Annotated in this window: 53 protein-coding genes and 2 rRNA genes (1 of these 55 running past the window's edge); 17 read left to right on the top strand and 38 right to left on the bottom strand. The window is 66.7% G+C overall.

Going from position 1 to position 57,671, the window contains the following annotated elements; translation table 11 throughout:
- Positions 1-283: the end of a calcium/sodium antiporter gene (locus NQ038_RS06655; protein ID WP_257046589.1), read on the top strand. The gene continues 785 nt to the left of window position 1, outside the view; 283 of the gene's 1,068 nt are visible here — the last part of the coding sequence; its start codon lies off the left edge, out of view; the stop codon is at positions 281-283.
- A 44-nt stretch (positions 284-327) separates the two neighbouring features.
- On the opposite strand, the gene NQ038_RS06650 is transcribed toward NQ038_RS06655, so the two are convergent.
- Positions 328-1,140, bottom strand: a complete 813-nt coding sequence (locus NQ038_RS06650) for an HAD family hydrolase (RefSeq protein ID WP_257062158.1) — start codon at positions 1,138-1,140, stop codon at positions 328-330.
- Positions 1,141-1,196: 56 nt separating this feature from the next.
- On the opposite strand from NQ038_RS06650, the gene rraA reads away from it, so the two are divergent.
- On the top strand, positions 1,197-1,664 hold the full coding sequence (rraA, locus tag NQ038_RS06645; RefSeq protein WP_257046591.1) for a ribonuclease E activity regulator RraA: 468 nt from the start codon (positions 1,197-1,199) through the stop codon (positions 1,662-1,664).
- Between the two features lie 18 nt (positions 1,665-1,682).
- Here the strand turns inward: rraA and NQ038_RS06640 are convergent, their stop codons facing one another.
- Positions 1,683-2,558 (bottom strand): tyrosine-protein phosphatase, encoded by an 876-nt coding sequence (locus NQ038_RS06640; RefSeq protein WP_257062156.1) that lies wholly within the window; start codon positions 2,556-2,558, stop codon positions 1,683-1,685.
- A gap of 86 nt (positions 2,559-2,644) precedes the next feature.
- Between NQ038_RS06640 and NQ038_RS06635 the strand changes: the two genes are divergently transcribed.
- Positions 2,645-3,919: an MFS transporter gene (locus tag NQ038_RS06635; protein ID WP_257062217.1), complete on the top strand. Its 1,275-nt coding sequence runs from the start codon at positions 2,645-2,647 to the stop codon at positions 3,917-3,919.
- Here NQ038_RS06635 and NQ038_RS06630 read toward each other — a convergent pair.
- Both NQ038_RS06630 and NQ038_RS06625 read right to left on the bottom strand, forming a co-directional pair.
- Complete coding sequence (locus tag NQ038_RS06630) at positions 3,916-5,496, bottom strand: carboxylesterase/lipase family protein (protein WP_257062155.1); 1,581 nt, start codon at positions 5,494-5,496, stop codon at positions 3,916-3,918. The two genes, NQ038_RS06635 and NQ038_RS06630, sit on opposite strands and share 4 nt — an antisense overlap.
- A gap of 45 nt (positions 5,497-5,541) precedes the next feature.
- Positions 5,542-6,075 carry an adenine phosphoribosyltransferase gene (locus NQ038_RS06625; RefSeq protein WP_257062154.1) on the bottom strand — a complete coding sequence of 178 codons (534 nt, stop codon included), beginning with the start codon at positions 6,073-6,075 and terminating at the stop codon, positions 5,542-5,544.
- Positions 6,076-6,161: 86 nt separating this feature from the next.
- Between NQ038_RS06625 and opgC the strand changes: the two genes are divergently transcribed.
- The gene (gene opgC, locus NQ038_RS06620) at positions 6,162-7,310 is read left to right on the top strand and encodes an OpgC domain-containing protein (protein ID WP_257046595.1); all 1,149 of its coding nucleotides are present in this window, start codon (positions 6,162-6,164) and stop codon (positions 7,308-7,310) included.
- 5 nt (positions 7,311-7,315) lie between these two features.
- On the opposite strand, the gene NQ038_RS06615 is transcribed toward opgC, so the two are convergent.
- The gene (locus NQ038_RS06615) at positions 7,316-7,816 is read right to left on the bottom strand and encodes a GNAT family N-acetyltransferase (protein ID WP_257046596.1); all 501 of its coding nucleotides are present in this window, start codon (positions 7,814-7,816) and stop codon (positions 7,316-7,318) included.
- A 208-nt stretch (positions 7,817-8,024) separates the two neighbouring features.
- Here NQ038_RS06615 and NQ038_RS06610 point away from each other — a divergent pair, with 208 nt between their 5' ends.
- From NQ038_RS06610 to NQ038_RS06600, 3 genes are read left to right on the top strand one after another with little or no spacing between them, the layout of a single operon-like run.
- The gene (locus tag NQ038_RS06610; RefSeq protein ID WP_257062153.1) at positions 8,025-8,534 is read left to right on the top strand and encodes a TRAP transporter small permease; all 510 of its coding nucleotides are present in this window, start codon (positions 8,025-8,027) and stop codon (positions 8,532-8,534) included.
- Between the two features lie 28 nt (positions 8,535-8,562).
- Positions 8,563-10,116, top strand: coding sequence for a TRAP transporter large permease (locus tag NQ038_RS06605; RefSeq protein ID WP_257046598.1), 1,554 nt, complete (start codon positions 8,563-8,565; stop codon positions 10,114-10,116).
- Positions 10,117-10,148: 32 nt separating this feature from the next.
- The gene (locus NQ038_RS06600) at positions 10,149-11,435 is read left to right on the top strand and encodes a C4-dicarboxylate ABC transporter substrate-binding protein (RefSeq protein ID WP_257062151.1); all 1,287 of its coding nucleotides are present in this window, start codon (positions 10,149-10,151) and stop codon (positions 11,433-11,435) included.
- Between the two features lie 28 nt (positions 11,436-11,463).
- Here the strand turns inward: NQ038_RS06600 and NQ038_RS06595 are convergent, their stop codons facing one another.
- From NQ038_RS06595 to NQ038_RS06555, 9 genes are all read right to left on the bottom strand, one after another.
- Positions 11,464-12,774, bottom strand: coding sequence for an MATE family efflux transporter (locus NQ038_RS06595; protein WP_257046600.1), 1,311 nt, complete (start codon positions 12,772-12,774; stop codon positions 11,464-11,466).
- A gap of 24 nt (positions 12,775-12,798) precedes the next feature.
- Entirely contained in the window at positions 12,799-16,017 is a 3,219-nt protein-coding gene (locus NQ038_RS06590; RefSeq protein ID WP_257046601.1) for a carboxyl transferase domain-containing protein, read from the bottom strand.
- Between the two features lie 5 nt (positions 16,018-16,022).
- Positions 16,023-17,735 (bottom strand): AMP-binding protein, encoded by a 1,713-nt coding sequence (locus tag NQ038_RS06585; RefSeq protein ID WP_257046657.1) that lies wholly within the window; start codon positions 17,733-17,735, stop codon positions 16,023-16,025.
- Positions 17,736-17,763: 28 nt separating this feature from the next.
- On the bottom strand, positions 17,764-19,455 hold the full coding sequence (locus NQ038_RS06580) for a class I adenylate-forming enzyme family protein (RefSeq protein WP_257046602.1): 1,692 nt from the start codon (positions 19,453-19,455) through the stop codon (positions 17,764-17,766).
- A gap of 102 nt (positions 19,456-19,557) precedes the next feature.
- Positions 19,558-21,228 (bottom strand): class I adenylate-forming enzyme family protein, encoded by a 1,671-nt coding sequence (locus tag NQ038_RS06575; RefSeq protein ID WP_257046603.1) that lies wholly within the window; start codon positions 21,226-21,228, stop codon positions 19,558-19,560.
- Between the two features lie 89 nt (positions 21,229-21,317).
- Positions 21,318-22,517, bottom strand: coding sequence for an acetyl-CoA C-acyltransferase (locus tag NQ038_RS06570; RefSeq protein ID WP_257046604.1), 1,200 nt, complete (start codon positions 22,515-22,517; stop codon positions 21,318-21,320).
- A 40-nt stretch (positions 22,518-22,557) separates the two neighbouring features.
- Positions 22,558-23,310 carry an SDR family NAD(P)-dependent oxidoreductase gene (locus NQ038_RS06565; RefSeq protein WP_257046605.1) on the bottom strand — a complete coding sequence of 251 codons (753 nt, stop codon included), beginning with the start codon at positions 23,308-23,310 and terminating at the stop codon, positions 22,558-22,560.
- 30 nt (positions 23,311-23,340) lie between these two features.
- Positions 23,341-24,555, bottom strand: coding sequence for an acyl-CoA dehydrogenase family protein (locus NQ038_RS06560; protein ID WP_257046606.1), 1,215 nt, complete (start codon positions 24,553-24,555; stop codon positions 23,341-23,343).
- Positions 24,556-24,599: 44 nt separating this feature from the next.
- Positions 24,600-25,400 carry an SDR family oxidoreductase gene (locus tag NQ038_RS06555; protein WP_257046607.1) on the bottom strand — a complete coding sequence of 267 codons (801 nt, stop codon included), beginning with the start codon at positions 25,398-25,400 and terminating at the stop codon, positions 24,600-24,602.
- 310 nt (positions 25,401-25,710) lie between these two features.
- On the opposite strand from NQ038_RS06555, the gene NQ038_RS06550 reads away from it, so the two are divergent.
- Genes NQ038_RS06550 through NQ038_RS06515 form a run of 8 tightly spaced genes read left to right on the top strand, consistent with a single transcriptional unit; the run spans position 25,711 to position 33,565 of the window.
- Positions 25,711-26,925 carry an ABC transporter substrate-binding protein gene (locus NQ038_RS06550; protein ID WP_257046608.1) on the top strand — a complete coding sequence of 405 codons (1,215 nt, stop codon included), beginning with the start codon at positions 25,711-25,713 and terminating at the stop codon, positions 26,923-26,925.
- Between the two features lie 45 nt (positions 26,926-26,970).
- The gene (locus NQ038_RS06545) at positions 26,971-28,185 is read left to right on the top strand and encodes an ABC transporter substrate-binding protein (protein ID WP_257046609.1); all 1,215 of its coding nucleotides are present in this window, start codon (positions 26,971-26,973) and stop codon (positions 28,183-28,185) included.
- A gap of 42 nt (positions 28,186-28,227) precedes the next feature.
- Positions 28,228-29,439, top strand: a complete 1,212-nt coding sequence (locus NQ038_RS06540) for an ABC transporter substrate-binding protein (protein WP_257046610.1) — start codon at positions 28,228-28,230, stop codon at positions 29,437-29,439.
- Positions 29,440-29,446: 7 nt separating this feature from the next.
- Entirely contained in the window at positions 29,447-30,313 is an 867-nt protein-coding gene (locus tag NQ038_RS06535) for a branched-chain amino acid ABC transporter permease (RefSeq protein WP_257046611.1), read from the top strand.
- Positions 30,310-31,365: a branched-chain amino acid ABC transporter permease gene (locus NQ038_RS06530; RefSeq protein WP_257046612.1), complete on the top strand. Its 1,056-nt coding sequence runs from the start codon at positions 30,310-30,312 to the stop codon at positions 31,363-31,365. Before NQ038_RS06535 ends, NQ038_RS06530 begins: the two co-directional genes overlap by 4 nt.
- Positions 31,365-32,171, top strand: coding sequence for an ABC transporter ATP-binding protein (locus NQ038_RS06525; RefSeq protein ID WP_257046613.1), 807 nt, complete (start codon positions 31,365-31,367; stop codon positions 32,169-32,171). Before NQ038_RS06530 ends, NQ038_RS06525 begins: the two co-directional genes overlap by 1 nt.
- A 1-nt stretch (position 32,172) precedes the next feature.
- Positions 32,173-32,877 carry an ABC transporter ATP-binding protein gene (locus tag NQ038_RS06520; protein WP_257046614.1) on the top strand — a complete coding sequence of 235 codons (705 nt, stop codon included), beginning with the start codon at positions 32,173-32,175 and terminating at the stop codon, positions 32,875-32,877.
- Positions 32,878-32,908: 31 nt separating this feature from the next.
- On the top strand, positions 32,909-33,565 hold the full coding sequence (locus tag NQ038_RS06515) for a TetR/AcrR family transcriptional regulator (RefSeq protein WP_257062150.1): 657 nt from the start codon (positions 32,909-32,911) through the stop codon (positions 33,563-33,565).
- Between the two features lie 67 nt (positions 33,566-33,632).
- Here NQ038_RS06515 and NQ038_RS06510 read toward each other — a convergent pair whose 3' ends face one another.
- From NQ038_RS06510 to NQ038_RS06410, 21 genes are all read right to left on the bottom strand, one after another.
- Positions 33,633-34,253, bottom strand: coding sequence for an L-threonylcarbamoyladenylate synthase (locus tag NQ038_RS06510; protein ID WP_257046616.1), 621 nt, complete (start codon positions 34,251-34,253; stop codon positions 33,633-33,635).
- Between the two features lie 4 nt (positions 34,254-34,257).
- A complete protein-coding gene (locus NQ038_RS06505; protein WP_257046617.1) occupies positions 34,258-35,451 on the bottom strand; it encodes an AI-2E family transporter in 1,194 nt (397 codons plus the stop codon).
- Positions 35,448-36,971: a ribosome biogenesis GTPase Der gene (gene der / locus NQ038_RS06500; RefSeq protein ID WP_257046658.1), complete on the bottom strand. Its 1,524-nt coding sequence runs from the start codon at positions 36,969-36,971 to the stop codon at positions 35,448-35,450. Before der ends, NQ038_RS06505 begins: the two co-directional genes overlap by 4 nt.
- A 32-nt stretch (positions 36,972-37,003) precedes the next feature.
- Positions 37,004-37,669 (bottom strand): (d)CMP kinase, encoded by a 666-nt coding sequence (cmk, locus tag NQ038_RS06495; RefSeq protein ID WP_257046618.1) that lies wholly within the window; start codon positions 37,667-37,669, stop codon positions 37,004-37,006.
- The gene (locus tag NQ038_RS06490; protein ID WP_257046619.1) at positions 37,666-38,811 is read right to left on the bottom strand and encodes a prephenate dehydrogenase; all 1,146 of its coding nucleotides are present in this window, start codon (positions 38,809-38,811) and stop codon (positions 37,666-37,668) included. Before NQ038_RS06490 ends, cmk begins: the two co-directional genes overlap by 4 nt.
- The gene (locus NQ038_RS06485) at positions 38,808-39,635 is read right to left on the bottom strand and encodes a pseudouridine synthase (RefSeq protein ID WP_257046620.1); all 828 of its coding nucleotides are present in this window, start codon (positions 39,633-39,635) and stop codon (positions 38,808-38,810) included. Before NQ038_RS06485 ends, NQ038_RS06490 begins: the two co-directional genes overlap by 4 nt.
- 4 nt (positions 39,636-39,639) lie before the next feature.
- Positions 39,640-40,224 carry an SMC-Scp complex subunit ScpB gene (locus NQ038_RS06480; RefSeq protein ID WP_257046621.1) on the bottom strand — a complete coding sequence of 195 codons (585 nt, stop codon included), beginning with the start codon at positions 40,222-40,224 and terminating at the stop codon, positions 39,640-39,642.
- A complete protein-coding gene (locus tag NQ038_RS06475; RefSeq protein ID WP_257046622.1) occupies positions 40,217-40,999 on the bottom strand; it encodes a ScpA family protein in 783 nt (260 codons plus the stop codon). Before NQ038_RS06475 ends, NQ038_RS06480 begins: the two co-directional genes overlap by 8 nt.
- Before the next feature lie 83 nt (positions 41,000-41,082).
- Positions 41,083-41,961 (bottom strand): AAA family ATPase, encoded by an 879-nt coding sequence (locus NQ038_RS06470; RefSeq protein ID WP_257046623.1) that lies wholly within the window; start codon positions 41,959-41,961, stop codon positions 41,083-41,085.
- Between the two features lie 90 nt (positions 41,962-42,051).
- Positions 42,052-43,020, bottom strand: a complete 969-nt coding sequence (gene xerD, locus NQ038_RS06465; protein WP_257046624.1) for a site-specific tyrosine recombinase XerD — start codon at positions 43,018-43,020, stop codon at positions 42,052-42,054.
- Positions 43,021-43,031: 11 nt separating this feature from the next.
- Positions 43,032-43,694: an NUDIX hydrolase gene (locus tag NQ038_RS06460; protein WP_257046625.1), complete on the bottom strand. Its 663-nt coding sequence runs from the start codon at positions 43,692-43,694 to the stop codon at positions 43,032-43,034.
- Between the two features lie 6 nt (positions 43,695-43,700).
- Positions 43,701-45,368 (bottom strand): CTP synthase, encoded by a 1,668-nt coding sequence (locus NQ038_RS06455; protein WP_257046626.1) that lies wholly within the window; start codon positions 45,366-45,368, stop codon positions 43,701-43,703.
- 17 nt (positions 45,369-45,385) lie between these two features.
- On the bottom strand, positions 45,386-46,516 hold the full coding sequence (locus NQ038_RS06450) for a group 1 glycosyl transferase (protein ID WP_257046627.1): 1,131 nt from the start codon (positions 46,514-46,516) through the stop codon (positions 45,386-45,388).
- A gap of 116 nt (positions 46,517-46,632) precedes the next feature.
- Complete coding sequence (locus NQ038_RS06445) at positions 46,633-47,550, bottom strand: copper transporter (RefSeq protein WP_257046628.1); 918 nt, start codon at positions 47,548-47,550, stop codon at positions 46,633-46,635.
- 13 nt (positions 47,551-47,563) lie between these two features.
- Complete coding sequence (gene steA / locus NQ038_RS06440; RefSeq protein WP_257046629.1) at positions 47,564-48,403, bottom strand: putative cytokinetic ring protein SteA; 840 nt, start codon at positions 48,401-48,403, stop codon at positions 47,564-47,566.
- 22 nt (positions 48,404-48,425) lie between these two features.
- Positions 48,426-50,120 carry a DNA repair protein RecN gene (gene recN, locus NQ038_RS06435; protein WP_257046630.1) on the bottom strand — a complete coding sequence of 565 codons (1,695 nt, stop codon included), beginning with the start codon at positions 50,118-50,120 and terminating at the stop codon, positions 48,426-48,428.
- Positions 50,117-51,040, bottom strand: a complete 924-nt coding sequence (locus NQ038_RS06430) for an NAD kinase (protein ID WP_257046631.1) — start codon at positions 51,038-51,040, stop codon at positions 50,117-50,119. The genes recN and NQ038_RS06430 overlap by 4 nt, the downstream gene beginning before the upstream one ends.
- Positions 51,040-51,843 carry a TlyA family RNA methyltransferase gene (locus NQ038_RS06425; RefSeq protein ID WP_257046632.1) on the bottom strand — a complete coding sequence of 268 codons (804 nt, stop codon included), beginning with the start codon at positions 51,841-51,843 and terminating at the stop codon, positions 51,040-51,042. Before NQ038_RS06425 ends, NQ038_RS06430 begins: the two co-directional genes overlap by 1 nt.
- Entirely contained in the window at positions 51,840-52,013 is a 174-nt protein-coding gene (locus NQ038_RS06420) for a hypothetical protein (protein WP_257046633.1), read from the bottom strand. Before NQ038_RS06420 ends, NQ038_RS06425 begins: the two co-directional genes overlap by 4 nt.
- The gene (locus NQ038_RS06415) at positions 52,003-53,025 is read right to left on the bottom strand and encodes an HAD-IIA family hydrolase (protein ID WP_257046634.1); all 1,023 of its coding nucleotides are present in this window, start codon (positions 53,023-53,025) and stop codon (positions 52,003-52,005) included. The genes NQ038_RS06420 and NQ038_RS06415 overlap by 11 nt, the downstream gene beginning before the upstream one ends.
- Positions 53,026-53,069: 44 nt before the next feature.
- Positions 53,070-53,867, bottom strand: coding sequence for a hypothetical protein (locus NQ038_RS06410; RefSeq protein WP_257046635.1), 798 nt, complete (start codon positions 53,865-53,867; stop codon positions 53,070-53,072).
- On the opposite strand from NQ038_RS06410, the gene NQ038_RS06405 reads away from it, so the two are divergent.
- A complete protein-coding gene (locus NQ038_RS06405; protein WP_257046636.1) occupies positions 53,790-55,121 on the top strand; it encodes a hypothetical protein in 1,332 nt (443 codons plus the stop codon). The two genes, NQ038_RS06410 and NQ038_RS06405, sit on opposite strands and share 78 nt — an antisense overlap.
- A 234-nt stretch (positions 55,122-55,355) precedes the next feature.
- On the opposite strand, the gene NQ038_RS06400 is transcribed toward NQ038_RS06405, so the two are convergent.
- Positions 55,356-56,183 carry a Sir2 family NAD-dependent protein deacetylase gene (locus NQ038_RS06400; RefSeq protein ID WP_257062149.1) on the bottom strand — a complete coding sequence of 276 codons (828 nt, stop codon included), beginning with the start codon at positions 56,181-56,183 and terminating at the stop codon, positions 55,356-55,358.
- Here NQ038_RS06400 and NQ038_RS06395 point away from each other — a divergent pair.
- A complete protein-coding gene (locus tag NQ038_RS06395) occupies positions 56,172-56,993 on the top strand; it encodes an aldo/keto reductase (protein WP_257046638.1) in 822 nt (273 codons plus the stop codon). The two genes, NQ038_RS06400 and NQ038_RS06395, sit on opposite strands and share 12 nt — an antisense overlap.
- Before the next feature lie 195 nt (positions 56,994-57,188).
- On the opposite strand, the gene rrf is transcribed toward NQ038_RS06395, so the two are convergent.
- Both rrf and NQ038_RS06385 read right to left on the bottom strand, forming a co-directional pair.
- Positions 57,189-57,305: ribosomal RNA gene (rrf, locus tag NQ038_RS06390) — 5S ribosomal RNA — on the bottom strand.
- A 179-nt stretch (positions 57,306-57,484) separates the two neighbouring features.
- Positions 57,485-57,671: ribosomal RNA gene (locus tag NQ038_RS06385) — 23S ribosomal RNA — on the bottom strand; the annotation flags it as partial.

Raw genomic sequence — 57,671 nt, 5'->3', positions numbered from 1 at the left:
GCTCTCGACGATCCGCGGCGAGCGCGATATCGCCATCGGCAACCTGATCGGTTCCTCGACGTTCAACCTGACCCTGGTCCTGGGTGTCTCTTTGCTCGTGACCCCGGGGACCGTGCACATCGACCCCACTCTGGTGAGCCTCGACATCCCGATCATGGTTGCCGTCGCCGTACTGTGCATTCCGGTCTTCCTCACCGGCCGACGGATCTCACGGACGGAGGGGTTCCTCTTCATCGCCGCCTATGCGGTCTATCTGGGGTTCCTCATCGCCACCCGGGCCTGAGCCCCGGCTCCGCAGCGACGACGCGGAGTCGGGAGCCTGCAGGATCAGGCCAGCAGGTCCTCCACGATCGCGGCGAATCCGTCCTCGGCGTTCGACGGCGCCACGAGGTCTGCCGCTGCCCGCACGGCCTCGCCCGCGTTGGCGACCGCGTAGCCTGTGCCGGCCCAGGCCAGCATGTCGACATCGTTGAGACCGTCACCGAAGGCCACGACCTCGCTGCGGTTGATTCCCAGGTGGGCGCACAGCCGGTCGAGGCCGCTGGCCTTGGTCACTCCGGCGGCCATGAGCTCGACGAAGGGCGCGCCCGACAGGGTCATCTCGAAACCGCTCAGTCCCAGCCCCCTGGCAGCTGCGAACAGCTCGGCGGTGGAGACCGTGGCGTGGCGGAAGACCAGTTTGAGGCTGGCGGCACCCACCACCTCGGCCCGGGTGGAACCGTGCATCGTGTGCGGATCGCGTTTGTGATCGTCGAAACTCGACAGTGCGGCATAACCGGGCTCGGCTACGAATCCTTCGCCGGCGTCCCTGATCGCGCCGAAGACCACGCCGGGGACCCGGCTGGACAGGGCGGTGGCGAACGGGGTGAGGATTTCGGGGGCGGCCTCGACCGTGTACAGGACACGGCCGGTGGCCAGGTCGAGGCCGTAGGCCCCATTGCCGCACAGGGCCCAGGAATCGAAGCCGGTTTCCGCGCCGATCGCCCGTAGTCCATTGGGGTTGCGGGCGGTCACGGGCACCACGGGGACACCGGCCGCCCGCGCGGCGTCCAGGGCCGCCCTGGTCCGCGGACTGACATGTCCGCTGGGATCGAGCAGGGTTCCGTCGAGGTCTGTGGCGATGAGGCGTGGAGATGGCACCGGACCATCCTACCGCCGGCCGGACCGTGCCAGGGCGGGCCTGTAACCTGTCACACATGAGCATGACGACTGCCGACCTATACGATCTGCGCGGCGAAGAACTCGATTCCCTGTCCCTGCAACTGGCATCGATCGGAGGACGTTCCAGTTTCGACGGTCCGGTGCGCACGGTGCGCTGCCACCGTGACAACGCGCTGGTCAAGCAGGTCCTCAACACCCCCGGCGATGGCGCCGTGCTGGTGGTCGACGGCGGGGGCGCATTGGAATCGGCCCTGGTCGGCGATCTCATCGCAGCCGCAGCAGCGGCCAACGGCTGGGCAGGGGTGATCGTCAACGGGGCAATCCGCGACCGCGCCCAGATCGGCGCGCTCGACTTGGGACTCAAGGCGCTCGGATCGAATCCCCGCAAGTCGGCCAAGGACGGCGCCGGCGAGGTCGACGTGCCCGTGACCATCGACGGGGTGCTGTTCACTCCGGGCAAGCACGTCTGGGCCGACTCCGACGGAGTACTGGTCGAACGCTGAGTGCCCGGGCCCGCCTGGCTAGGACACGAAGCGCTCCCCCAGCCGTTCCAGCGCGTCGTCTGCCAGTCCGAGCCCATCGACGAAGTAGCCGCGGATTCCGCCGAAGTCCTGGCGCACCTGGGCCAGTGAGGTCTCCAGGTACTCCGGTCTGACCTCGAGCATGGGCAGTAGCAGATCGCGCGGGATGCCCTGGGCCTCGGCGCGCTCCAGGTACCCCTCCTGCCTGGGCAGGTAGTCCACGTTCGTGGCCAGGTAGTCGGCGAGGACGTCATCGGGGTCCGCGCCCAGCAGGAGCAGGAGCGAGGCCGCCGCCCAGCCGGTCCGGTCCTTGCCCGCCGTGCAGTGGAACAGGGCCGCCCCGCCGGCTTCCGGTGCGGCGAGCGCGGTGAACAGCTCGCGGTAGGCGCGCCTGGCACTGGGCAGGATCACGAAGTCGCGGTACGACCGTTTGAGGTAGGCGCCCTCCGGTTGGGCGCGCAGAAAGCGGGCGACCTGCGCTGGGTCCTGGGAGGCCGATCCGGTGTGGGCTGCCGCGGAGTGTTCGCTGTCGGCCAGGACATCGCATACGCTCAGGCTGACCCCGGCCGGGTGCTTATCCGGGGCGTGGTCGCGCTCCGGGCCGGTCCGTAGATCGTAGACTCGTTCGATGCCCAGGGCGGTGAAGTCTGCGAAGGATTCCGGGCGCAGCCTGTTCAGCCCGGCCGAACGGTAGAGCAGACCCGATGCGATGCGTCCTCCGGCGACGGGGATGGAGCCCAGATCGCGCAGATTGACGATGCCCTTGACCCTGCGCCGACGGTGGGCCAGGTCGGCGGGGTCCGCCGCATGCGGGCCCTCGTCGGAGGTCTGGGGCGTGGGAGTCCGGGTGGAACTGGGCTGTGGCGTCATCGTCATGTCTGTGAGCTTAGACCACGCCTGGCAGCTGCCGGAGGTGGACTGGGTGTCCGCGCGGTTCGATGGCTTGATAACTTGGCGAAGTGATGAAACGCAATGACGCCGCTGTCCCTCCTGCCGCACGCCCGCCGCTGGGCCGGCAGGATCCCCTGTCCCCTCTGGTACCCGCCGGCCTGGTGGCCATCGCCGTGTTCGTTGCGGCGTTCAATCTCCGGCCCGCTGTGGCCTCCTTGGGAGCGGTGTTGGATCAGGCGGTGGGCGAGCTGGGCGGCACCCCCACTCTGGCCGGACTGCTCACCGCGCTGCCTGGCCTGTGCTTCGCGGTATTCGGAGTGCTGGCGGTTCCGATCGCACGGCGGACCGGTCTGACCGGCGCGTTGACCCTGGGCATGCTGATCGAGCTGGTGGGACTGGCACTGCGGCCCTGGGTGGGCGGCATCTGGTCGTTCGTGTTCCTGACCGGACTGTGCGTCATCGGCATCGCCGTTGGCAATGTGCTGCTGCCGGCCTTCATCAAGCGTCACGGCGGGGTCCGCACCGTGGCGCTCATGACCGTGTATTCGACGCTGTTGGGCGTGGGCTCGACGATCGCCCCGCTGACTGCGCTGCCGTTCGGGGCCCGCGCCGACGGTTGGCGCTGGGGACTGGCCGTATGGGCGATCGCCGGAGCCGTCCAATTGCTCGTGTGGGTCTTCGTCTGGCCCAGGGCCGGCTACGACCTGCCACCGGCGACTGCAACGGACAGGGCCGCCCACACCCGCATCTGGAAGTCGCCGACGGCCGTGGCCATCATGCTGTTCTTCGGTCTGCAGTCGATGAATGCCTATATCCAGATGGGCTGGCTGCCCACAATGCTCGGTGACGGTGGCGCTTCGGCATCCCAGGCCTCGCTCGCGCTGGCGATCACGGGCTTCATGCAGATCCTGGGCGGTCTGGTGATGCCGACGATCACCGCGCGGGCGAAGAATCTGTGGCCATTCACGGTCCTGTTCGCCCTGCTGATGACGGCCGGCTATGCGGGCATCCTGGTGGCGCCGGCTGCCGGTTGGCTGGCCTGGGCGCTGCTGTTGGGCCTGGGCGGCCTGTGCTTCCCCACCGCGCTGAGCCTGATCACAGCGCGCACCCGCGACCCCATGGTCACCGCGCGGCTGTCCGGGTTCGCGCAGCCGGTGGGCTATCTGCTGGCGGCCGCGGGACCGTTCCTGGTCGGCACCGTCCACGGTGCGATCGGCGGCTGGATGCCGATTCTGGTGGTCCTCATCATCCTGGGACTGGTCCTGGCCCTCTTGGGCTTCCGGGCGGCCAAGTCCGCCGTCGTCGACGACGAATTGGCCGCCCACTCGGCCGACGGCCGGGCCTAGTCCCCGGTGGCTCCCTGTACATAGGCCGCCAGGGCGGCGCGCCGGGCGGAGCGGGGATCGGACTCCACCCGCGGCTGCGCATCGAGGATCAACGTGCGGCGTTCGCGCTCGTCGAAGCCGGGCCAGTCGCCACCTGGCTGCCCGGTCCGCGCGAAGGAGCCCCAGAGGTCCATCATCCGGGCGGAGAACCGCGCATCACGGCTGTCGCCGGCGGAGTCCCCCTCTGCCATGACCGTGGCCCGCGAGCGCCCGAAGACGTGGGGGATCTCGGCTCCGTGGGTCGCCCCGAAGGCACCGAACCGGGGGTCCTCCGAGACATAGTCGAAACGGTAGAGCCAGACCGGGTTGTGGCGCGCGTGCAGTTCCGCCGCGCACACCGTGGGGTACCAGAAGACCGCGTCACCGCCGAGTCGGGGCGCGTCGCGGGGGTAGTCGGGGTAGGCCGCGAGTACCTCGGGCCAGCCGGGTGCCGCGGCGAAGACGCGCTCGAGGGTCTCGGGCAGCACGGGAATCGTCTCCCCTCCCCCGGCCTGCGCTCCGATGGCGAACAGGGTGCCCTCGTTGTCGTTCGTGCCGATGAGCAGTGGCACCGCCGCCGCACTCCCATCGGCCAGTGCCGCCAGCGGTGCGCTCGGCAGCGACTCCCCGTCGACCACGGGTCCGCAGATCATCAGTCCCGGCGCCAGCTCGGGGGCCTGTTCGTTCAGGGCCTCGAAGGCCTGCAGGAGCTCGGCGGCCGAGGCCCGGGCCAGGCGCTGGGCGCGCTCGGCACTGCTCGTCTGATCCGTGGCGAGGTCGTCCAGCAGCACTTCTGCCCACCGGCCGGCCTGTTCGACCGAGAGCATGGAGGCCGGGGCCGGGGATTGGGCTATCGCCCGGTGGAACAACCCGTGGGCGTCGGGCATGGCCATCAGGGCGAGCACGGACATGGCTCCGGCCGATTCGCCGAACACCGTGACCGCTGCGAGATCTCCGCCGAAGGCCGCGATGTTCTCGCGTACCCAGTCCAGGGCACGGATCTGATCGTAGAGGCCGACATTTGACTCGAAGACGTGCTCGGGGCCGGACAGGGCACTGAAGTCGATGAAGCCGAAGGGCCCCACCCGGTAGTTGGGGCTGACCACGACACAGCCGGTGCGTTCGGCCAGCACCCTGGCGTCGTAGTTGCGATTGACGCCGATGGCGAAGGCACCGCCGTAGATCCACACGAGCACGGGCAGGGGCCCGTGTGATTCCGTGTGCGGGGTGACGATCGTCAGGGTCAGACAGTCCTCGTCCATCTCCGGGTTCTCGCCCACTCCGCCGAAGGCCTCCGGCCTGGGAGTCTGGACGGGAGCGGGACCCCAGGAATCCGCAGTGAATACGGTCGTGCGCATTGCGGGCGGGACCGGCCTGCGGAACCGCAGCTCGCCCACCGGCGGGGCGGCGAAGGGGATCCCGTACCAGGCGTCCGTCGCCCCCTGTGCCAGCCCGCGCACGGGGCCCTCGGTCGTGTGTCGCAGGGGGCCGGCGGGGCTGTCCGGGGTCGGTGGGATGGGGTCGAAGTGCACGGCGGTGTCCGCCTTTGGATCGCTCATGCGTCCATAGTAGTGGGTCCCATCACACCTCTACACGGCGATCTCTCAGGCGCTGAACACCGTGCGCAGGGTGTCGTCGGCCAGGCGCGCCCGCCCGCCCAGGTCCGCGATCTCGAAGAGCACCGCGGTCCCCGCGTGCACGTATCCCAGCCGCTGCAGTAACTCACGGCTGGCGCGCAGAGTGCCGCCGGTGGCCAATACATCGTCGATGAGCAGGATGCGCGAACCGGCGGGCAGATCCGTCTGCATTTCGATGGTTGCGCTGCCGTATTCGAGCGTGTACTCCTGGTGCCCGGCCGGCCGGGGAAGTTTGCCGGCCTTGCGGATCGGGACCAGACCGCACCCGCACAGTCCGGCCGCCACGCCGGCCAGCAGGAACCCGCGGGCCTCCACGCCGGCAATCGCATCGAAGGAATCGGCGAACGGGGCGATGAGTGCGGCTGCCGTGGCGTGCAGGGCGGGGCCGTCGGCCAACAGCGGCATCACGTCGCGGAACACGATGCCGGGCTCGGGGTGATCGGGGATCGAGCGGATCAGGGACTGGGCGCGGGCGAGGGCGGGGGCTGTGGCTTCGTACACGCTTCAAGGATATCCCGCCCCACCACCACAGCCCGCAGACAGCCCGCTGCCAGTGTTACCCAACCGTTACCTTTACCATGGAGATGATGAACGACAAGGCGAACAGTGCAGCGGGCGGCACCCCACCGGACCCACAGCCCGCTTCACCCGTGCGCAGGCGGATCGTGGAGCTCGACCTGCTGCGCGGGTTCTTCGTCATCGTCATCATCCTCGACCACCTGCAGATGTGGCCCTCGCCTTTGTACCTACTCAGCGGCAAGGGCCTGTTATGGGGTTCGGCCGCCGAGGGCTTCTTCCTGGTCTCTGGCTTCCTCATCGGCTATATCCGCGCCTACAAGGGCCGGACCAAACCCCTGCGCGAACTCACCGTGGTGCTTCTGCGCCGGGCCCTGAAGCTCTACCTGTGGGGCATCGGCATCTCCTTGGCGATCATCGGCTTCACCCTGTTGGTCGGCGGGGATGGCCGCCTGCCCAAGCTGCCGACCGAGGACCAGCTGGCGACTCCGTTCGCCCTGTTGCGCCATCTGGTCACCATGGACGCGTTCAACGACTGGATCTACTTCCTGCGCCTGTACGCGGTCATGCTGGCCGTCACCCCGATCTTCCTGTGGTTCGTCCGCCGGCGCCTGGCCTGGCTGGCCGCCCTGCTCAGCGTGGCCGTCTACGCGCTGAGTTTCCTCCAGGAGATCCCCGATGCGGAACTGCAGTGGCAGCTGTACTTCTTCGGAGCCGCACTCATGGGCTATCGGTTCGAGGACGTGCGCGCCTGGCTGCGCGGGCGCGCCGGGTTGAAGACCGGTTTCGGCTGGACCCTTGTCGTCCTGCTCGTCACGACGACCAGCCTGAGCGGGCTGACGGTGCACGCTCCCGGGTTCTGGGATCGCATCGGCCTGTGGGATTTCTACCAGTGGTTCCAGCCCGCCACCGCCGATTTCTTCTCGAACAACCCGACGATGCCGGGCCGCGTGGCTCTGGCTTTCCTGTGGTTCGCGGGCTTTTTGGCCCTGTTCCACATCCTGCGCACTCCGTTGGAGAAGTACCTGGGCTGGCTCCTACTGCCCTTCGGCACCATGTCGTTGACTGCCTACTGTCTCCAGGCACTGGTTCTGCCCCTGTTGGTGCTGGTCTTCGTGCCCCACGGGGTGGTCGTCAATACGATCCAGGGATTGCTGTCGATCGGTATCATCTGGTTCCTGCTGGGCAGGCGCAGCGTCCAGCGACTGCTACCGCAGTAGCCGATTCAGGCGCACAGGTCCTTGAGCAGGATCGCGATGCCCTCTCCCGTGCCGACCTCGCGGAACCCCAGGCGGGCGAACAGGCCGATGGCCGAGTTGGTCTGTGCGACACCGGCCGACACCCCGGTGGCACCGTTATAGCGCAGCAGCCCGAACAGCGCATGCAACAGCCGAGTACCCAGGCCGGAGCCCTGACTGTCCCGATCGACCGCTACCAGGAGTTCGGGAATCGTCTCGGAGACGAAGCCCGCACCGGCCTCGGCCGCAGGGAAAATACGCGCCCAGGCAGCGCCGAGCACCCCCGTACCGTCGTCCGCGACGGCCAGCACCCCGATATCTCCCGGCCGCCCCCAGCCGGCCAGATAACCGGACAGCTGTGGATCGCGCAGGGCCTGCGCGGCGGTGAGTTCGGGACGGTCCAGCGACCAGTTCGCGCTGGCGGCGAGGAACGGTGCCAGCGACTCGCCGCCGGCCGGGCTCGGGTCTACGGGGAGGATCTTCACCATGTCTGCAACTGTAGTCGCTTATGAGCAGGCATCTAACATCCTGAAGAAACACAGAAACATACTTCTTGCACATAAAATGCATTTTCTATACTCTGATGCATTGTAGGTGACTCCGCTCTCCTGCACCTTTCGATCCAGTGGGATCATCGCCGATCCCGTTCCCACCCCCAGACCATCCCATCCCTCATGAAGGCAAAGGCGGCTTCATATGCAGCAGGCCCATTCCATCCTCAACCGGATCCTGTCCGCGTTGACGGCCATCGCGGTGGTCGCGATGATGCTCCACGTCATCGCCCACGCCCTGTCCCGGTTCCTCTTCTCCGCTCCCCTCTACGGCACCAATGAGATCGTGTCCTTCTGGTGGTTGCCGGCGATCGCGCTGCTGGGCATCCCCGCGGCCCACCTGCAACGCGAACACATCACGGTCACTCTGCTGACCGAGCGGCTCGGCCCCACCTCCGCCCGGGCCTGCCAGATCTTCGCCGCATGTGCCGGAGGGCTGCTCAGCGCCTGCCTGATGGTGTTCGGCCTCCGGGAGGCGATCGAGAAGATGACGATCGGCGCCACCGCCGGGGTCACCGAGATCACGACCTGGCCGGTGTACTTCCTGGTCCCCCTGGTGTTCCTCGTCATGACGCTGTGCTACGTCCTCGACGTCTTCGTCCCCGTCGACCGCACTGCGAGCGCCACCGTCGACCCCGCCGAATCGGCGCTCTGATCCCAACACGTACGAATCCGAGGTCCCTATGAACCCCGACGCAACGACCACGGCGAGCCCCGCCGACCGGTCAACCACTACAGGCACCGCCGGAACCGGCACCGGCCCGACCACCCTCCTGCCCAGGGCGCACCGCCGTGGCAGACCACGCGGCACCGGCTTCGCCGTCTGCCTGGTCCTGCTCACCGTCACCCTCATCGGCTTCTTCCTCTCCCCCACCGGCCCCGTGGCCGGACTGTGGTGCCTGGCCATGATGCTGGTGCTCATGTTCATGTCCGTCCCCGTCGCCCTGAGCCTGGCCATTCCATCGGTCATCGGCGTCTACGGCCTCTCCGGCATCCCGGCGACCGTCAACATCCTGGCCACCGCACCCTTCCACACCGTCTCGAAATGGTCTTACTCGGTCCTGCCCATGTTCATCTTCATGGGCATGCTGCTGGCCCAGTCGGGGATGGCGGCGAAGATCTACCGCGCCACAGACCGCTGGTTCTCCTGGCTGCCGGGCGGCATCGGCATCGGCACCACGGCAGCCGGAGCCGGCCTGGCCTCGGTCTCGGGATCGACCATCGGCATGACCTACACCCTGGGCCGCACCGGCATCCCCGAAATGCTCAAGGCCGGATACGACAAGCGCATGGCGGTGGGCACGGTCATCGTCGCGGGTCTGCCCGGGGCGCTCATCCCCCCGTCGATCCTGCTCGTGGTCTTCGCCGGTATCGCATCGGTTCCCGTCGGCCCCCAGCTCATGGCCGGCGCGGTACCCGGCATCCTCATCGCCGTGACCTTCGCGCTGTTCATCCTGCTCATCGGTTTCGTCAAGCCCTCCCTGGTCGGCAGACGGCCCGGCGCCGCCGGGGGCTCCACCGCCACGTGGAAGGAGCGCTTCTCCTCGCTCGGGGAGATCTGGGGCTTCCCCGTCATCATGCTGGTCCTGTTCGGCGGTATGTTCTCCGGTGCCTTCACCCCGACCGAGGCCGGTGCCGCGGCCGCGTGCACCGCGATGATCCTGACCCTCATCCACACCCGTAAGGACAAACCGCTGGGCAAGGTGGCAGTAGCCGCCATGAACACGGTCTCGGCCACCGCCTCGATCTTCTTCATCATGATCGGCGCCGAGATGCTGACCAAGCTCCTGGCGATCACCGGACTGGCCCCTGCCATCACCTCGTACATCACGGGGCTGGGCCTCTCCCGCTTCGCCTTCCTGCTCATCCTGGTGCTGCTCTACCTGGTGATGGGCATGTTCTTCGACACCATGTCGATGATGCTGCTGACCGTTCCGATCCTGCTGCCCACCCTGTCCGCCATGGATGTCAATCCCCTGTGGTTCGGAGTGTTCGTCGTTCTACTGGGCGAACTCGGTATGATCACCCCGCCCGTGGGCATCCTGTCCTTCATCGTGCACAACATCACCAAGAACCCCGCGGTGAACCTGGGCCAGACCATCACGCTCAAGGACGTCTTCGTCTCCCTGACCTGGTTCCTGCCCGTTGCGGTCCTGTTCCTCGTCCTGATGATCGCGGTTCCCCAGATGACCGACTGGCTCCCCGCTCTGCTCGAACGCGCAGGAGGCGCCCAGTGATCAGCAAGTCACCTTCCGAAAGGCAGAACCCCATGAAACCAGGCCGCAGCCGCCTCCGCACACTCGGCCTCCCCCTCATAGCCGGCGTCCTGAGCCTGGCCCTGAGCGCTTGTGCCGGATCCGTGGCAGGCGGCACCTCCGGAGGACTGGCCGGCGGTGGAGGCGGAGGCTATGCGCCTGGCGCCGACCAGGCGACCATCGACGCGGCACTGGCCGACCTGCCCGAGGTGGAACTGACCTTCCAGCCCTCGGCGGCGTCCGCGGCTTCCATCCAGGCCCCCTCGGGCAACGTCCTGGCCGCGGCCATCGAGGAGCGCTCGGGCGGGAAGATCAAGGTCGACACGGTGTGGGGACAGGCCATCGCCGGCTATTCCGAACTGTTCGACGCCCTGTCCGACGGGCGCGTGGACCTGGCACTGGCGCTGCCGGTCTACCAACCCGCGGAGTTCCCCGCCACCAATGCCGTGGGCGAGGCCCTCGGTGGGCTTCCGTCCTCGCCCTACACCGGGGAGATGATCACGAACGCCGTGGGCGTCGATGTCGCCTGGAACACTCCTCAGGTACTCCAAGAATACGAGGATCAGAGCGTCTACCCGATCGCCCCCTTCATCGCCTCGGGTGGCTACTACTCGGTTTGCACGAAGACCGGGGTCTCCGAATCCGACTATCCGGGCAGGCAGGTCCGCATCGCCTCGAAGGCGCAGAGTGGCTTGATGAGCCGAATCGGCGCCTCCCCCGTCTCCATGGAATACACCGAGGCCTTCGAGGCCATGCAGCGGGGCACCGTGGACTGTTCGCTGGCGCAGCTGGTCACCGCGGCCGAGGGCGGGCTGTTCGAGGTCGCCCCCAATATCGGCTATATGACCGACACGTCGATCTCCCGCAGCGCCAGCTCCCTGGTCGCCGGCAAGAAGTTCGCCGAGCTGCCCCTGGGCTACCGGCAGATCATCTTCGACGTCTACGCCGACCACTTCCATGGACAGCTGCAGACCGGCATCGGCGGCAATGCGGCAGCCGTCACGGCCGCGAAGAAGGCAGGCGGCAAGATCGAACGCTTCGATGATGCACTGCAGAAGGACGTGGCGGCCTTCAACTCGGAGAACCGCAAGAAGATCGCCGAGTCCGGTATCGCCGGCGACGATCTGGCCGAACGGGTCGAGGCGGCCGCCAGGAAGTGGACGGCTAAGGCCAAGGAACTCGGCTACTCCGACAAGGGCACGACAGCGGACTTCGACGAGTGGTACGACCCGAAGAGCGACTACCGCCCGATGGGCGAGGCGGTCTACCAGGACGTCATCCTCCCCCGCCGACCCTCCTGATCACCGGCGCGCAGGGGCCCGCGGCAGTCTAGCCGCGGGCCTCTGCGCGTTCGATCCAGGCATCGCCGCGCATCCGCAGGCCCAGGCCGATCCCACGGAAGGCCAGGAAGCCCCAGCAGAAGCAGGCCCACAGGCCCCAGGTACCCCAGCCGGCGAGGTGCCCCAGCCAGCACAGCAGGGCGAATCCCAGGAATGCGCCCAGCTGTGCCAGGGCCAGATAGCGGGAATCCTCAGCGCCCATCAGCACCCCGTCGAGGGTGAACACATAGCCGCCCAGCGGCAGGCTTGCGGCCAGCACCAGGATCAGGACCGTCAATGCGGGCCGGACGTGCTCGTCCGAGGTGAACAGCGCCGGAAGCCAGGGCGACAGACAGGCCATGACGACGCCCGTGATGGTGCCGAAACCCACACCCCAGCCGATCAGGCGCCGGTGCACGGCGTGGACCTCGGCGCGCCGCCTGCGCCCCAGCTCCAGGCCGATGAGCGCCTGCCCGGCGATCGCCAGTGAGTCCAGCACCATGGCCAGGCTGTTGAACAGCGTCTGGGCGACCTGCACCGCCGCCAGCTGCACGGTCCCCTGAGCTGCGGCAAGGGCGACCAGCACCAGGATGGCGGCCCGCAGCGAGGCGTTGCGCAGCAGCAGCCAGCCCGACATCCGCGCGGCGTGGAAGACCCCATGGAAATCCGGCCGCAGCCTGGCACCGTAATGCCGAGCCGCCAGCACCGCGATCCACGCATAGGTCAGGCACATGAGTCCCTGTGCGCACACGGTGCCCAGCGCCGAGCCCGCCACACCGAGGTCGAGGCCGTAGATGAACAGGGCGTTGAGTGCGATGTTGACGGCGAAACCACCCGCCGCGATGGCCAACGGCACCTTCGTGTTCTGCAGCCCGCGCAGCAGCCCGGTGCCGGCGATCACGATGAGCATGAACGGCAGGCCCCACCAGGAGATCGTCAGATACTCCCGGGCCAGGGCCGCGACCTCGGCGGTCGGGTTGAACCAGCCCAGTGCCGTGTCGAGCAGGGGCAGGCCGGCCGCCACCAGAATGACCGAGGTGGCGGCAGCCAACCACATCCCGTCGATCCCAGCGCCGATCGCCCCCGGTCGATCGCCCGAGCCCAGGAAGCGCGCGACCCGCGGCGTGGTGGCGTAGGCGAGGAAGACCATGAGGCCCAGCACCGTCTGCAGCAGGGCCCCCGCCAGGGCCAGCGCGGCGAGGGCCTCCGGTCCCAGATGGCCGACCATCGCGGTGTCCGCCAACAGGAAGACCGGTTCGGCCGCCAGGGCGCCCAGGGCGGGCAGCGCCAGGGCGATGATCTGTTTATCGCGTGAGTGCACGATGTCCCATCCTAGGCGGACCGCTCAGGACCGGATCCGGCTACCCCGCTCATCGTGCAACAGGCCCAGCCACGCCCGCGTGTCCGCAGGGTCGATGACGTCGTCGATGTCGAAGGTCTCGGCCGCCGACATGGCCCGGCCCTGCTCATAGAGGCGGTCGAGCAGCCGGGTGAACAGCGCATCGCGTTCCTCGCCTTCCGGCACCGCGGCCAGCTCCTTGGAGAACCCCAGGCGCACCGCGCCCTCGAGCCCCATCGGGCCCAGTTCGCCGGAGGGCCAGGCTACGGTGAAACGGGTCTCGTGCAGCGAGCCGAAGCTCATCGCCATCGCCCCGAGCCCGTAGGCCTTGCGGATCACCACGGAGCCGGTGGGCACTGTCAGCGCGGCGCCGGCGCAGAACAGGTCGCCGAAGGCGCGCACGCCGGGCTCCCGCTCGGCTTCGGGTCCGACCATGAAGCCGGGGGTGTCGATGAAGGCCACCAGCGGCAGGCCATAGGACTCGACGAGGCGCAGGTGCTGGGTCAGATTCCGCGCGGTGTCCACGTCGATGGCCCCGCCCAGGTGCCGATTGTCATTGGCGACGAACCCGACGGGAGCGCCGTCGATCCGCGCGAAACCGCAGATCGCCCCGCCGCGGGCACCTGAGCGCAACTCGGTGAAACCGGTGTCGTCGAAGACATGGCGCAGCAGGGAGCGCATATCGAAGGCACGTAGCCGGTCGGCCGGCACCGCTGCCCGTAGGATTGCGGCCCTATCGGGCGCAGCCGGCTCGGTTCCACCGGTGGCGTCCTCCTGCCCACCCGCAGCGGCTCCCTCACCCGCTCCGCCTGCGGCGAACATGGCCAGGTAGTCACGGGTGGCAGCCACGGCCTCGGCGTCGCCGGGGACGACCAGGTCGACGGCTCCCGAATCACGGTGCACGCGGACGGGGCCGACGTCCTCGGGCCGGTAGTCGCCCAGGCCGCCACCGGAGATCATCGCCGGGCCGCCCATTCCCAGGTTGAGGTCCTCCGTTGCGATGATCACATCGCACACTCCCGCCAGCGCCGCGTTGCCGGCGAAACAGCGGCCCGAGGCGATCGCGATCAGCGGCACCCGCCCGCGCAGGCCCGCGAGCGCGGCGAACGTCCCGACGTTGAGCTGGGGGCCCGGAGGGATGTCGGTGTCGCCGGGCCGCCCGCCGCCGCCCTCGCAGAAGAAGACGATGGGCAGGCCGGTGTCCCCTGCCACGTGGAGGAGTCTGTCGGTTTTGGCGTGGTTGCGCGCTCCCTGGGTGCCGGCCAGCACCGTGTAGTCGTAGCTCATGACGACCGCGCGGACGTCCCCACGGTCCGTGCGCACTGTGCCGATCCCGCCGACCAGCCCGTCCCCGCGGGTCCGGTCGATCAGATCGGCGTGCGAGCGCCTGGCCCGCTGGGCGGCGATCGCAAGGCCGCCGTATTCGACGAACGTGCCGGGGACCACCAGTTCGGCCAGATTCTCCCTGGCCGTGCGCCGACCCCGGCGATGGATCTTCTCCACGTCGGCCGGGTGTGCCTCATCACTTGTTCCCGCGTGCCTGGCCACGGCCTCTGCCACTGCCGGGTGGTCGACCAGCTCGGTGCTCGCAGCCCCCGTCCGGTCGGTATTGCCCGCAACGATCGCGAACACGGGCTGGCCCTCGGTCACGGTGTCGCCGATTGCCACCAGGGCGCGCGCCGCGGTGTGGGGTGGGGCGGGAATCGCATGGTGCATCTTCATCGCCTCGATGAGGCCCAACTCGCCAGGCCTGGCCTCGAGCGAGACGACGGTACCCGAGAGTGGGGCGGGTACCGGGGTCTCGTCCACGGCCAGCTCGACCGCGGGCGCCTCTGTGGCCTTGGCCGGCGCCGCATCGGGCCCCGTTCCGGTCTCCGGGATCGAGGCGAGGAGTTCGGCGCTGCGCGCATCGAAGGTGCCGGTATCCGCGTGGCCGGGCAGGCCCGCGGCGATGACCGCGCGCTGCAGGCCGATGTTCGTCTCCACCCCCGTGATGCGGGTCTCCAGCAGTGCCCGGTCCAGTCGGGCCACGGCCGTCTCCAAGTCATCGGCCGTGACGATGAGCTTGGCCAGCAGGGTGTCGTAGCTCGCGCCGATCCGGGTACCCGAACGCACCCAGGTGTCGACTCGCACATGCCGGTCCAGGGGGAAGTCGGCTGATGCCAGAGTGCCCGTCGCCGGGTGGACCGTGCCGTCAGCGCTCATCCGCTCGGCGGTGATCCGCGCCTGCACCGATGTCCGTCCCGTCGGCTGCCCGTCCGGCAGAGCGGACATCTCCAGTCCCTGGGCCAGACGCAGCTGGGCGGCCACCAGGTCGATGCCCAGCACCTCCTCCGTCACCGTGTGCTCGACCTGGATGCGCGGGTTGACTTCGAGGAAGAACCAGTCGTCGTCGGTCACCAGGAATTCGACGGTGGCCAGCTGGGTGTAGTCGATCGCCTCCAGCAGGGTGCCTGCGGCCGCGTGGATCGCCGTCCGGATATCCGTGGGCACCGTAGCCGGGGCGATCTCGAGGAATTTCTGGCGGCGGCGCTGCAGGGAGCAGTCCCGATCGCCCAGGATCCTGATCCCCTCGGCTGTGCCCAGCGCCTGGACCTCGATGTGGCGGGTGCCGGTGAGCCAGCGTTCGGCCAGTAGCCGCTCGTCGCCGAAGCCCGCCGCGGCCTCGGCGGCGGCCCTGGCGAACAGGGCGTCGACATCATCGGCGGGGCCGATCGGCACGATCCCCCGGCCCCCGCCGCCGGCGACTGCCTTGAGTGCGATCGGGCCCCCGGCCTCACGTTGGAAGGCCCTGGCCTGTTCGGGCCCCGCCAGCACGCCGGTGGCCGGTATCGTGTTGATCCCCAGTCCTGCGGCCAGTGTCTTCGCCCTGTCCTTATCGCCGACGGCTTCGATCGCCGCCGGGCGGGGACCGACGAATACGGCGCCGGCGGCGGCGACCGCCCTGGCGAACTCTGCGGATTCGGACAGGAATCCGTAACCGGGGTGGACGTAATCGGCGCCCACGCGGCCGATCACGGCCGCCAGTCCGGCGATGTCCAGGTAGGCCCCTGCTCCCAGGCCCGGCAGTTCGACCGCCCGGTCGGCCAGGCTCACGTGCAGGCTGTCCGCGTCATCGGCGGGGTGGATGGCGACGGTTGTCATGCCCAGATCACGGGCGGTGCGCATAATGCGCACGGCGATCTCCCCGCGGTTGGCGACCAACAGGACGGGGGCTCGGTTCACGTGCGTCACTTCTCCAGGCTCTCCAACAGTTCGACCTTGCGGATCTTGCCCGTGGCCGTCATCGGCATCGCCTCGACGAAGACGAACTCCGGGACCTTGTAACGGGCCATCTGCTCCAGCGCCCATGTGCGCAGCTCCTCGGCGGTGGCGGCGGAGCCCGCCGTCAGGATGGTGAAGGCCACGGGCACCTGGCCCTTGCGCTCGTCCGCGCGCGGGGCAACGGCGACGGTCTCGATCGCAGGATGGGCCTTGAGCAGCGTTTCGACTTCGGCGGGGAAAACACTCATCCCGTTGACCTTGATCATCTCCTTGGTCCGCGCCAAATAGGTCAGCGCCCCGTGCTCGTCGAAGCGTCCGGTGTCGCCGGTGAGCAGCCAGCCGTCGACCAGGGAGTCGCGGGTGGCCTCGGGCCGGCGGTAGTAGCCGGTCATCACCGAGGGGGAGCTCACGATGATCTGGCCGGATTCGCCCACCGGAACCGGGTTCAGATCGGCGTCGACGACGACGATCCGCGTGCCGGGCACGGGGAATCCGCAGTACACGGGTTCCTTGGCCAGGTCCATGTCCCCGTCCTGCAGGCCCAGGGTCGACGTGTCGGCCGTGTGCGTCTCGGTCATTCCGTAGGAGGCCTCCCGCAGTGTCGTCCCGGAGACCTCCCGCCAGGCCGTGCGCAGGTCCCGGTCGAGCTTGCGCACGAAACTGATCGCCGTGCAGTCGCGCAGGCTCTCCAGCGTCTGGGCCGTACAGCCGGGCTCCTCCAGCAGTTCCCAGTAGCTGTCGCCCAGGCCGATCAGGGTGGAAACCCGCTGCGCGGCGATGAGTTCGAGGGCCACACCCGGATGCCAGCGGCTCATCAACACCAGGGTCGAGCCGTCGACCAGCGGGGACAGGATTGCGAAGTCCTCCCCCGCGATCCAGAAGATCGGCTGGAAGCCCAGGATCACCTCGGGTTCGGCGTCGGTGCCGGGCACATGTCCACGGCCGGCGTGCGATTTGAGGCCCGAGTAGACCATATGGGCCTGCGTGTGTTCACAGCCCTTGGGCAGACCCGTCGTCCCGCCGGTGTAGTTGAGCACCGCCAGGGCGGTCGGATCCACCTCGGCCGGGGCGGCCGGAGAATGGGAGACGATGTCCGCCCAGTCACTGGGCAGGTCCCCACTGGCGGCGGCAAACGGCGCGGCGGGCACAGCGGGTCCCGTCAGTGTGTCGGCCAACTGGGTGTAGGCCACCGTGAGATCGGCGTCGACGCCGGCTTCGGGGTCTGCCAGGACGCGTTCGATGAGAGGCTGGAATTCCGCCTGCGCGATCACGACCCGCGGGGTTGCGTCGCGCAGTTCGTGTGCCAGTTCGCGCGCCTGGAACATCGGGTTGATCGGCAGGTGCACCGCGCCCAGGCGCAGAATCGCCAGGAGCGCGATGATGAACTGCGGGCAGTTGCTCATGAACACGCCCACCCGGTCGCCGGCGGCCACGCCCTGGCCGCGCAACCAGCCCGCGGCAGCTGCGACCAGCTCCTCGAGTTCGGCATAGTCGATGTCGCGGCCGTAGAAGTGGATCGCGGTGGTGTGCGGCCGCTCTTCGGCCCACCTGATGAGGAATTCGTTCAGCGGCCGCTCGTAGTCGGCGCGTGGTATCTCCCCCGGGACCGAGGCCGGGCGCAGTGTCCGCAGCGCTTCCAGTTCCGCGGCCGCTTTCGACCATTCCCCATTGCCCACCATATGTTCCACTCTCCTTCGAGTATTCGTCTCAGTCTTCTGCGCCGGCGGCGGTCCGCGCCGCTTCGGCCGTCTCACGGGCTGTGGCGCGTAGTTCGCGCCGCAGTACCTTGCCCGATGCGGTCTTGGGCATCTCGTCGATGATCACGACCCGGTGCGGTGCTTTGAATGCAGCCAGGTGTTTGCGCGCGTGGGCGATGACATCGGCCTCGCTCAGTTCACTGCCCGGCTGCCTGGTCACATAGGCCACGACGTTCTCACCGCGGTACTCGTCGGGCACGCCCACCACGGCGGCCTCGAGCACCTGGGGCATCAGGTAGAGGGCGTCCTCCACCTCGCGCGGCCACACCTTGAAGCCCGAGGCGTTGATCATGTCCTTCTTCCGGTCGACGATGAACAGCCAGCCCTCGGCGTCGAGGTAGCCCACATCGCCGGTGTGCAGCAATCCGCCGGGGATGTCGCGCGCCGTGGCCTCCGGATTGCCCAGGTACTCGTGGGTGACCATGGGCCCCGACACACAGACCTCTCCCACTTCCCCGGCCGCCAGCTCGTGTCCCTCGTCGTCGAGGATCGAAACCGTCACCGAGGCCAGGGGCAGCCCGCAGGACAGGTTCCCCGACTCCTCGTCGACCGGGGCGCGGAAGCCATTGGGCACCAGGGCGCACTGCGCGCTGGTCTCTGTGAGCCCGTAGCCCTGGCTGATGTAGTAGCCGGTGCGCTCCTCGAACTTCGCAACGATCGCCTCGGGCAGGGGCGCGCCGCCGGACATGATCTGATCGAAGGACTCGAAGTCCGCGGCCTCGAATCCCGGCACGGCCAGCAGCGCCATGAATGCGGTGGCCGGGCCGGCCATGTAGTTCGGGCGGTCACGGCGGAAGATCTCCAGCGAGGTCACCGGATCGAACCGGTAGTTCATCGACAGTGCGGAGCGGCAGGCGATATTGGCCAGGAACTGGCAGACGAAGCCCGTGATGTGGAAGACCGGCGCCAGGGTGAACATCACATTGCCGGGACCGTAGTCCATCATGTCCCGGCTCATGATCGCGTTGACCGTCAGGTTCCCGTGGGTCAGGACGGCGCCCTTGGACTTGCCGGAGGTTCCCGAGGTGTAGCCGTAGATCGCAGGGGACTCCCGCGTCACCGGAGCCTGCTGAACGCTGCGGCCGGAGTACTCCTTGACGATGTCGGACAGATCGGGGCGCCCGGTTGGGATCTGCGCGGGGAAGGCGCCGAAGATGCGTTCGGCCTCCACCTGCACCAGGTCGCGATCGTTGCAGGTGATGACGATGTCGAGGTCCGCAGCATAGTCCTTGACCCGGTCGTTGTACGCCGCAGCCGAAACCACCAGCGCCTTGACCGAAGCATCCGCGAAGACATGGGCCAGTTCGTCGCGGTACATCGGATTCAGCGGCACCACCACCCCGCCGAGTTTCCATGTGGCCAGGGCCGCCACGTAGTAGTGCGGCACGTTCTGCAGATAGATGCCGAGCACGTCGCCGGGCCCGAAGCCACGTTCGGCCAGGTACGCCGCGAGGGCGCCGGCCTGCTCGTCGATCTGGGCCCAGGTGGCCTCCCACCCGTAATACTTCACGGCGGGAGCCTCCGGTGCCGTGGCCACTGCGGCGGCCAGGAGTTCGGGCACTGTGGTCGGTTCCAGGGGCTGGATGTACTTCGGCTCACTCGAGAGCGTCGTCACCCAGGGGCGATCGGTCGAAAGTGACATCGGTGTCCTCCACTTCATCGTGTTCCGGCGCCGACGGGCTGTGCCGCCGGTCACTTCTTCATAATATCCCGAACGTTCGTTCATTCAACGCGGGACCACTGCTCACCTGGACGTTTCGTCCTCCCGCCCGCTCGCCTGGTCGCGCAATTCACGGCGCAGGATCTTGCCTGATGCCGTCTTGGGCAGCGCCTCGGCGATGACGACCCGATGCGGGGCCTTGAACGCGGCCAGATGTTTGCGCGCATGGGCGATGACATCGGCCTCGGTGAGGCTGCGGCCCGGCTTCAGCGTGAGATAGGCGACGACGCTCTCACCCCTGTACTCATCGGGCACGCCCACCACGGCGGCCTCGAGCACCTCGGGCAGCAGATACAGCGCGTCCTCCACCTCGCGCGGCCACACCTTGAAGCCCGAGGCGTTGATCATGTCCTTCATCCGGTCGACGATGAACAGCCAGCCCGCGGCGTCGAGGTAGCCCACGTCCCCGGTGTGCAGCATTCCGGCGGGGATGTCGCGCGCCGTCGCCTCCGGGTTGTTCAGGTATGCGCCGGTGACCATGGGCCCTGACACGCAGACCTCGCCCACCTCGCCCTGGGGGACTTCGCGGCCGTCCTCATCCAGGATCCGCAAGTCGACGCTGGCGATCGGCAGCCCGCAGGACAGGTTCCCCGACTCCTCGTCGACCGGGGCACGGAAGCCCTTGGGTACCACCGCGCACTGCGCGCTGGTCTCTGTGAGCCCGTAGCCCTGGCCGATGTAGCGGCCAGTGCGCTCCTCGAACTTCGCGAGGATGGCCGCGGGCAGCGGGGCTCCGCCCGACATGATCTGGTCGAAGGACGAGAAGTCGTCCCCGTGGAAGTCGGGGTGGGCCAGCAACGCCATATAGGCGGTGGCGGGACCGGCCATGTAGTTCGGACGCGTCCGCCGGAAGATCTCCAGGGTCGTCGAGGCCTCGAAACGGTAGTTCATCGCCAGGGTGCCCCCGACGGCGATATTGGCCAGGAACTGGGTGACCAGACCGGTGATGTGGAACACCGGGGCCAGGGTGAAGAAGGTGAACGGTGGTCGATAGCCCTGGAATTCGCGGTTGATCACCGCATTGACACTCAGGTTCCCGTGGGTGAGCACCGCGCCCTTGGACTTGCCGGAGGTTCCCGAGGTGTAACCGTAGAGCGCCGGGGTGTCCACGGTGACCGGTGCCTGGTCGACGCGGGCTCCGCGGTGGCGTTCGATCACATCGAGCAGTTCGTCCCTGTCGGTTTCGATATGGGACGGGAACGATCCGAAGACGCGTTCCGATTCGAGCTCCACCAGGCCCCGATCATTGCAGGTGATGACGATGTCGAGGTCCGCAGCATAGTCCTTGACCCGGTCGTTGTACGCCGCAGCCGAAACCACCAGGGCCTTGACCGAAGCATCCGCGAAGACATGGGCCAGTTCGTCGCGGTACATCGGATTCAGCGGCACCACCACCCCGCCGAGCCGCCAGGCCGCCAGAGCGGCGAAATAATAGTGGGGCACGTTCTGCAGATAGATCCCCAGTGCATCGCCGGGCCCGAAGCCGCGTTCGGCCAGGTACGCCGCGGTAGCCTGAGCGTGTTCGTCGAGTTCGCGCCAACTGCAGGTCCACCCGAAGTACTCCACCGCGGTCGACTCCCCCGCCTCCGCCAGTGCGCGTTGAAGTAACGCGGGGATCGTCGTGGGCTCCAGCTCGCGCAAATAGCGCGGTTCGCGGGCCAGGGTGTTCAACCAGGGTCGGTTTTCGGGTGCCATCGATACTTCTTCCGTTCACTTTCTCCATAGACGAGCGTGCCCGGGGCGCTTGGCCCCGGGCACGCTCCAACCGATGAGTTCGGGCTCGGTCAGGCCACTTCGAACAGGCCGGCCGCGCCCTGTCCGCCGCCGATGCACATCGTGACGACGACGTACTTGGCACCGCGGCGCTTACCCTCGATGAGGGCGTGCCCGACCATCCGGGCGCCCGACATGCCGTAGGGGTGGCCGATCGAGATGGCGCCGCCGTTGACGTTGTACTTCTCCGGGTCGATGCCCAGGCGGTCACGACAGTACAGGGTCTGCACCGCGAATGCCTCGTTGAGCTCCCACAGATCGATGTCGTCGACGGTCAGCCCGTGGCGCTTGAGCAGCTTCGGCACAGCGAAGACCGGGCCGATGCCCATCTCGTCCGGCTCACAGCCGGCCACCGCGATGCCGCGGTAGATGCCCAGCGGTTCGAGGCCCCGGCGCGAGGCCTCGGCGTCGCTCATCAGCACCGCAGCCGAGGCGCCGTCGGACAGCTGCGAGGCGTTGCCCGCGGTGATCGACGGGTTCGCCGAGGCCACTCCGGGGGCCAGCACCGGCTGCAGTGAGGACAGGCCCTCGAGCGTGGTCGAAGGGCGATTGCCCTCGTCCTTGCCCAGCGTGACCGTCTCCTCGGAGACCTCCTTGGTCGCCTTGTCCATGACGAGCTTCGTCGCGGTCAGCGGCACGATCTCCGCGTCGAAGCGGCCGGCTTCCTGCGCGGCTGCGGTGCGCCGCTGGCTCTCCAGCGAATACGCGTCCTGCGCCTCGCGGGTGACGCCATAGCGTTCGGCGACGACCTCGGCCGTGTTGAGCATCGGCAGGTAGAGTCCCGGATGGTTCTCGCTCAGCCACGGGTCCTTCGCGCGGAAGGTGTTCTGGTGTTCGTTCTGCACCAGGGAGATGGATTCGGCGCCACCGCCGACGGCGATGTCCATCCCGTCGGCGATGATCTGCTTGGCGGCGATCGAGATCGCCATCAGACCCGAGGCGCACTGCCGGTCGACGGTCTGGCCGGCGACCGTCACGGGCAGCCCGGCGCGCAGCGCCGCCTGCCGGCCGAAGTTCATGGACTGCGCGCCCTGTTGGACGGCGGCGCCGAAGACGACGTCCTCGATCTCGCCGCCTTCCAGCCCCGCCCGCTTGACCGCATTGGCGATCGCGTGGCCGGCGAGTTCCTGGGACTGGGTGTTGTTGAAGGCCCCACGGTACGCTTTGCCAATCGGCGTGCGTGCGGTGGAGACGATCACTGCATCGGTCATTGTTCCTCTTTCGATTGCGTCGGCTGCCCGGCGGGGCCGATCAGTTCTTCGGGCCGCCGGCGACGTAGATGACCTGCCCGGAGACGAAGCCCGCGCCCTCGCTGGCCAGGAACGAGGCGGTGTGCGCGATGTCCTCGGGCTTGCCGGTACGGCGCACGTCGATCTGCGCGGCGGCGGCCTTGGTGAACTCCTCGAAGGACACCCCGACGGATTCCGCGGTGGCCTTGGTCATATCGGTCTCGATGAACCCGGGGGCGATCGCATTGGCGGTCACGCCGTAGCGGCCGAGTTCGATCGCATAGGTCTTCGTCAGGCCCTGGATGCCCGCCTTGGCCGCCGAGTAGTTGGCCTGGCCGCGGTTGCCCAGCGCCGAGGTCGAGGACATCGAGATGATCCGGCCGAAGTTCTCCTGGACCATGTACTTCTGCGCGGCCTTCGTCATGATGAAGTTGCCCTCGAGGTGAACGGCCAGAACCTTCTGGAAGTCCGCCAGCGGCATCTTGAACAGCATATGGTCGCGGATGATACCGGCGTTGTTGATCAGCACGGTCGGCGCACCGAGTTCCTCGGCGATCTTCTCCACCGCCGCATTGGCGGCGGCCTCGTCGGTGATGTCGGCGCCGATGCCGATCGCCTGGCCGCCTGCGGCGTTGATCTCCTCGACGACGCCGCGGGTGTCCTCCTCACGGATGTCGACGACGGCGACGGCCAGTCCGTCCTTGGCCAGGCGCTTCGAGATGGCCGCGCCGATTCCACGGGCCCCGCCGGTGACGATTGCGGTACGCTGGGTCATTCTTGTCTCCTTCACGACCTGTCGGTCGAATCACTTACGGTATTTCTTGAGTTCGTGCCGGGCGATGGTCATCTTGTGCACCTCGTCCGGTCCGTCCGCCAGGCGCAGAGTGCGCACATGCGCATACATCTCCGCCAGGGGGAAGTCGTTCGTAACGCCGCCGCCGCCGTGCACCTGGATGGCCCGGTCGATGACCTTGAGTGCCATTTCCGGTGCCGCGACCTTGATCTCCGAGATCAGCGTACGGGCCACCTTGTTGCCCACGGTATCCATCAGGTACGCCGCCTGCAGGGTCAGCAGCCGGGCCTGGTCGATGGCGATGCGCGATTCCGCGATCCAATCCTGAATGTTCGCCTTCTCCGAGAGCTTGGACCCGAAGGCCACCCGCTCCTCTGCGCGCTTGCACATGAGCTCGAGCGCGCGCTCGGCGGCGCCGATGGCGCGCATGCAGTGGTGGATGCGGCCGGGCCCCAGCCGGGCCTGGCTGATCGCGAAGCCCTCGCCCTCGCCCTTGAGGACGTCCTTGGCAGGCACCCGCACCTGATCGAAGATGATCTCCGCGTGACCCTCCCGGTCCTCGTAGCCGAACACCGGGAGATTGCGCACCACGGTGACCCCCGGGGCGTCGATCGGCACGACCATCATGGACTGCTGGCGATGCTTCTCCGCATTGGGATCGGTCTTGCCCATCACGATGAGCACCTGGCAATTGGGGTGCAGAGCGTTCGAGGTGAACCACTTGCGGCCCTCGAGGATGTACTCGTCGCCGTCCTTCTTCATGACCATCTCGATGTTCGTGGCATCGGCGCTGGCCACTGCCGGTTCGGTCATCGCGAAGCCCGAAGCCATGGTGCCGTCGAGCAGCGGGCGCAGGTACTTCTCCTTGTGCTCATCAGTCCCGAAAAGGGTGAGCACCTCCATATTGCCGGTGTCGGGGGCATTGCAGTTGAAGACCTCGGGCCCCAGACCACCCGAGCGGCCCATCAGTTCGGCCAGCGGCGCGTACTCCAGGTTGGTCAGACCCGGACCCCATTCCGCGTGGGGGTGGAACAGGTTCCACAGCCCCGCCTCCTTGGCCTTGGCCTTGAGGTCCTCGAGGATCTGCGGCTGCGTATGGGGGCTGGCGGCCTCGGCCATCTGCCGCCGGTAGACGGGTTCGGCGGGGTAGACGAATTCGTCCATGAAGGCCTTTACCCTGTCATAGTATTCCTGGCCACGAGCGGTCTGTTCGAAGAGGTTGTTCACTGTCACTCCCTTGTGTCGTGCATTCCTGGTGAAAATGTGCAGGCTCAGCGGGTGCCGGCCAGCAGTTTGCTCTGATAGCGGCGCATTCCGCGCAGCCAGCGGTCGTAGTCGGAGCCCTTCATCCGGTACATCTCGAGTACCTCCGGGTGGGGCAGGGCCAGGAAGGTTCCGGATTCGACGGCCGCCAGGACACAGGTGGCCACTTCGTCCGGCTCGAGCACGCGGCCGGCCGAGGTCACTGCGGACTGGGCCGCCGCGTCCAACGAGTCCTCGGTGTTGTCCGCGCCGTGGAGCATCGCGGTGTTCACGCCCATCGGGCACAGACAGGTCACACCGACTCCCCGATCACCGTAGGTGATCGAGAGCCATTCGGCGAAACCGACGGCCGCGTGCTTGGTCACCGAGTAGCCGGCCTGGCCGATCTGGGTGAGCAGCCCGGCAGCCGATGCGGTGGCCACGAAGTGCCCGCCCCTACCGTCCGCCCAGCCGGGCACCAGGGCCTTGGCCGCGCGGATATGGGCTCGCAGATTGACGTCGATGATCAGGTCCCAGTCGGATTCGTCTTCGCCGAGGTCCTGGGGTCCGATGATTCCGGCATTGGCGAAGTAAAGATCGACCTCGCCGAGTTCGGCGCGGGTGGCTTCGATCAGCTCCGCAATGCCCTGAGTGCTGGTGCAGTCTCCGGACCAGGCCCGCTGGCCGAGTTCGGCCGCGATCTCCTGCACACGGGGATCCAGGTCCGCCAGCATGACCCGGGCACCGCGCTGCGTCAGGGCGCGGGCGATTGCGGATCCTATCCCACCGGCGGCACCGGTGACGACGGCGGTCTTCGAGTGCACATCCATGTGCGTCCTCCCGGTTCGTTGGTCTCCGGCTCCTCGTTGAGCCGGTCTGTCCCTGCCATTCTGGCCCTAAGCGCACGTGAATTTCAAGCCTGAGCAAACGTTTGTTCATTAACTCTTCAAGTCCCGCCGGGCTCTCGCACTCCAGGCGATCGAAGGAGGCATGGAAATGTGATTGACAAGACATCGCTACTGTGCTGAGATTGCTGAGAGCCCAATGTGAAACCCGTTTCATATTGGTTGTGGACAACCGGGTCCACACCGCGGACACCGAACCGGCAACCCCGCCGGATCGCTTTTCAAAGGAGAAAAGATGCCCCGCTCAACCACTCGCCCGATCCGTGCGCTATTGGCCGCCGCCACCACGTGTGGCCTGGTCGCAGGTCTCAGCGCCTGTGGCGGTTCCGCAGACACGGAATCCGACGATAGCGTGGTAATCGGCCTGACGGCTTCCCTGTCCGGAGGCGCTGCGGCATTCGGTGAGAACATCAAAACGGGCCTGGAAATGGCAGTGGACAAAGTCAACGAGTCCGGGGTGGAAATCGACGGCAAGAAGGTCACCGTCACTCTCAAGGCCTTGGACGACAAGTACGTCCCCTCGACCGCTGCAACCAATGCACAGCGCCTGGCCGATCAGGACAAGGCCGCGGTGATCTTCACCCCCAACGCCGGTGCTATCAAGGCAATGCAGCAGGTCAACGACGGCCGCTCGAAGTTCCTCATTTCCGCCTATACTTCGGATCCCGCAATCATCCAAAGCGGCAATGGACTAACCGTGATGACACCGCCGAACTTCGCGTCCTATGCGCAGGCGTTCGCCAAGAAACTGCGCGCCGACGGAGCGGAGAAGCTGGCCCTGTTGGGTACCCAGAGCGAATACGGGCAGCAGTGGACTACGGACGCGAAGTCCGCATGGACCGAGGCCGGTGGGACCGTCGGTAAAGACAACAGCGTCGATTACGCCACAGTGTCCGACTTCGCGGGCCCGGTATCCAAAGCACTGGCCGAAAAGCCCGATGCGATCTTCCTGGGCGGACCCAGCCAACCCACTGCGCTGATTGCCGAAGAAGCCCGCAAGCAGGGCTTCAATGGCAGCTTCTTCCTGATGGACCAGGCCAAGCTCGACGAAATGGGCACTGTTGCCAAAATGGAGAACTTCCGGGATTCCGTAGGTGTCCGACCGGTGTCGGACTATCAGGAGACCGGGACCGAAGAATTCCTTAAGACCTATACCGCAAGGGCCGGCATGGACAAGGTCGCCACGAGTGAGTCGGCGCTGAACTATTCGGCACTGCCAATCTTCGTCAAGGCAATGGAGATCTCCGGAACCTCGAGCGATCCCGACAAGATCCGCGAGGCGATGCCGGAGGCCCTGAAACAGGCCGACAAGTCCTATGAGGTACAGACTCCGTGGACAAGCATCTCCGATGCCGGCCACCTCCTCTCGGACAAGCTCGACGCCGCCTACTACGACAAGGCGGGGAAATACCAGCCCTTCGAGGTTCCACAGGTCGACGACTCCAAGTAGCCAACCTTCCAACCCATTCCCATTCTCAAACGCAATGGAGCAATTATGAAGAAAACCCCGCGCGCCCTGCTGCGCACGACCCTGTCCCTGACCACCATGGCCGCACTGGGCCTGGGCCTGGCCGCCTGTGGCGGTAGCGGGTCCGGATCCGGTTCCGACACCGTCGTCCTGGGCTACACCGGTCCGCTCTCCGGCGGCGGCGCCTCCTACGGCGAAAACGTCAAAATCGGCCTGGAAATGTCCGTGGACAAGATCAACGAAGCCGGCGTGAAGATCGACGGCAAGGACGTCAAGATCGAGCTGAAGTCGCTCGACGACAAGTACGTTCCCTCCACCGCGGCGACCAACTCACAGCGCCTGGCGGATCAGGACAAGGCAGCTGTGGTCTTCTCCCCCAACGCCGGAGCCATCAAGGCCATGCAGCAGGTCAACAACGGCCGCTCCAAGTTCCTCATCGGCGGTTACACCTCCGATCCCGAAATCGTCCAGCACGACAATCCCCTGACCATCATGATCCCCCCGAACTTCAAGTCCTACGCCGAACCCTTCACCAAGAAGCTGATGGACGAGGGCGCGAAGAAGATCTCGCTGCTGGGCACCCAGAGCGAATACGGCCAGCAATGGACCGCCGAGGTCAAGACGGCCTGGAGCACAGCCGGTGGCACCGTCGGCAAGGACAACAGCGTGGACTACGCGACGGTCTCCGACTTCGCCGGCCCCGTCTCCAAGGCCCTGGCCGAAAAACCCGACACGATCTTCGTCGGCGGCCCCTCCCAGCCCACCGCACTGATCATGGAAGAGGCCCGCAAGCAGGGCTTCAAGGGCTCCTTCTTCGTGATGGACCAGGCCAAACTCAATGAGATGGCCACCATCACCGACGAGAAGAACCTCTACGACTCCGTGGGCGTGCGGCCCGTAGAGGAATACGACGAGCCCGGCACCAAGGACTTCCTGGCCGCCTTCAAGACCAAGACCGAAGGCAAGAAGGTCGCCACCAGCGAATCGGCCCTGCATTACTCGGCGGTGCCGGTCTTCGTCAAGGCGATGGAGCTGGCCGGAACGACCAGCGATCCGGACAAGATCCGCGAGAAGATGTCCGAGGCCGTCACCCAGGTCGACAAGTCCTTCTACGTCCAGACCCCTGCTACCAAGGTCACCGATGCCGGTCACCTGATGGCAGACACCCTCGACGCATCGTTCCTCGACAAGTCGGGGAAGTACCAGACCGTCGAGGTCCCGCAGGCCGACGATTCCAAGTAGCCCGACCACCCTTTCCTCCTTCTCAGATGCAATGGAGCAGTCATGAAGAAGACACCACGCGCCCTGCTGCGCACAACACTGTCACTGACCACCATGGCGGCGCTGGGCCTCGGCCTGGCCGCCTGTGGCGGTAGCGGTGCCGGTTCAAGCGGCGACACCGTCGTGATCGGCTACACCGGCCCGCTGTCCGGTGGCGGCGCAGCCTACGGCGAGAACGTCAAGATCGGCCTGGAAATGGGCGTGGACAAGGTCAACGACATGGGCCTGAAGATCGACGGCAAGGACGTCAAGCTCGAACTGAAGTCGCTCGACGACAAGTACGTCCCCTCCACAGCCGCGACCAACGCCCAGCGCCTGGCCGATCAGGACAAGGCGGCGATCGTCTTCTCCCCCAACGCCGGTGCCATCAAGGCCATGCAGCAGGTCAACAACGGCCGTTCCAAGTTCCTCATCGGCGCCTACACCTCGGATCCGGAGATCTTCACGACCGGCAACCCGCTGACGGTCTTCGGCACCCCCAACTTCAACTCCTATGCCGAGCCCTTCACCAAGAAGGCGATGTCCATGGGAGCCAAGAAGCTCTCACTGCTCGGCACCCAGAGCGAGTACGGTCAGCAGTGGACGACCGTGGTCAAGAAGGCCTGGGCCGATGCAGGGGGCAGCGTGGGCGCCGACAACAGCCTGGACTATGCGACGGTCTCCGACTTCGCGGGGCCCGTGTCCAAGGCCCTGGCCGAAAAACCCGACACGATCTTCGTCGGAGGGCCCTCCCAGCCCACCGCACTGATCATGGAGGAGGCCCGCAAGCAGGGCTTCAAGGGCAGCTTCTTCGTGATGGACCAGGCCAAACTCGATGAGATGGCCACCGTGACCAAGGAAGACAACCTGCACAATTCGATCGGCGTCGCCCCGGTGAAGACCATGACCGAATCCGGCACGGAGAAGTTCCTCGAGGACTTCGCCGCCAAGGCGGGCAAGGACAAGGTCGCCACCACCGAATCGGCCTTCACCTTCCAGTTCGTCGGGCTGTTCGCCAAGGCGATGGAGGACGCGGGAACGAGCACCGACGCCGAGAAGCTGCGCGAATCGCTCAAGAACGCGATCACCCAGACCGATGAGTCCTTCCACGTCTCCATCTTCCCGACGGAGATGACCGCAGAGGGGCGATTGAGCAGCAAGGAGATCGAGTCGGCCTACTTGGACGACAAGGGCGAGTACAAACTGTTCACCGTGCCGGTCCTACCGGATAAGTGAGGCACCCATGACACTCTTCATCCAGCAACTCTTCAACGGCCTGGCACTCGGCGGCGTGTACTGTCTGGCCGCGATCGGCCTGACCCTGGTCTTCGGTGTGCTGCGCATCCCGAACCTGGCCCACGGCTCGATCTACATGCTCGGCGCCTATGTCACCTACTTCTTCCTGACAACCGTGGGCGTACCGTATTTCGCGGCCATCGGCATCTCCGCCATCATCATGTTCTTCCTGGGCGTGCTGATGGAACGCCTGGTGTTCAATCCACTGCGCAACGCCCCACACACCCATTACATGATCGCCGCGGTCGGTGCGATGTTCTTCTTCCAAGCCGTCGCCCAGGCCATCTGGGGCGCCGACTTCCGGCGAATGGACTCGCCCCTGACCGGGAACGTCTCCATCGCCGGCGCGCAGATCTCCGTGCAGCGCCTGGTCATCATCCTGGTGGCCGTCGTCGTCCTGGTCATCCTGACCTGGTTCATCAAGCGCACCCTGCAGGGTCAGACGATCGAGGCGATCGAACAGGACCGCACCGGCTCGTCACTGGTGGGCATCAACCCGTCGATGGTCTCGATGCTGACCCTGGGCCTATCCGCCCTGCTGGCGACCATCGCCGCCGGACTGGTGGCGCCGATCAATCTGCTCTCGCCCACCATGGGCTCGGCTCTGGACCTCAAGGTCTTCGCCATCATCATCCTCGGCGGACTGGGCTCCCTGCCCGGCGCCATCGTCGGCAGCTTCGTGCTGGCCGTCGCCGAGACAATGACCTCCACCTACATCTCCGCCGGTGTCGGCGAGGCGATCGCCTTCATCGTCCTGGTGGCGGTTCTGGCGATCAAACCCACCGGCCTGTTCGCAAAGGCGGTGCAACGATGAACGCGCTGAAACTGGCATTGCACAACCCCCGGGTCTGGGGCACCTGGGCGATCCTCATCGCCCTGGCCCTGGTGCCCATCGTCTTCGGCAATGAAAACTACGTGATGCGGTTGTTCACCGGCGCCCTGTGCACCGCGATCGCCGTCTACGGCATGAACATCCTGCTGGGATTCACCGGCCTGCTGTCCCTGGCCCAGGGCGGGTTCTTCGGGGTCGGCGCCTACACCGTGGGCCTGCTGACCACCGATTACGACTGGCCGTTCTGGCCGGCGCTGATCGCCGGGGTGCTCGTCGCCGCGATCCTCGGCTACCTGTGCGGGCTCATCGCCCTGCGGACCAAGGACGAGTACTTCGCCATCTTCACGATGGCCATCGGCTTCATCATCTACCTCATCGTCAGCCGGTGGGAATCGGTGACGCATGCCCACACTGGCGTGAACAACGTCAAGCTGCCCGAGGGTGGCGGGGTCATCGACTTCACCGACCCCATCCCGCTGTTCTACCTGGTATTCGCGATTCTGGCGCTCATCGTCTACGTGACCTGGGCGATCCGCCGGTCCTCGGTGGGCCGTACCCTCATCTCCATCAGGACCTCCGAGGACCTGGCCGATGCGATCGGTGTTAACGTCGGTGTGAACAAGCAGCTGGCATTCGCCGCTTCCACGGCTCTGGCGGGTCTGGGCGGCGGTCTCTACGCCAGCGTCATCGGTTTCATCGGCCCGGATTCGGCCATGGTCGACAAGACCTTCGAGATGCTCATGTTCATCCTCGTCGGCGGACTGGGAACGGTGGCCGGCCCACTGATCGGCACCCTGATCGTGACGTTCATCTTCGAGCTGTTCCAGGACTTCCAGGCCTACCGGTTCATCCTGGTCGGCCCCATCATCATCGCCCTGGTGATCTTCGCCCCGCGTGGCATCGTGGGCTACCTGGGCGGATGGCTGGACAAGCGCAGGGCCCGTAAACGCCAGGCCGAGGCCGCCGCCCGGCGGACGGCCGCAGCCGCGACCGGCGACTCGACTCGAAACACAGAGACTCAGGAGGTGCAGTGATGCTGCTCGAAGTACGCGGTCTGGGTAAGCGCTTCGGCGGCCTGGACGCAGTCAAGGACGTGGATCTGGACGTCGAGGAGGGCCAGATCACGGCAGTCATCGGCCCCAACGGCGCCGGCAAGTCCACCTTCTTCAATCTGATCCACGGGTTCTACCGTCCCACCTCCGGGACCGTGACCTTCAAGGGGGAGGACATCACACACACCTCCCCACACCGCACTGTGGCCGATGGCATCGCCAGGACCTTCCAGACGACGCATCTGTTCGACGATACGACGATTCTGGAGAACGTCCTGGCCGGCCGGATCGTGCGTTCGAAGTCGAATGTCTTCGACGCCGTGCTCAACACTCCACGCCACCGCCGCGAGGCCGAGCTCAACGAGGACAAGGCGCTCGAGGCCCTGGACTTCTGCGGCATCCTCGATTACAAGGACGATGTGGCGGGCCAGGTCCCCCAGGAAGTGCAGAAACGCACTGCGATGGCGATGGCCCTGGCCACCGACCCCGAACTCATCCTGCTCGACGAGCCCGCCGGTGGTATCCCGGAGGAGGAGACTGCAGAATTCGGCGAACTGATCCGTTCCCTGGTCCCCCGCGGCATCTCCGTACTCTTGGTCGAACACAAAATGTCCATGATCATGAGCCTGGCCGACAAAATCCTCGTGATGGAGAACGGCCAGCAGCTGGCAATCGGCGAACCCGCCCAGATCCGCTCGAACCCGGATGTGATCCGCGCCTATCTGGGTTCCTCGGCGGACGTCGACGAGGCGACCGTTCCGGCCGCGCAGAATGAACAGGAGGGCTGAGATGCTCAGTGTCGACAACGTCAGTGCCGGCTATGACGCCGTCAATGTGCTCCACGATGTGTCCATCACGGCCAATCCGGGGGAACTGACCGTGATCCTGGGGGCCAATGGTGCGGGTAAGAGCACTCTGTTCCGCACGATTTCGGGGCTGCTGCGGGCCCGTTCCGGCTCGATCACCTACGAGGGCGCACAGCTGCACCGGCTCAAGGCCAATAAGGTCGTGCGCAGTGGCATCGCCCAGTGTCCCGAGGGCCGCCACCTCTTCCCGAAGATGTCGGTGGAGAAGAACCTACGCCTGGGCTCGTATCCGCACCGCGACAAGCAGAAGACCGAGCGCATCCTCGGCGAGGTCTACGAACTGTTCCCGATCCTCAAGGAGAAGGCCGCGCAGCCGGCCGGTTCGCTCTCCGGCGGGCAGCAGCAGATGGTGGCGATCGGCCGAGCGCTGGTCAGCGATCCATCGCTGCTGATCCTCGACGAGCCCTCGATGGGCCTGGCCCCCATCGTCGTCGACCAGGTCCTGGAGGCGGTCGCACAGATCAACGGCAACGGGATCGGCGTGCTGCTCAGCGAGCAGAACGCCCGTGCCGCCCTGTCGATCGCACACCGCGGCTACGTCCTCTCCGAGGGCAGGGTCGTGCTCTCCGGCGATGCGGCGGATCTGCTGGTCAACCCCGAAGTCCAAGCGGCCTACCTGGGCCTGTGATCCGATGGGGACGGCCGGGGGCCGCCCGCGGGTGTACCCCGCGGAGCCGGCCAGGACCAGACGCACACCGGAGGAACTGAGCGATCGCGGGCAGCGAACCCGCCGGACGCTCATCGACTCCGCCCGGGAGGTCTTCTACCAGCACGGGTACTTGGAGTCCAAGCTCTCCGACATCACCGAACACGCGGGCGTGGCCGCGGGAACGTTCTACATCTACTTCGACAACAGAGAGGAACTGCTCGCCCAGATCATCGCCGAGTCATACGCCGACTCCCTTGACCCACGCGGAGCCAGGGACGTCCACGAGGGTCGGCCGTTGGACCGGATCCGGCACGGGAACCGGGTGTACGTCGAGTCCTACCGGAGCCACGCCGACGTCCACCGGATCATCGACGAGGCCTCTCTGGTGGACGAGTCGATCCGTGCGATGCGAGCGGCCAGGGCGCTGGCGCTCTTCGCCCGCAATGCGCAGACGATCCGTGAGCTGATCCGGCTGGGCCTGGTGTCTGCGATGATCGAACCGGACTCCACGGCCAGGGCGCTGTCTCTGATGGTCTCGCGCACCTGCAACTACGTCTACGTACAGGGCCACGAACTCGACACCTACCGGGGACGGGCAGGGGCTCGAAACCTGGCCGAGGAGCTCAGCGACATCTGGCTGCGGGCCCTGGGGTTGAATCCCGGATAATGCCGCACGCGCCGGTGCCCCCGCCTTGAACGGCGGGGGCACCGGCGCGTGCGGACCCGGATCGAGCTCAGGCGAACGGTGAGATATCACCGGCGCCCACGCGGGTGACCTCGGGAGCGCCGGAGGTGAAATCGACGACCGTACTCGGATCGGTGCCGGCGACCCCGGCATCGACGATGATGTCCACCTCGTGGCCGATCCGCTCCTCGATCTGCCAGGCCTCGGCCGGGGGCTCCTCGTCGCCGGGCAGCAACAGCGTCGACGACAGGATCGGCTCCCCCATCTCCGCCACCAAGTCCAAAGCCACCGGATTCAGGGGAATCCGTGCGCCCACCGTATGCTTCTTGGGCTGCAGCATGGCCCTGGGGACTTCCTTCGTGCCCTTGAGGATGAAGGTGTAGGGCCCCGGGGTGACCGCCTTGATCGTACGGAACGCGGCATTGTCGACGATGACGAACTGGCCCAGCTGGGCGAAATCGTGGCACATCACGGTGAAGTTGTGCTTCTTGCCCAGCTGTCGGATGCGGATGATGCGCTCGATGCCCTCCTTATTGCCGAGCCCAGTGCCCAGCGCGTAACTGGAGTCTGTCGGATAGGCGATGAGCGCCCCGGCGCGCAGGGCCTCGGCGACGCGGGTGATCTGCCGTGGCTGCGGGTTGACCGGATGGATCTCGATGATCTCCGCCATGATCTCACTCCTTCTCGTTGACGAACGTCGTATCGACTACCGTACGCGACCTGCGCCCGCCCGCAATCCCCGGCACGCGCTTCGACCCCTCCCCCGGTTCCGGAGCCGGCTGTCCGGTGGACGGACTCGAGGCGATGAACGTGTTGACCCATCTGGAAGCGGGATCCGCATCGACCAACAAGGCCTTGACCAACAGGGTCGCCGGCAGCGCCAGCAGAGCGCCCAGCCAGCCGAGTACCCAATACCAGAACAGCAGGGACAGGAATGAGATGAAGGGTGAGACTCCTACGGACTCGCCGGTGAACTTCGGCTGGATGATCGACTGGATAACGAAGTTGAGCACGCAATAGGACACGACGACCCACAACGCGTCCCACCAGTCCCCGCTGACCACGGCCATCAGAGCCGGCGGCACGAGGCCGATGACGAAGCCGATATTCGGGATGTAGTTCGTCAAGAAGGCCAGTACGCCCCACACGAATGCCAGGGGCACACCGATGATGATGAGCGCGATGACATCGAGCACTGCGACGATCAGGCCGAAAACCGTGGAGACGATCCAATAGCGCCGCACACCGTTGCCGAAGTCGGTCAGCGACCGGGTGAACCCCGGGCGCATCCGACCGGCCAAGCGCATCCGCAGTGGCAGGGTCATCGAATCCATCCCGAGGAAGAACACCGCCATCACCGCGGTGGTCAGCGCCGTGGCGATCAGGGAGACGTTCGAGAGCAGGGACATCACGGTGTTCAACAGATTCGACACGCTGAAACCGCTGAGCTGTTGGGCCAGCACATCCGGTGTCAGACCCAACTCGTTCAGGCCGTGCAGCGCATCCGTGTACAGCGCCCCGATCTTCACCGAGTACTTGGGGATGACCAGGACGAGTTCGGCCAGGGACCAGGCCGTCAGGCCGAAGAATCCGATGATGAGCACCAGGACCAGCACGATCGTCACTGCCGCTGCCAGGAACGCCGGCACCCTCAGTCGGACCAACCAGCGCTGTAGCGGGTAGACCACGATGACGAGGTTCAGTGCCAGGAACAGTGGGGCCAGAATCGAATTGAGACCCTGGATGAACTGCATGCTGAAGGCGAAGGCCGCCAGAGCCAGGACGACGGCCAGGAAACGCGGCAGCCCGCCGCCACCGGTGGTCCCGGTGACGGCGGGCTGCTCGGACGAACCGGCGGTACGGTTCATTTGCGCTTCCTCTTCTCCCTGATCCGCATCGACAGTTCGATGGGCGTGCCGGTGAAGTCGAAGGTCTCGCGCAGGCGGCGCGTGATGAAACGGCGGTAGCCGGGGTCCAGGAAGCCCGTGGTGAACAGCACGAATTTGGGCGGTCGGTTGGACACCTGGGTGCCGAACAGGATGCGCGGCTGCTTACCGCCGCGCAGCGGATGTGGGTTGGCCGCGACCAGTTCGCCGAGGAAGGCGTTGAACCGGCCGGTCGGAATCCGGGAATCCCAGCCGGCCAGGGCCCGGTCCATCGCCGGAACCAGACGGTCGGAGTGACGACCGGTGGCCGCAGACAGGTTGACCCGGGGCGCCCAGTCCACATGGGCCAGGTCCTTTTCGATTTCCCTGCCCAGGTTCCATCTGCGTTCCTCGTCCGTCAGGTCCCATTTGTTGAACGCCAGGACCAGGGCCCGGCCGGACTCCGTGACGGTCTTGATGATCCGCACGTCCTGTTCGCTCAGCGTCTCGTTGGCCTCCAACAGGACTACCGCGACTTCGGCGCGCTCGATCGCGGTCTGGGTGCGCAGGGCCGCGTAGAAGTCCGCGCCCGAGGCCTGCCTGGCACGTTTGCGGATCCCCGCGGTGTCGACGAAGCGCCACTGGCGCCCGCCGAGCTCGACCAGTTCGTCGACCGGATCGCGGGTCGTGCCGGCGAAGTCCTCGACGATCACGCGCTGGGAGCCGGCCAAGCGGTTGAGCAGGGAGGACTTGCCGACATTCGGCCGTCCGACCAGCGCCACCCGCCGTGGTCCGCCCTCCTCGACCATCTGTTCGACACGTGAGTACTCGGGTAGGACCGTGAGCACCTCGTCGAGCAAGTCGGCCACGCCGCGCCCGTGCACTGCCGAGACCGGGTGCGGCTCCCCCAGGCCCAGGGCCCAGAGTTCCGCCGCCGCCAGTTCGCCACGTTCGTCGTCGACCTTGTTCGCGGCCAGGATGATCGGCTTCTTGGCCCGCCGCAGCATCTTGACGATGTGCTCCTCGGTCGCGGTCACCCCGGTGCGCGAATCGACGACGAGCACGACCGCATCGGCCAGCTCGACGGCGATCTCGGACTGTTCGGCGATCCGCGAGGCCATACCGCGCACATCGATGTCCCAACCGCCGGTGTCGACCAGGGTGATCTTGCGGCCGTTCCACTCCGCGTGGTAGCTCACCCGGTCCCTGGTCACCCCGGGCACATCCTCGACGACCGCCTCACGCCGACCCAGGATTCGGTTGATCAGGGTGGATTTTCCAACGTTCGGTCTGCCCACGATCGCCAGCACGGGAGGGGCGCCGGTCTCACCGGCGGGGATCTCCCCACTGGTCAGTTCCTGCAGCAGCAGGCGGTCCTCGTCGTCCAGGTCGTAGTCGGCCAGGCTCGCGCGTAGCGAGTCCGCGCGCTGCTGGGCTTCCTCGTCACCGATCTCGGCGAGTCGTTCGACCAGCCGATCGTCCTCGTTGGCCGGTTTGAAATCCGCGTCCGCCTGGGCGTCCACGCGCCTCCGGGCGACCGGTTCGTTGTTCTCGCTCACTTGGCCTCGGCCTTCCGTACCAGGTCCAGGACCGCCTCGACAACAGTCGGGAAGTCGATATCGGAGGTGTCCAATGTCGTCACGCCGTCTGCGGCGGAGAGGAAACTGGTCGTCTGGGAGTCCTTCGCATCGCGATCGGCGATCTGCGAACGGGTGGCAGCGGTGCTCTGCGCATCGGCTCCGCCGTGGATCTCCGTGGCCCGCCGTGCGATGCGCACGTCCTCCCGTGCGGTCATCAGGATGCGCACCGGGGCGTCCGGGGCCACGACGGTCGTGATGTCACGGCCCTCCGCGACGATCCCGGGGGTGGTCCGTGCGATGATCCGGCGCTGCATGTCGATCAGGTCGGCGCGGGCCTCGGGTACTGCCGAGACCAACTGCACATTCTGCGAAACATCTTCAGAGCGGATCTCCTCGGTCACGTCCACACCGTCGACGAGGACGCTGCGGTCGGCGGGGTCGGTGGAGATCTCCAGATCCACACCGCGCACCTGCTCCACGACGTCCTGTGGATCCTCCACACCGCGATTGAGGCACAGCCAGGCCATCGCCCTGTACATCGCGCCGGTGTCCAGATAGCCGTAGCCCAGGCGCTGTGCGACTTCCCGCGACACGCTCGACTTGCCGACTCCGGACGGGCCATCGATTCCAATGACGGTCATTGTTCCCCACTGTTCGTATCATCGCCGAGGTCTCCGGCGCTGTTGTCTGTCGTTGTCTCTTCGGCCGCCTGGGCACCCGCGGTCTCCGGGACCCACCAGCCGCGGGCAGATAGCCCGTGCACGAGCTCGAGCGCACGAGCCGGCAGCACCGCCACGTCCACCGATCCCAGCTTAACGCCCGTCGCATGGTCCATGCGGATGTCCTCGACGTTGATGCCCAGCTCGCCGATGTCGTTGAACAACCGGCCGAGCGTTCCCGGCGCGTCGTCGAGGAACACGGTGACCTCGGCATAGTGCACCGGACCGGATCCGTGCTTACCCGGGATCCGCGCGCGGCCCTCATTACCTGCGGCCAGGGCGCCCGCGAGTACCCGCAGGGAGCCCGGTCCCAAATCCAGTGCCCCGATCACCGCGTCCAGGTCGCGGCGCAACCCGGCAAGCACCCGGCGGACCTCCTCCGCATTGCCGGCCAGGATCTGCGTCCACAGGCCCGGATCGGATTCTGCGATCCGCGTGGTGTCGCGCAGGCCCTGCCCCGCGAGGGCCACACCGTCCTCCGGCATCTCCTTGAGCTGTGCGGCCAGCAGGCTGGCCACGACCTGTGGGGCATGGGAGACCCGGGCCACCGAGGAATCGTGGAAGTCCGGGTCCAGATGGACCACTGCTCCCCCGACGTCCTGGGCCAGGGCGACGATCTGAGCCAAACGTTCCGGCGGGGTGTCCTCGTCCGAGCACACCACCCAGGGCCGGGCACGGAACAGGTCCTCGCGTGCGGCGATCGCCCCCGACTTCTCCCGCCCTGCCATCGGGTGGGAGCCGATGTAGCGGTCGAGTTCGTGGTCGTGGGCACCGGCCGCGACCTGGGCGAGGATCCCGCCTTTGACGCTCGCGACATCGGTCACCGTCGCCGCGGGCCAATCGTGCAGTGCCCGCAGGACGATTCCGGCCACGACGTCCGGAGGCGCGGCGACCACCACCACCTGCGGGTCGGCCGGGGTGTCCACGGTGCCCGCGCCGATGTCGGCGGCCAGCCGAGCGGCCACGGGCGAGGCATCGGCCAGGGTGACGGTATGGCCCGCTGCGCGCAGGGCCAGGCCCAGGGAGGCGCCGAGGAGCCCGGTGCCGATGATATGGACCCTCACAGGCCTACGGCTTCGAACAGCGCGGCCAGTTCGTCCGGCCGCAGGTCGCGGAGCTTGCCCTGCCGCTGCTCGGCGAGGTCGATCGGTCCGAACTTGATGCGCACCAGGCGCAGCACCGGATAGCCGACTTCTTCGAGCATGCGGCGCACGATCCGATTGCGGCCCTCGTGCAGCGTGATCTCGACCAGGCTGTAGCCCGGTAGCGAATCGACGACCTTGAACTCATCGGCATGGGCCAGCCCGTCCTCGAGCTCAATGCCCTGCTTGAGGCGCTTTCCGACGTCACGGGCCACCTGGCCCCTGACCTCGGCCAGGTAGGTTTTGCGGATACCGTAGCGCGGATGGGTGAGGCGGTTGGCCAGTTCCCCGTCGTTGGTCAGCAACAGCAGGCCCTCGGTGTCGTAGTCCAGCCGGCCCACGTGGAACAACCGCTCCTCACGACCCCGGAGGAAATCGTTGAGGTCGCGCCTACCCTCCGGATCGTTCATCGTCGTCATCACCTTGGCGGGTTTGTTCAGTGCCAGGTAGACCTTCCCCTGCGCCGTGACGATCGGCATCCCATCGACGGTCACCGACTGCTTCTGCGGATCGATCCGCACACCGAGTTCACGCACCTGCTGGCCGTCGACCATCACCCTGCCGTCGGTGATCAGCTGTTCGCAGGACCGGCGCGAGCCCAGGCCCGCTGCTGCAAGCACCTTCTGCAGTCGCTCACCGCCGGCCGCGTGCACGTCGCGGTCCGGCGCCGGGGTCCTCTGCGCGCGCTGCTTGCGGGTCGGCCGTTTCGACTTGTGGCCGGGAGATCGGGGGTCGCTGTAGCTCATGGTTCTATTCTCTCAAAGTCTCGCCGGTTTCCGCGTCTGCGGCCTCCGGTAGGAATGGTGCGATATCGGGTAATTCGTCCAGGCCGCCGATCCCCAGCATTTCGAGGAAGGTCGCCGAGGTGGTGTAGCGTCGTGCGCCGGTGACCGGTTCCACATCGGCCTCCTCGACGAGTCCGCGCAACAACAGGGTGCGCATCACCCCATCGACGTTGACCCCGCGGATCGCCGCGATTCGCGGCCGCGACACCGGCTGACGATATGCGACGACCGCCAAGGTCTCCAGTGCCGCCTGGCTGAGTCTGGCGGTTTGCCCGGCGGTCAGGAATTCCGCGACGTTCTCCGCCTGGTCGGCCCGGGAGTAGATGCGCCAGCCTCCTGCCACGCACCGCAGTTCGAAGCCCCGGCGGCGAGCGCCGGGCACCTGACCATCATAGTCTGCTGCCAGCCGTCGCAAAGCACGGGCCACTTCCCCGGCGGTGGCTCCCAGCCCCTCGGCCAGGCGGTCCTCGGCCAGGGGCTCCCTGGCCACCATGAGCACCGCCTCCAGCGCGGTGTCCAGGGCGGGGTCCACAGCGCTCGGATCATTCACCGGTTCCCTCCTCATCCTCTCCGGATCGCCCGTTGTGAGTGTCCGGTTCCAGCAGCGCTGCTGTGGGCAGGACCCGCAGGTCCCCCAGCGGCTCAGGCTGCGCCAGTTCGACCATTCCCGCTTTGAAAAGTTCGAGCAGGATCAGGAAGCGGACGACCACCACCAGATTCGGCCGACCCGCAGTGAGTCCCGAGAAGCTCGTAGGCCCCTCTGCCAGTTTCACCAGCATCCACCGGCGTTGTTCGGCCAGGCTGATCCGCGGGCGGTGGACGTGGTCGACCTCGACGACCGGTATCGGTGCCTGGGCACGTTCGTACACCGCAGTGCACATCGCCGCCAGGTCGGCCGGAGTGAGATCGAGGACCAGCGGTGGCAACAGCCCGTGGAACCGCTCTTCGAGCTCCACGTCCCGTGCCACGCTGCGACCCTGTTCGCTCAACCTGTGACCGAACATCCCGGAGACCGTCTTATAGGCCCGATACTGCAGCAGGCGGGCGAACAACAGATCGCGTGCTTCGAGCAGTTCGAGATCCACTTCGGCTTCCCCCGGCCGCACCGGCAGCAGGCGGCTGGTTTTGAGGTCGAGCAGGGTGGATGCGACGACGAGAAAGTTCGACAGTTCCTCCAGACCCGCTGCGCCGTTGGATCTCAGAGCTGCGACATATGCGAGGAATTCGTCGGTCACGCGGGCCAGGGATATCTCGGTGAGGTCCAGCCGGTGTTTGGCGATGAGCCCCAGCAGCACGTCGAAGGGTCCGGAGAAATTCTCCAGCACCACGGAGAAGCCGGAGGCTCCCCCCTGTGCGGGGACCTCCGGCCTCTCTCCACCGTGCCGCTGTCGGGCGTTGATGTGGGTACTCAGGGGGCGCCCCCACGGGAGATGAGTTCCCTGGCCAACCGGCGGTAGGCCTCGGCACCCGCGTGTTTGGGTGCGAATGCGGTGATGGGCTCCGCCGCAACCGAGGCATCGGGGAACTTCACGGTGCGTGCGATCACGGTTTCGAACACCTTGTCCCCGAAGGCCTCGACCACGCGGGCGATGACCTCGCGCGAATGCAGGGTGCGACCGTCGTACATCGTGGCCAGGATTCCGTCGATTTGCAGGACCGGGTTGAGACGGTCCTGAACCTTCTCGATCGTCTCCACCAACAGTGCGACACCGCGCAGCGCAAAGAACTCGGTCTCCAGGGGGATGATGACGCCATGCGCCGCGGTCAGCGCATTGACGGTCAACAGGCCCAGCGAGGGCTGGCAGTCGATGAGCACCACATCATACTCCCCCGCCAGCTTCGAGAGCGAACGGGCCAGCACCTGTTCGCGGGCGACCTCGCCGACCAGCTGGACCTCTGCGGCGGACAGGTCGATATTGGCCGGCAGCACGTCGATATTCGCATACGCGGTGTGATGGACGACGTCGTGCGGGTCCATCCGCGGTTGCATCAGCATGTTGTACACGCTGAGATCCAGGGCGTTGGGGTTGATGCCGAAGCCCACGGACAGGGCGCCCTGCGGGTCGAAGTCCACCAACAGGACCCGGCGGCCGTAGTCCGCCAGTGCCGCACCCAGGTTGATCGACGAGGTGGTCTTACCGACCCCGCCCTTCTGATTGACCATCGCGATGATCCGCGCCGGACCGTGCTGGCCCAATGGTGTGGGAATGGGGAATTCGGTGATCGGACGACCGGTGGGGCCCAGTTCGGACACCGGTGCGTCGAGTGTTCCATGCTGACTCGTCACTACTCACCTTCCCTACGACTGTGCCTCTACCTTAGCAGCGGTGGAGGCCGTGTCGCGCCAGCATATGACTACACGGGTGTGGTATAGAATTCAGTGTGCCCGGGGATGGGTCGAAGCGTAGACCTCGCGCAGATTCGCGGCCGTCACCCGAGTATAGATCTGCGTAGTGGTCACAGAGGCGTGCCCCAACAGTTCCTGCACGATCCGAATGTCGGCACCGCCTTCGAGCAGGTGCGTGGCGAAGGAGTGGCGCAGCGAGTGGGCTGTGACCTCGTGACCCAATCCGGCCAGGTCCGCAGCTCGTTTGACGATGGCCCAGGCCGACTGCCGGGACAACCGGGTGCCACGCGCATTGCGGAACACTGCCGCGACATCCACCCCGCTGGCCCCACCGGCCGGGGTCAAGCGGGGCCGGCCGCTGACCAGATAGCGCCCCAGCGCCGCTACCGCGTGCGACCCGATGGGCACCAGGCGTTCTTTGTTCCCCTTGCCGTAGAGTCTGACGATTCTGGCATCGAGGTCGAGGTCGTCGAGGTCCAGGCCGACGGCCTCCGAGATCCGCGCACCGGTGGCATAGAGGAACTCCAGCAGGGCGGCCGCACGCAGCGTCGCGGGCTCGTCGCCCTCCGCCGTCGCCAACAGGGCCTCGACCTGGTCCAGCCGGAGGGCCTTGGGCAGGCGGGAGGCATCCGTCGGCGGAGTGATTTCGGCACTGGGGTCGGCCGGGCTGATCCCCTCGGCTGCCAGGAAGAAGTGGAAGCGGCGCAGGGCGACGATGATACGACCACGGCTGCGCACCGCCAGCCCGGCTGCGGCGAGTTCGGCACTGAAGGCCCGGATGTGCTCCGCGGTGATAGTCGCGGGTTCGGTGATCCCCCGGGCCGCAAGACTCGCCAGGTACCGCGCCAGATCGCGCGCATAGGCGTCCACCGTGTTGCGCGTGAGACCGCGCTCCAACCCGATGTGGGTCAAATAGGCGGCCGCCGCCTCGCGCAGGCGTGGCGGCAGATCATCTGGCAGAAGTGCCGCAGCATGGCGTGCCGGCGGCCGAGGGCTCATAGCCGCAGACCTCAGCCCCGGGGAATACGGGCGTGACCGGCCGCCCGGATATGCTCCAGACTGGGCCAGGGCGCATCCCCCGGCCGCAGTCCGGTCCAGCCGGCGGCCCTTGCCCTTTCGGCGTGCAGGACGGCCAACTGGCAGGTGGCGTTGAGGATACCACCGGCGCTCACGGCCGCAGCGGCATCGGACAGATCGACCCAGCGCTTCTCAATGCCGAGTTCCTCGTCCTCGCGCGCGTGCCGTTCCTCCTGGGGCACGGCGGACAGGCCGCGGGCCAGGAAGATCCGCAGGACCTCCGAGGAACTGCCCGGAGTGGTGTACTGGTCTGCCAGCACCGACCATTCTGCGGCGCGCAGATCCGCCTCTTCGAACAGTTCGCGGGCCGCCGCGGGGCGGCCCGACTCGCCGGCCTGGTCGAGTAGGCCGGCGGGGATCTCCCATTCCCTGGCCAGGACCGGATGGCGGTACTGCCGAATCAGCAGAATCCGGTCCTGGGCGTCGACTGCGGCGATCGCCACGGCCGAGGTGTGCGCGGTGAACTCCCTGCACATCGGCCGCGGGGCCTCGGGCAGGGTGAAGGTCTCCGAGCGGATATCCCAGATGACGCCGGGATAGGCGATCCGGGATTCCACCACGGGAGCGGCTTCGAGCTCATCACGCAACTCGGTCATCGCGATTCAGATCCCCTTCTGCTCCAGCCCGGCCTTGACCAGACCCGCGAACAGCGGGTGCGGTCGGGTGGGCCGGCTACGCAGCTCTGGGTGCGCCTGGGTGGAGACGTAGTAGGGGTGGGACTCCTTGGGCAGTTCCACGAACTCCACCAGTTCGTCCGAGGGCGAGGTACCCGAGATCCGCAGACCAGCGGCTTCGAGACGATCCCGGTAGGCGTTGTTGACCTCGTAGCGGTGACGGTGACGTTCGTGCACGCTGGTGGATCCATAGACCTCGGCGACGATGGAGTCCTCCGCCAGTTTGGCCTCGTACAGTCCCAGCCGCATGGTCCCGCCCAGGTCTCCTTCACCGGAGACGTAGGACTGCTGTTCCTCCATCGTGGCGATGACCGGTTCTGCCGTCTCCGGGTCGAACTCCGTCGAGGAAGCACCCTCGATGCCCAGCACGTCGCGGGCGTATTCGATCACCATGCACTGCAGTCCCAGGCACAGGCCAAGGGTCGGCACCTGGTGTTCGCGGGCGAACTGCAGCGCGCCCAGCTTGCCCTCGATGCCACGGATGCCGAAGCCGCCGGGTACGCAGATCGCGTCCACGTCTTCCAGCGCCTCCGCCGCTCCCTCGGGGGTCCGGCAGGTATCGGAGGCGATCCACTTGATGGAGACCTTCGCATCATTGGCGAAACCACCGTGGCGCAGCGCCTCCGTCACCGACAGGTAGGCGTCGGGCAAGTCGATGTACTTTCCGACCAGGCCCACCGTCAGGTGGTGCTTGGGGAAGTGCACGCGTTCGAGCACCCGGTCCCACTGTTCCCAATCGACGTCGCGGAAGGGCAGGTTGAGCTTGCGGATGGCATAGACGTCCAGGCCGCCGTTGTGGAGGACCTTCGGGATGTCGTAGATGCTGGGCGCGTCGACACAGGAGACCACCGCGTCCAGATCGACGTCGCAGGAGCCTGCGATCTTGGCCCGGATGCTGTCGGGCAGTTCCCGATCCGAGCGCAGCACGATCGCATCGGGGGTGATACCGATCGAGCGCAGGGCGGCCACCGAGTGCTGGGTCGGCTTGGTCTTCAGCTCTCCCGAGGGCGCAATATAGGGCACCAGGCTGACGTGGATGAAGAACACGTTCTCCCGGCCCAGGTCCATACGGACCTGCCGTGCGGCCTCCAAGAAGGGCTGCGATTCGATATCGCCGACGGTGCCGCCGATCTCCGTGATGATCACATCGGGGGTGTTCCCGTCCTCCCGATTGGCCTGGGCCCGCATCCGCGACTTGATCTCATCGGTGATGTGCGGGATGACCTGCACGGTGTCGCCCAGGTAGGCGCCGCGCCGTTCCTTGGCGATGACCGTGGAGTAGACCTGACCGGTGGTGACGTTCGCGCCACCATCCAGATTGATGTCGAGGAAACGTTCATAGTGCCCGATGTCCAGATCGGTCTCCGCACCGTCGTCGGTGACGAAGACCTCGCCGTGCTGGAACGGGTTCATGGTGCCGGGATCCACATTCAGGTAGGGATCCAGCTTCTGCATGACGACCTTGATGCCCCGCTGCCGCAACAGGTGGCCCAGAGATGATGCCGTCAGGCCCTTGCCCAGGGAGGAGACGACCCCGCCGGTAACGAAGATGTGACGCACAGGCGTCTGGCCGTTGTTTGAGATTCGATTTACCACGGGATTCAATCCTATCGTCAGCGGACCCCGGCCTCAAGGGCCAGGCTGTAGTCGGCTTCGACACGAGCGGGGATCTGCGCCACATCTGTGGTAGCCAGCACCCGGTCCGCTGCGGCGAAGGCCATCTGCGTGCGGATCGTGGGACGGTCCGCATAGAACTCGATTCCGTGCAGCAGCGCACCGGTGTCGGTGGCCGGGACCCGTACCGCGGTCTGGCCGTAAGCCGCCGCGTCTTCATCGGCGCCGACGAAGACGACGGGGCGGCGCAGCTGCATGACGCCCGCTGCGTCCACCGTAGACATCTGCTCGGCCGCCACCACGACCTCGGCCGCGGCCAGCACGTCGACCGCCTGCGAGGGCGAGGCCACGTACACGTGCTCGGCCCGGCCGGCGATCTCGGTCTCCAGGGTGGTGCGGGCCGGGCCCGTGCCGGTGAAGACGAACGCCCAGCGACGATCGGCGCGGGCTGCCGGCAGACGCAACGCGGCCTCCGCGATCGTCGTCAGCACATCCCCGTCGACCAGGGCCACGGGGCTGGCGACCAACACCACATCGGAAGCGATCCCCAGCTGCTTGCGCACGGTCCGCGAAGAATGGGCCGGCGCCAGGTTGCGGATCACGTCGGGGCGGGCCAACGGTGCCCTGGTGGCCTCCGGCACGGCGGCTGCGAACTCCTCGACCACTGCGGCGTTGGAACCCAACACGCGGGTCGCGGTACGTCCGATGAACCTGCGCTGTGAAGCCGAGAACCGATCGGATCCACGTTCATTGCCCACGGTGTCCACGATGACGGGGCGCATGGACTTCGGCAGGCCGGTCAGGCCCAGGCCCGCCAGTGCCGCGGCGTGCAGGCCATGTGCGTGTACCAAATCAATGTGCCGGTAGAGCTTGTGCAGGGCGAAGGCCGCCTTCGGGTCGGCAGGGTGGGCCTGACTGTGGACCGGCAGTTCGATCAACCGCAGGGTGCCCGATTCGATCAGCCCCAAGGCGTCGAGCACCTCGGGGCGGGCGGCGACTGCCACGTGCAGTCCCTGTGCGGCCTGTGCCGAAATCGCAATGAGGGCGGATTCCGCGAAGACCGAGTCGGACTCCGTGAGGATGTGCAGGATCCTGGTGGATCTGGCAAGCTCGATTTCGGTTTCGGACACGGGAGTTCCCTTCGACGCAGTTGCTTTGTCGCCCATTCTAGTCCGCGGCCGCCCGGCCCGGGCCCGGCCGGTCGGTCCGACCCCCGAGTCCGTGTCCGGGCACCGCGCTGTTGCGGTCAGCGGCCGAAACCCGGCGCCAGGCGGGATGCCTGGGTGCCGAATCCGTATGCTCCCGCCCGCCCGCCGCCGAGCACATCGGCCAGCGCCAGGGACACGATCACGGGGCCGGTCGCCTGCCCGAGCGAATCGACGGTGGTCAACCGCTGTTCCTTGCTGCGCAGGGTCGCCAGTTGTCCGTCCTGATCGCCGCGTTCGGGTGCTGCCGCCACGCTGGGCAGCAGGCTTGCCACATCGACGCTCAGATCGGCGCCGTCGCCCACGTCGAGCGCGGCCGAGGACTCCTCCGAGCCTGCAGTGTCCTGCTGGGGCAGAACCACCAGGACACCGTTGGCCTTGGCCGTGTCTCCCGCACGGATCAGGCCGGCGTTGCCCAGCGCCTTCTGCAGCTCCGCGGCCTTATTGGCATCGACCGACTTGGCGCTGCCCGAACCGAAGCCCACGGCCCTTGCCATCGCCTGGGGCACCGCCTGGGCGGCATCGTCCGGCAGGCTCGAATCGAGCGTGTGCAGCTGCCCGGTCAAGTCCGTCGCCGCCTGCTCGTCAAGCGTCTTGTCCGTCAGAGTCATCGCCTGGACCACTTTGGCCCCGGCCTCGCCCAGTCGGTTCTCCAGGGCGTCGACGAGCTTGGAATCAACGCCCTGGGTGCGCACCAGCGCGATCGTCTTGCCCTTGAGCGTGCCCTTGAGCAGGCGCGGGGCCGAGGCGATGATGAAATCTGAATCGTCTTTGAGGTGCGTGTCCTTGACTTCCCCGTCCTGCCGCAGCTTGTCGCGGTCGGTGCGCAGGGAGTCGACCTGGCTTTGCAGCGAATCCCCGATGGGGGCCTTGAGGGGGCCTGCGCCCAGCACAATGCCCACGGCCAGGGCCATGAACACGGAGACGAGTGAGACGAGGTGGTAGCGGAAATCAACCAAGACTGTTTCTCCCTTAGAGACGCACGAGGTGCAGCGCGCTCAGCGCCGCTGTGGAGGTGCCGGTGAAAAGCGAGCGGATCCATCCGAACAGACCGTCGAACTGCGCGCCGATGAGGCCCAGTACGGTCTGTCCGGCGGTTGTCACGGCCAGTGCCGCCACCAGTGCGAGGAGGCCGGCGACGAGCAGAAACACAAGGGGCCAGACGCCGATGCGCCGGTGGTAGATCAGGCCCAGTCCCTTGGCATCGATGAGTTTCGTGCTCACCCGCATGCGCGTCAACAGGGTCGAGGCGATGTCGCGGCGCTCCTGCTTGAGCAGCTCGGTGGCGGTGTCGTTCGAACCCACTGCGACGATCAGCTGGGCACCCAGGCCATCGGCGATGACGAAGGCCGCGTCCTCGTCGTTGCCGCGCAGCTCGAAGGTCGTGTACGGCAGGTCCAGGTGATCGAGTCGGGCCGCACCGTTGCCGGGGTGCTCGGGGGTGGAATGGATGACCAGTTGGGCGCCGGTGACGATCGCGGACTCCCCGGGGGCGTCCAGATTGCCGACGATCAGGTCGGGTTTGTAGCCCAGCTCGACCAGCGCGTCCGCACCGCCGCCGACACCCACCAGTACCGGTTTGTACTCACGGATGTAATTGCCCAGCATCGCCAGGTCTTCCTTATAGTGGCTGCCCTGGGAGACGATGAGGAAGTGGCGGTCCGTGCCCTCGACCGAAAGCTCCGGCGGCAGGGGGATATCACGGTCGAGGATTGCCGCGACATCGTCGGTCGTCTCCGTCACTGCCTGGGAGAATTCGGCGACGGCATCGTCGAATTCCGCGCTCCGGCGGTTTGTCTCTTGCTCCGTCATGATTGCTCTATTCTGCCATGTCCTAGAAGGCCGACTTGCCCTCTTCAGCCTGCGATATGAGCTCGACCACATGCGCCTGGGCTGCCTGCGATTCGCTCATCCCACCCAACATCCTGGCCAGTTCGGCTTCCCTTTCGGCCCCGTCGAGCCGGGTGATCCCGGAGACCGCACCGTCTTCGCCGTCCTCCTTGCGCACCGTGATGTGGTTGTCGGCCCAGGCCGCGACCTGCGCCAGATGGGTGACGACTATCACCTGCCTGCCGACGGACAAGCGCGCCAGACGACGGCCGATCTCGATCGCAGCGGCTCCGCCGACTCCCGCATCGACCTCGTCGAAGACGAAGGTCGGGAAGTGCACCCTGCGCGCGGTGACGACCTCGATCGCCAACATCACCCGCGAGAGCTCGCCACCGGAGGCCAGCCGGCCGATCTCCCCGGGGGCCTGTGCCTCGTGGGCGGTGAACCACAGGTTGATCTGGTCGGCTCCGTGCGCCGCCGGTTCGCACGGCTCGACCGCGAAGCCGACCTTCGCCTTCGGCATGGACAGGGCACGCAGTTCCTCCGACACAGAGACGGAGAACTCCCCCGCGGCCTTCACCCGGGCCTCGTGCAGAGAGTCCGCGGCGGTGCGCAGAGCCTCCTCCGCCGCGTTCAGGCGTTCCTGCATGAGTCCCAGGCACTCATCGCCACCGCGCAGGTCCAACAGTTCGCGACCCGCCCGCTCCTCGAATTCCAGAACCGCCTCGACATCGGGGCCGTAGGCGGCCAGGGATCCCAGTTGCGCCCTGCGCTCCTCCGTTTCCTGCAGGGACGCGCCCTCCAGGTCGTCGAAGCCCTGGAGGTAGGCACTGAGTTCCGCGCCCAGATCGGCCGCCCGAATCGCCAGATCGGTGGCCTGTGCCGCCGGCTCACCCAGTACCTCATCATCGGCGGCCGCCCGTTCCAGGTCCGCAGCCACCCGTCCGAGCAGGTCGGAGACGTTCTCCGTTTCGGCGAAGTCGTCGCCCACCAGAGACGCGTGGGCCGTTCCGACCGCCTGTTTGAGGGATTCCGCCGCGGCGAGCTTGGCCGCCAGGGCTTTGAGTTCGGCGTCCTCGCCAGGGGCCGGGCGCACCGCGTCGATGGCCTCGAGGGCGGATTCCAGGAAGTTGATGCGTCCGGCCCTCTCGACCGAGGTCTCCCGCAGGCGTTCGTCCTCTGCCCGCAGATCCCGCCACTGGGCATAGGCGGCACGGTAATCCGCGAGCAGCCCGGCGAGCTCCCGACCGCCGAAGCCGTCGAGCAGTTCGCGCTGCCTGGCCGTGGACTTCAGCCGCAGCTGTTCGGTCTGACCGTGCATGCTGACCAGTTCCTGGCCCACCTCGGCCAGTACTCCCATCGGCACCGTACGGCCTCCCGCTGTGGCCCTGCCCCGGCCCCCCGGCACGATCTGGCGACTGACGATCAACTCGTCGTCTGCCTCGCCGCCGGCGTCGGCGACCCGCTCCCGCACCGAGTCCATCCCGGTGATGTCGAAGACGCCCTCGACGACGGCGCGCTTCGCCCCGGCCCGCACTGCGTGCGAGTCGGCTCGCCCGCCGATCAGCAGGCCCAATGCGGTGACGAACATCGTCTTACCGGCACCGGTCTCCCCCGTGACCACCGTCAGGCCGGGGCCCACCTCGACCTCCGTGTGGGTGATGACGCCCAGGTTGTCGATCCCCAGTGATTGGATCATGCTGCGTCCTGGGGCCCACGCCAGCCGGCAACGGGCAGTTGGAACTTGCCGACCAGGCGGTCGGTGAACGGTCCCAGGTTCAACCGGGCGAAGTGGACGGGGGCCGCGGAGCGGACCGCCTCGAGCCTGCTGCCCGGCTGAACATCGAAGGTGTGCGTGCCATCGCACCACAGACTGGCCCGCACCGCCGGGCGCCGATCGAGGTATTCAACGCCCAGCCGCGATGACGGGGAGACTACCAGCGGTTTGGCGAACAGCGCGTGGGCGCTGATCGGCACCATGAGCAGTGCCTCGACTTCCGGCCACACGATCGGGCCACCGGCGGAGAAGGCATAGGCCGTCGAACCGGTCGGCGTGGCCAGGATGACGCCATCGCAACCGAAGGACGACACAGGGCGGGCGTCGACGCCGACGACCACCTCGATCATGGCGGTCTCCCGGTTCTTCTCCAGAGTGACCTCGTTGAGCGCCCAGTCCTGGTGGATCACCTCGTCGCCGTGACTGACCGTGATGTCCACGGCCATCCGCGCCTCGACGGTGTATTCGCGGTTCGCAGCCCGGTGCACGGCCGTTTTGAGATCCTTGCGCTCCGACTCGGCCAGGAAGCCGATGTGCCCCAGGTTGATACCCATAATCGGAACCTGCGAGGTATGGAAATGGCGGGCGGCGCGCAACATGGTGCCGTCCCCGCCGAGCACCATGACGAGTTCCGAATCACCGTGTGTGCCCGACATGTAATCGTCGGGGACCACATGGATGTGGGTGTCGATCGGGCCGGTGTAGCTGATCAGGGCCGCGTGCTCGCCGGCCAACATGACCGGTGTGATGCCTTCGCGTTGAAGCATCGTCGCTACGGTCAGAGCCGCTCTGCGGGCCGCCTCCCGATGCGGGTGCAGGGCCAATACGATGCTGCGGTCCACTATCCCTCCTTCACGATGGCGCGGGCTATGCGCGCGGGTTCCTCATCCTGCGATCCTAGTGAATGAGGTGCCACTAGGAGAAAATACTCCCTATTCCCAGCGGGCCCCGGGAGCGGCGAGGGCGCCCATCCGGCCACCGCGCCACCGGCAGCGAACACCGCTTCGGCCACCTGTGCCACTGCCTGGGCGCGCCGCCGCGGGTCGGTCACCACGCCGTGTTTGTCCAGGGCGCCCCGCCCGGCCTCGAACTGTGGTTTGACCATGAGCACCATCCGGCCGTCGGCGGCCAGGACACCCAGCAGCGGGGCGATCAGCAGGGTCAGGGAGATGAAGGACACATCGGCGCAGACCAGGTCCACCGGCTGGTCTGTACCCAACCAGTCCGGTGTCATTTCGCGCAGGTTGTGACCGGAGAGTTCGTGCACGCGCGCATCGGCGCGCAGCTTGGGGTGCAGCTGATCGTGTCCGACGTCAACCGCGTGAACCAGGCGGGCTCCGTGGTGCAGGAGCACCTGGGTGAAACCACCGGTCGAAGCGCCGGCGTCCAGGCAGATCCGTCCGGCGATCCGCGAGTCCAAGTGGAAGGCCTCGATCGCACCCAACAGCTTGTGCGCACTCCGTGCCACCCACGGATCCTCGGCCAGCAGCTCGATCCGGCTTGTTCCGTCGACGCGGTGCGCCGGTTTGACGATCCTGCTGCCGTCGACGAGCACATTGCCGGCGGCGATTTCCCGCGCTGCGCGATTGCGCGAAGTGCTCAGTCCGCGCTCGACCAGCGCAGAGTCGAGTCTGAGAGCACTCACAGCTCTTTCAGCTCCGCTTCCAGACGATCCATCAGTCCATGGGCGCCGCGCACCAGAGCCCTGGGATCCTGGGACACGGCCAACTCGGCGAGTTCGGCCCGCCAGGGCCCCCCGCCGGTGGAGTCCCGGTCAGCGGGTTCCGTCCGGGTCCGCATATGATCATTCGTCATGAAGCTCCTCCGCTGTGAAGCGCCGTGGCAGGTTTCCCGGATCCAGTGGAAGCCCACCACGTGCTCGGCTCAGGGCCAAAGCCGCCTGTACGGCGCCCTCGGCCGGTCCCCGCGCTTCGATCCGACCGGCGACCAGCCGGGCACTGGAACTGCCGCAGGCAGCCGTGTCACCGGACACCTCGACTGCGGGCAGGGGGCGTAGCAGATCCCGCAGGTCCGCCACAATCCTATCGGGCCGCTGCTCCGCCGGCGCCTGCAGCGCAACGTGCACATCGTCGATGCCGGTGAGTACCAGAACACTCAGACAGCCGGCTGCTCGACCGGCTGCGATATCCGTCGAGCATCTGTCCCCGACCATGACAGGGCGCTGCGCACGGTATTCGGAGATGACCTGCTGAGGTAGGAAGGGCGCGGGTTTGCCCGCGATCCGCGCCGGGACCCCGGTGAAACGCTCGACGATGTCGACGAAGGTTCCGTTACCCGGATAGACGCCGTGTTCACCCGGTACCGAGGGGTCGGGGTTCGTCGCCCAGAAACCCGATCCAGCGCGGACACACGAAATGGCGGCGCACAGGTCCCCGGCACGTAATTGTGCGCTGTACCCCATGGCGATCGCAGCCGGCGGTTGTTCTAAAAGCCGCGCCTCCGGCGGCAGCTCCGGCGGCTGTACGGCCCGCAGTCCCGCCCCGGCCACGGCCTCGGCCAGGGCAGGGGCACCGAAGACGGCGACCGAGTCCCCCACCGGCAGGCGCTGGGCCAGAGCCTGCGCCACGGCCTGGGCCGAGGTGCGCACCTGGGCCGGGTGCACGGGCACGCCGAACTCCGCGATCTGCTCGGCCACCGTCTCAGGAGATCTGGAGGCGTTGTTCGTCAGGAACGCGTAGGGCAAACCGCGGCGGGCGAAATCGCGCAGTGCCGGCACGGCTCCGACGACGGCGCGTGCACCGTGATAGACGACCCCGTCGAGATCGAGCATGACCAAGTCGGGTTCGAGGGCAGAGCGAGTGATCACCGGTAGTTCAACTCCGTAGGTCCAGGGCCGGGGCCCTTAGCGAATCAGTCCTCGGTCAGGCCCGCTTCGCGCAGGATCTCGTCGACCTCGTCTTCGACCTCCTGGGCGAAGGAGGTTGAAGGCGAGGCGACCTCGGGCCCGGCCTGCGAATCGGCTTGTTCCGGCGTCGGGGAAGATGGCTCCGAGTCCGACTGTTTCGCCTCGACCACGGCTTCGGTCTCAGCACTTGCCGGCTCAGCCCCGGTGGTCTCCGCCTGTGTTGATTCAGCCCGCACGATCGCGGCATCAGCGCCCTGCTCATTCGCGGGCTCGTCTTCGGCCTGCGCGAGCTCTGCGACTTCCTCTTCCTCTGGTTCTTCCTCGACGGTGAAGATCTCGATGCCCTCGTTCGGGTCGATCTCCTCGTCGCCGAAGACGACCGCGTTGGACCTAGCGGTGCGGCGGGCCAGCTCCTCGTACTTATCGGCCACTTCGCGCTCACCGGTCATGCGCAGCAGATCGCTGTACGCCGACAGCAGGCGAACGATGGCCGCCGGCTTGTGACCGGTGAACCCCTGGGCCTCGATCAGGTCCCTGGCACCCTGCATGTTCCCCGCGTCGGTGTGTGCGCCGGCGGCGACGATCACACATTCCACCCATTCCTCATCACTGAGTGTGGAACGGTCGATCTCCTCGAACAGTTCAAGGGCCTTCGCCGGGTTCTTCCGTCCACGCTCGCAGTCCAGGATCAGGGCCAGGTTGTCATTGGATCCGGTGATCCGACGGTGCGTACGCAGTTCTCGCAGCGCGGTGTCGTAATCGTCGAGTTCATAGGCGACCAGGCCAAGCGCCTCGCGGACCACGCCGATCCGACCAGCACGGTTGACAGCCGCCTGGGCGAACTCGCGTGCGGCCTCGGGGTCGCTGTCGATGAGCCGACCGGCGGCGACCAGCTGCCGCGCGACAACCTCGGCGTTGTCCTTGGCCAGCGGGCGCAGCTGTGCGCGAACCTCGCCGGAGAGTTCACGACCGGTGATGTCCTCGGGCAGATCCGGTTCGATCCGTTTGGGCTTGTGCGGGCGATCCTCGAAGTGCTGTTTGTCCCCGCGCTTCCAGTCATCACGATTGCGCGGGCCATTCGAGCGGGGACCACGCTCCTTGAAATCCCGGCCGCGCCGGTCATCGCGTCGGTCCTGGTTGCCGCGGTCGAATCGACCGTCGTGCTTGCGCCGGTCGTCGAAACGACGGCCCTCGCCGCCGTTACCGCGCCGGTCATCGCCGCGGTCGTGCTGATTGTTGCGGCGGTCATCGAACCGCCGGTCGTCCCCGCGACCGCGGTAATCGCGGTCATTGCCGCGCCGGTCGTCGAAACGGCGATCATTGCCTCTGCGATCATCATGGCGCCGATCATCGTGCCTGCGATCGCCGTCGAAGCGACGCGGTCCACGGCCGGAGCCGTTACGGCGGTCGCCGCGGAAGTCGTCGCGGCGTTCGAAGCCCTCACGCTTGTTCCGACGGTCGTCGAAACGGCGATCGCCGTCGAAACGGGGCCGATCGTCACGCCGCCGGTCGCCACCACGGCGGTCGTCGAAGCGCTCATTACGCCGGTCCGCGCCATTGCGCCGGTCGTCGCGCTGGAATCGAGTATCGCGACGGTCACCGTCGCGACGATTATCGCGCCGCTCGTCTCGGCGGTCGCCGGAGAACCCGCGGCCCCCACCACGACGGTCGTCACGCCTGTCGCCGGAGAACTTCCGATCACGGTCGAAACGGCGTTCTTCGCCGCCGCTGTTCCTCTGATCGGTGCGCCGATCATCCGCGCGGTAGCCGCCGCGCTTGTCATCACGGTAGCCGCCGTTGTCACGCGCCGTCCCGAATCCGCGATCATCACGCCTTTGGGAGCCCCGGCGATCGAAATCGCGGCGTCCTTCAGCACGACCTTCCGAACCGCCGCGCCTATTGTCCGAGTAGCGACGCCCGTCACCGGACGGACGGCCGTCCCGGCGATCCCGCCTGTCCTCACCCCGCCGGTCGAACGAGCGATCTCCCCGGTTATCGGAACGGTTGTACTTCTTCGGGCCGTCACCGCGGCGCTGACCCCGGCCCCTGTTCTGTGATTGTCCGTCTCCGTATGACCGGCGATCGTCTGACTTCGGCACGCTACTCCCTATTGGACTGCTGACTTCCCGTTGTCCCTGCGGCCCTTGGGGAGCTAATGCTCGCGGACCCGAACCCGGGTTCTACCTATTCTAGTTGCTCCGAGCCCGCCTGCCCTCACCCGAACCCGGCCTATTCCCCCGATGTGGCCAATTCCACCGCAGAACTCGACCGCACGCTCCCGCTCGCAAGTACTACTGCGAAGCCGAAAGCAGGCCGGCCAGCTCAGTCTGAACATTGCCACGCACCACGGTCGAGACAAGGGAGTCGAACGGCGTCGGCTGAGCATTGACGATAGCGGTTCTGGCCCCGGCGCGGACTGCGGTCGGGACAAGCTCGGCGATCGGCGCAACGGTAAGGGATGTACCCAGTGCCAAGAGGACCCTGCACCCGCCGGCCAGTTCGAAGGCCAGATCCACCACCTCGGCGTCGAGGGCCTCGCCGAACAGAATCGTGCGGGCCCTGACGATTCCGCCGCACTCCGGGCAGCGGGGATCAACGGAACCCGCGCGAACACGCATGACCATGTCCATCATATCGCCGGTTGCGGCACAGGATTCGCAGCGCCAGTACCGGACGTTGCCGTGCACTTCAATGATCCGGTCGGCCGGGACGCCGGCCAGTTGGTGAAGGCCATCGGTATTCTGTGTGATGACCACGGCGCGGGGATCACGGACGAGTTCAGAGGCGATCGCGCGATGAACGGCGGTCGGTTCCGCCTCCCACACAGGCGAGGCCGCAATACGCTGCCAGGCGGCCCGCCGCACGGCCTCGTCCGATAAATAAAGCGACAGGGTCGAAGTCCGCTCAGCATCGGGATCGCACGTCCACACCCCGGCGGGACCGCGGAAATCGGGAATGCCTGCGGCCGTGCTGATACCAGCACCGGTGAAGAAGACGACACTCGGTGAACTTGTTCCTGGGCCGGGTCCTGCAGTGGACCCGGACGAATCTACGGCCACCTGTCTAGGATAGACGTAGAACCGGATCCCAGCGAAAGGACGAAGCGCATGCGGGCTCATGACGGCCTAGAACTACCGGAGATCGGACTCGGAACATACAAGCTGCGAGGCAGCCAAGGCGCCCGCGCGGTGATCTCGGCGTTGGAGAACGGATACCGCCTTCTCGACTCGGCGTTCAACTACGAGAACGAGGGCGCGATCGGACGCGCCATCCGTGCCAGCCAGGTACCACGCGACCAGATCATCGTGACCTCGAAACTCCCCGGGCGCCACCATGCACGGGACCAGGTGGAGTACACCGTCGAGGAATCGGTCATGCGCACGGGCTTGGACCACATCGACCTCTACCTGATTCACTGGCCCAACCCGCTCGAAGACCTCTACGTCCAGGCTTGGCAAGGACTCATCAGCGCGCAGGAACGCGGGCTCGTCAAGCACATCGGAGTCTCCAACTTCCTGCCGGAACACATCGAGCGGCTACAACGTGAAACGGGCGTGCTGCCCGCAGTCAATCAGATCGAGCTGCATCCGTACTTCCCTCAGGTCGACGAGCTGCGGTGGAACGCCGACCACGGAATCATCACAGAGGCGTGGTCACCGGTGGGGCGGGGAAACGACCTCAAGTCAGCGGCTCCGGTGGTCGCTGCGGCCACGGCACACGGCGCCACGCCCACACAAATCCTCCTTGCATGGCATCTGGCGATTGGATCGCTGCCACTCCCGAAGTCGGCTAACTCCTCGCGCCAAGCGGAGAATCTCGCAGCCGCACAAGTCGAGCTCACTCCGGCAGAGGTAGAAGCGATCACCGCACTGGGCCGGCCCGACGGCCGTTTGAAGGACCAGGACCCCCGCCGCTACCAGGAGTTCTGAACCACCGTTCACCTCTACCGGGGTGTGGCTCCACTCGTGCACGTGTGGCAGCAAAACACACGCGTCCTACCACCACCAGTGCACGAGTGAAACCACACCCCGAAAAACACCCCCGTGAATGCACTGATGGTCCCCCAGCGAGCACACCCACACGGGGTGGCTACAAGCCAGAAGACCATCAGATATTCAAAAAAAATGCGGCGGTGACCTACTCTCCCACACACTCCCGCATGCAGTACCATCAGCGCAATCGGGCTTAGCTTCCGGGTTCGGAAAGGGACCGGGCGTTTCCCCAACGCTCTCACCACCGCAAAACCACAGAACAACACACACACGCATGCGTGTACGTCACTGGATCGTGCAGTGAAACTAGTAGACGTGAACACCAACCCCCACACGGGGCCATGCATAACTCTTACGCTCGTTGTTTAACTCGTGTTACCCAACCCACCACACACCCCACACGGATACAAAACCCGCACGAGTGTTGTTTGGGTGAGTGAACGGTGTATTAGTACCAGTCAGCTCCAATGGTTACCCATCTTCCACACCTGGCCTATCAACCCCATCATCTCTAGGACACCTTAAAGGAGACCTCATCTCGAAGCAGGCTTCCCACTTAGATGCTTTCAGCGGTTATCCCTCCCGAACGTAGCAAACCAGCCATGCCCTTGGCAG

This window comes from Brevibacterium sp. 50QC2O2, from assembly GCF_024580675.1.
GTDB lineage: Bacteria > Actinomycetota > Actinomycetes > Actinomycetales > Brevibacteriaceae > Brevibacterium > Brevibacterium moorei.
The sequence above is the reverse complement of the archived record's forward strand: the minus strand, read 5'-3'. Positions and strand labels throughout refer to the sequence as shown.

Coding starts and splice junctions, on each gene's coding strand:
- rraA (WP_257046591.1), top strand. CDS start 1,197: ATGAGCATGACGACTGCCGACCTATACGATCTGCGCGGCGAAGAACTC.
- NQ038_RS06640 (WP_257062156.1), bottom strand. CDS start 2,558: ATGACGATGACGCCACAGCCCAGTTCCACCCGGACTCCCACGCCCCAG.
- NQ038_RS06635 (WP_257062217.1), top strand. CDS start 2,645: ATGAAACGCAATGACGCCGCTGTCCCTCCTGCCGCACGCCCGCCGCTG.
- NQ038_RS06630 (WP_257062155.1), bottom strand. CDS start 5,496: ATGAGCGATCCAAAGGCGGACACCGCCGTGCACTTCGACCCCATCCCA.
- opgC (WP_257046595.1), top strand. CDS start 6,162: ATGAACGACAAGGCGAACAGTGCAGCGGGCGGCACCCCACCGGACCCA.
- NQ038_RS06615 (WP_257046596.1), bottom strand. CDS start 7,816: ATGGTGAAGATCCTCCCCGTAGACCCGAGCCCGGCCGGCGGCGAGTCG.
- NQ038_RS06610 (WP_257062153.1), top strand. CDS start 8,025: ATGCAGCAGGCCCATTCCATCCTCAACCGGATCCTGTCCGCGTTGACG.
- NQ038_RS06605 (WP_257046598.1), top strand. CDS start 8,563: ATGAACCCCGACGCAACGACCACGGCGAGCCCCGCCGACCGGTCAACC.
- NQ038_RS06600 (WP_257062151.1), top strand. CDS start 10,149: ATGAAACCAGGCCGCAGCCGCCTCCGCACACTCGGCCTCCCCCTCATA.
- NQ038_RS06585 (WP_257046657.1), bottom strand. CDS start 17,735: ATGGTGGGCAATGGGGAATGGTCGAAAGCGGCCGCGGAACTGGAAGCG.
- NQ038_RS06580 (WP_257046602.1), bottom strand. CDS start 19,455: ATGTCACTTTCGACCGATCGCCCCTGGGTGACGACGCTCTCGAGTGAG.
- NQ038_RS06575 (WP_257046603.1), bottom strand. CDS start 21,228: ATGGCACCCGAAAACCGACCCTGGTTGAACACCCTGGCCCGCGAACCG.
- NQ038_RS06570 (WP_257046604.1), bottom strand. CDS start 22,517: ATGACCGATGCAGTGATCGTCTCCACCGCACGCACGCCGATTGGCAAA.
- NQ038_RS06565 (WP_257046605.1), bottom strand. CDS start 23,310: ATGACCCAGCGTACCGCAATCGTCACCGGCGGGGCCCGTGGAATCGGC.
- NQ038_RS06555 (WP_257046607.1), bottom strand. CDS start 25,400: ATGGATGTGCACTCGAAGACCGCCGTCGTCACCGGTGCCGCCGGTGGG.
- NQ038_RS06550 (WP_257046608.1), top strand. CDS start 25,711: ATGCCCCGCTCAACCACTCGCCCGATCCGTGCGCTATTGGCCGCCGCC.
- NQ038_RS06545 (WP_257046609.1), top strand. CDS start 26,971: ATGAAGAAAACCCCGCGCGCCCTGCTGCGCACGACCCTGTCCCTGACC.
- NQ038_RS06540 (WP_257046610.1), top strand. CDS start 28,228: ATGAAGAAGACACCACGCGCCCTGCTGCGCACAACACTGTCACTGACC.
- NQ038_RS06535 (WP_257046611.1), top strand. CDS start 29,447: ATGACACTCTTCATCCAGCAACTCTTCAACGGCCTGGCACTCGGCGGC.
- NQ038_RS06530 (WP_257046612.1), top strand. CDS start 30,310: ATGAACGCGCTGAAACTGGCATTGCACAACCCCCGGGTCTGGGGCACC.
- NQ038_RS06525 (WP_257046613.1), top strand. CDS start 31,365: ATGCTGCTCGAAGTACGCGGTCTGGGTAAGCGCTTCGGCGGCCTGGAC.
- NQ038_RS06520 (WP_257046614.1), top strand. CDS start 32,173: ATGCTCAGTGTCGACAACGTCAGTGCCGGCTATGACGCCGTCAATGTG.
- NQ038_RS06510 (WP_257046616.1), bottom strand. CDS start 34,253: ATGGCGGAGATCATCGAGATCCATCCGGTCAACCCGCAGCCACGGCAG.
- NQ038_RS06505 (WP_257046617.1), bottom strand. CDS start 35,451: ATGAACCGTACCGCCGGTTCGTCCGAGCAGCCCGCCGTCACCGGGACC.
- cmk (WP_257046618.1), bottom strand. CDS start 37,669: ATGACCGTCATTGGAATCGATGGCCCGTCCGGAGTCGGCAAGTCGAGC.
- NQ038_RS06485 (WP_257046620.1), bottom strand. CDS start 39,635: ATGAGCTACAGCGACCCCCGATCTCCCGGCCACAAGTCGAAACGGCCG.
- xerD (WP_257046624.1), bottom strand. CDS start 43,020: ATGAGCCCTCGGCCGCCGGCACGCCATGCTGCGGCACTTCTGCCAGAT.
- NQ038_RS06460 (WP_257046625.1), bottom strand. CDS start 43,694: ATGACCGAGTTGCGTGATGAGCTCGAAGCCGCTCCCGTGGTGGAATCC.
- steA (WP_257046629.1), bottom strand. CDS start 48,403: ATGACGGAGCAAGAGACAAACCGCCGGAGCGCGGAATTCGACGATGCC.
- recN (WP_257046630.1), bottom strand. CDS start 50,120: ATGATCCAATCACTGGGGATCGACAACCTGGGCGTCATCACCCACACG.
- NQ038_RS06420 (WP_257046633.1), bottom strand. CDS start 52,013: ATGACGAATGATCATATGCGGACCCGGACGGAACCCGCTGACCGGGAC.
- NQ038_RS06395 (WP_257046638.1), top strand. CDS start 56,172: ATGCGGGCTCATGACGGCCTAGAACTACCGGAGATCGGACTCGGAACA.
- NQ038_RS06400 (WP_257062149.1), bottom strand. CDS start 56,183: ATGAGCCCGCATGCGCTTCGTCCTTTCGCTGGGATCCGGTTCTACGTC.